At 68.3% G+C, this 57,671-nt stretch carries 49 protein-coding genes (2 of these 49 cut by a window edge); 24 read left to right on the plus strand and 25 right to left on the minus strand.

Annotated features, from left to right (window positions below; all coding sequences use genetic code 11):
- The 4 genes in view from A6048_RS10830 to A6048_RS10845 are tightly spaced (at most 27 nt apart) and all read left to right on the plus strand, a layout consistent with a single transcriptional unit that may run on beyond the window.
- Positions 1–791, plus strand: the 3' end of a protein-coding gene (locus A6048_RS10830; RefSeq protein ID WP_107749028.1) for an AAA family ATPase. 1,450 nt of this gene lie to the left of the window's left edge; the window shows 791 of its 2,241 coding nt (coding positions 1,451–2,241); the start codon falls outside the window, past its left edge; it ends in the stop codon at positions 789–791.
- Entirely contained in the window at positions 788–2,224 is a 1,437-nt protein-coding gene (locus tag A6048_RS10835; RefSeq protein WP_107749027.1) for an McrC family protein, read from the plus strand. Before A6048_RS10830 ends, A6048_RS10835 begins: the two co-directional genes overlap by 4 nt.
- A complete protein-coding gene (locus tag A6048_RS10840; protein WP_107749026.1) occupies positions 2,221–3,417 on the plus strand; it encodes an SGNH/GDSL hydrolase family protein in 1,197 nt (398 codons plus the stop codon). The genes A6048_RS10835 and A6048_RS10840 overlap by 4 nt, the downstream gene beginning before the upstream one ends.
- Before the next feature lie 27 nt (positions 3,418–3,444).
- Positions 3,445–4,665, plus strand: a complete 1,221-nt coding sequence (locus A6048_RS10845; protein ID WP_107749025.1) for an acetyl-CoA C-acetyltransferase — start codon at positions 3,445–3,447, stop codon at positions 4,663–4,665.
- Between the two features lie 198 nt (positions 4,666–4,863).
- On the opposite strand, the gene A6048_RS10850 is transcribed toward A6048_RS10845, so the two are convergent.
- Positions 4,864–5,727, minus strand: a complete 864-nt coding sequence (locus A6048_RS10850; RefSeq protein WP_107749024.1) for a Bax inhibitor-1/YccA family protein — start codon at positions 5,725–5,727, stop codon at positions 4,864–4,866.
- Positions 5,728–5,986: 259 nt separating this feature from the next.
- Between A6048_RS10850 and A6048_RS10855 the strand changes: the two genes are divergently transcribed.
- On the plus strand, positions 5,987–6,715 hold the full coding sequence (locus A6048_RS10855) for a PadR family transcriptional regulator (RefSeq protein ID WP_107749023.1): 729 nt from the start codon (positions 5,987–5,989) through the stop codon (positions 6,713–6,715).
- A gap of 11 nt (positions 6,716–6,726) precedes the next feature.
- Here A6048_RS10855 and A6048_RS10860 read toward each other — a convergent pair whose 3' ends face one another.
- The 6 genes from A6048_RS10860 to A6048_RS10885 form a co-directional block, all read right to left on the minus strand.
- Positions 6,727–7,680, minus strand: coding sequence for a S1 family peptidase (locus A6048_RS10860; RefSeq protein ID WP_146166379.1), 954 nt, complete (start codon positions 7,678–7,680; stop codon positions 6,727–6,729).
- 119 nt (positions 7,681–7,799) lie between these two features.
- Positions 7,800–8,693, minus strand: a complete 894-nt coding sequence (locus A6048_RS10865) for a S1 family peptidase (RefSeq protein WP_159110206.1) — start codon at positions 8,691–8,693, stop codon at positions 7,800–7,802.
- 102 nt (positions 8,694–8,795) lie between these two features.
- Positions 8,796–9,593, minus strand: coding sequence for an excalibur calcium-binding domain-containing protein (locus tag A6048_RS18670; protein ID WP_244911004.1), 798 nt, complete (start codon positions 9,591–9,593; stop codon positions 8,796–8,798).
- Positions 9,594–9,755: 162 nt separating this feature from the next.
- Complete coding sequence (locus A6048_RS10875) at positions 9,756–10,589, minus strand: hypothetical protein (RefSeq protein WP_107749020.1); 834 nt, start codon at positions 10,587–10,589, stop codon at positions 9,756–9,758.
- Between the two features lie 110 nt (positions 10,590–10,699).
- Complete coding sequence (locus tag A6048_RS10880; RefSeq protein WP_235027446.1) at positions 10,700–11,404, minus strand: ABC transporter ATP-binding protein; 705 nt, start codon at positions 11,402–11,404, stop codon at positions 10,700–10,702.
- A gap of 1 nt (position 11,405) precedes the next feature.
- Positions 11,406–11,819: a GntR family transcriptional regulator gene (locus A6048_RS10885; protein WP_107749052.1), complete on the minus strand. Its 414-nt coding sequence runs from the start codon at positions 11,817–11,819 to the stop codon at positions 11,406–11,408.
- Between the two features lie 282 nt (positions 11,820–12,101).
- Between A6048_RS10885 and A6048_RS18405 the strand changes: the two genes are divergently transcribed.
- Positions 12,102–12,263, plus strand: a complete 162-nt coding sequence (locus A6048_RS18405) for a hypothetical protein (protein ID WP_162845743.1) — start codon at positions 12,102–12,104, stop codon at positions 12,261–12,263.
- Positions 12,264–12,400: 137 nt separating this feature from the next.
- On the opposite strand, the gene A6048_RS10890 is transcribed toward A6048_RS18405, so the two are convergent.
- Entirely contained in the window at positions 12,401–12,937 is a 537-nt protein-coding gene (locus A6048_RS10890; RefSeq protein WP_107749018.1) for a hypothetical protein, read from the minus strand.
- A 213-nt stretch (positions 12,938–13,150) separates the two neighbouring features.
- Here A6048_RS10890 and A6048_RS10895 point away from each other — a divergent pair, with 213 nt between their 5' ends.
- From A6048_RS10895 to A6048_RS10915, 5 genes are all read left to right on the plus strand, one after another.
- Positions 13,151–14,527, plus strand: coding sequence for a flavin monoamine oxidase family protein (locus tag A6048_RS10895; protein ID WP_162845742.1), 1,377 nt, complete (start codon positions 13,151–13,153; stop codon positions 14,525–14,527).
- Between the two features lie 88 nt (positions 14,528–14,615).
- Positions 14,616–15,635, plus strand: a complete 1,020-nt coding sequence (locus tag A6048_RS10900; RefSeq protein ID WP_107749051.1) for an AraC family transcriptional regulator — start codon at positions 14,616–14,618, stop codon at positions 15,633–15,635.
- Between the two features lie 80 nt (positions 15,636–15,715).
- A complete protein-coding gene (locus A6048_RS10905; RefSeq protein ID WP_107749016.1) occupies positions 15,716–16,906 on the plus strand; it encodes an MBL fold metallo-hydrolase in 1,191 nt (396 codons plus the stop codon).
- Entirely contained in the window at positions 16,903–17,757 is an 855-nt protein-coding gene (locus A6048_RS10910; protein ID WP_107749015.1) for an SDR family oxidoreductase, read from the plus strand. Before A6048_RS10905 ends, A6048_RS10910 begins: the two co-directional genes overlap by 4 nt.
- Positions 17,754–18,746, plus strand: a complete 993-nt coding sequence (locus A6048_RS10915; RefSeq protein ID WP_107749014.1) for an alpha/beta hydrolase — start codon at positions 17,754–17,756, stop codon at positions 18,744–18,746. Before A6048_RS10910 ends, A6048_RS10915 begins: the two co-directional genes overlap by 4 nt.
- Positions 18,747–18,749: 3 nt before the next feature.
- Here the strand turns inward: A6048_RS10915 and A6048_RS10920 are convergent, their stop codons facing one another.
- Positions 18,750–20,837 (minus strand): NAD(P)/FAD-dependent oxidoreductase, encoded by a 2,088-nt coding sequence (locus A6048_RS10920; RefSeq protein WP_107749050.1) that lies wholly within the window; start codon positions 20,835–20,837, stop codon positions 18,750–18,752.
- 183 nt (positions 20,838–21,020) lie between these two features.
- Here A6048_RS10920 and A6048_RS10925 point away from each other — a divergent pair, with 183 nt between their 5' ends.
- On the plus strand, positions 21,021–21,863 hold the full coding sequence (locus tag A6048_RS10925) for a formate/nitrite transporter family protein (RefSeq protein ID WP_107749013.1): 843 nt from the start codon (positions 21,021–21,023) through the stop codon (positions 21,861–21,863).
- 36 nt (positions 21,864–21,899) lie between these two features.
- Here the strand turns inward: A6048_RS10925 and A6048_RS18265 are convergent, their stop codons facing one another.
- Positions 21,900–22,040: a hypothetical protein gene (locus A6048_RS18265; RefSeq protein WP_159110162.1), complete on the minus strand. Its 141-nt coding sequence runs from the start codon at positions 22,038–22,040 to the stop codon at positions 21,900–21,902.
- 109 nt (positions 22,041–22,149) lie between these two features.
- Between A6048_RS18265 and A6048_RS10930 the strand changes: the two genes are divergently transcribed.
- Positions 22,150–22,431, plus strand: coding sequence for a hypothetical protein (locus tag A6048_RS10930; RefSeq protein WP_107749012.1), 282 nt, complete (start codon positions 22,150–22,152; stop codon positions 22,429–22,431).
- A gap of 132 nt (positions 22,432–22,563) precedes the next feature.
- Here A6048_RS10930 and A6048_RS10935 read toward each other — a convergent pair whose 3' ends face one another.
- On the minus strand, positions 22,564–23,736 hold the full coding sequence (locus A6048_RS10935; protein ID WP_107749011.1) for a sterol desaturase family protein: 1,173 nt from the start codon (positions 23,734–23,736) through the stop codon (positions 22,564–22,566).
- A gap of 22 nt (positions 23,737–23,758) precedes the next feature.
- The gene (locus tag A6048_RS10940; RefSeq protein WP_107749010.1) at positions 23,759–25,291 is read right to left on the minus strand and encodes an MDR family MFS transporter; all 1,533 of its coding nucleotides are present in this window, start codon (positions 25,289–25,291) and stop codon (positions 23,759–23,761) included.
- Positions 25,292–25,452: 161 nt separating this feature from the next.
- On the opposite strand from A6048_RS10940, the gene A6048_RS10945 reads away from it, so the two are divergent.
- The 5 genes from A6048_RS10945 (at position 25,453) to A6048_RS10965 (ending at position 30,591) form a co-directional block, all read left to right on the plus strand.
- Positions 25,453–26,352 (plus strand): AraC family transcriptional regulator, encoded by a 900-nt coding sequence (locus A6048_RS10945; RefSeq protein WP_107749009.1) that lies wholly within the window; start codon positions 25,453–25,455, stop codon positions 26,350–26,352.
- A gap of 141 nt (positions 26,353–26,493) precedes the next feature.
- Positions 26,494–27,528, plus strand: coding sequence for an iron-siderophore ABC transporter substrate-binding protein (locus A6048_RS10950; RefSeq protein ID WP_107749008.1), 1,035 nt, complete (start codon positions 26,494–26,496; stop codon positions 27,526–27,528).
- A gap of 86 nt (positions 27,529–27,614) precedes the next feature.
- Entirely contained in the window at positions 27,615–28,592 is a 978-nt protein-coding gene (locus tag A6048_RS10955) for a FecCD family ABC transporter permease (RefSeq protein WP_200837283.1), read from the plus strand.
- Between the two features lie 95 nt (positions 28,593–28,687).
- Complete coding sequence (locus tag A6048_RS10960) at positions 28,688–29,731, plus strand: FecCD family ABC transporter permease (protein ID WP_107749048.1); 1,044 nt, start codon at positions 28,688–28,690, stop codon at positions 29,729–29,731.
- Complete coding sequence (locus tag A6048_RS10965; RefSeq protein WP_107749007.1) at positions 29,728–30,591, plus strand: ABC transporter ATP-binding protein; 864 nt, start codon at positions 29,728–29,730, stop codon at positions 30,589–30,591. The genes A6048_RS10960 and A6048_RS10965 overlap by 4 nt, the downstream gene beginning before the upstream one ends.
- A gap of 261 nt (positions 30,592–30,852) precedes the next feature.
- Here the strand turns inward: A6048_RS10965 and A6048_RS10970 are convergent, their stop codons facing one another.
- Positions 30,853–32,841, minus strand: coding sequence for a hypothetical protein (locus A6048_RS10970; RefSeq protein WP_107749006.1), 1,989 nt, complete (start codon positions 32,839–32,841; stop codon positions 30,853–30,855).
- Positions 32,842–32,920: 79 nt separating this feature from the next.
- The gene (locus tag A6048_RS10975) at positions 32,921–34,219 is read right to left on the minus strand and encodes an ATP-grasp domain-containing protein (RefSeq protein ID WP_235027277.1); all 1,299 of its coding nucleotides are present in this window, start codon (positions 34,217–34,219) and stop codon (positions 32,921–32,923) included.
- Positions 34,220–34,438: 219 nt separating this feature from the next.
- On the opposite strand from A6048_RS10975, the gene A6048_RS10980 reads away from it, so the two are divergent.
- Positions 34,439–35,167 carry a CHRD domain-containing protein gene (locus tag A6048_RS10980; RefSeq protein ID WP_107749046.1) on the plus strand — a complete coding sequence of 243 codons (729 nt, stop codon included), beginning with the start codon at positions 34,439–34,441 and terminating at the stop codon, positions 35,165–35,167.
- A gap of 352 nt (positions 35,168–35,519) precedes the next feature.
- Here A6048_RS10980 and A6048_RS10985 read toward each other — a convergent pair whose 3' ends face one another.
- From A6048_RS10985 to A6048_RS11015, 7 genes are all read right to left on the minus strand, one after another.
- The gene (locus tag A6048_RS10985; RefSeq protein WP_244911005.1) at positions 35,520–36,647 is read right to left on the minus strand and encodes a Wadjet anti-phage system protein JetD domain-containing protein; all 1,128 of its coding nucleotides are present in this window, start codon (positions 36,645–36,647) and stop codon (positions 35,520–35,522) included.
- Positions 36,648–36,682: 35 nt separating this feature from the next.
- Entirely contained in the window at positions 36,683–40,069 is a 3,387-nt protein-coding gene (locus A6048_RS10990; protein ID WP_107749004.1) for an ATP-binding protein, read from the minus strand.
- Complete coding sequence (locus A6048_RS10995) at positions 40,062–40,637, minus strand: DUF4194 domain-containing protein (protein ID WP_107749003.1); 576 nt, start codon at positions 40,635–40,637, stop codon at positions 40,062–40,064. Before A6048_RS10995 ends, A6048_RS10990 begins: the two co-directional genes overlap by 8 nt.
- Complete coding sequence (locus tag A6048_RS11000) at positions 40,634–42,067, minus strand: DUF3375 domain-containing protein (RefSeq protein ID WP_107749002.1); 1,434 nt, start codon at positions 42,065–42,067, stop codon at positions 40,634–40,636. The genes A6048_RS10995 and A6048_RS11000 overlap by 4 nt, the downstream gene beginning before the upstream one ends.
- A 112-nt stretch (positions 42,068–42,179) precedes the next feature.
- Entirely contained in the window at positions 42,180–42,605 is a 426-nt protein-coding gene (locus A6048_RS11005; RefSeq protein ID WP_235027276.1) for a nucleotidyltransferase family protein, read from the minus strand.
- A 242-nt stretch (positions 42,606–42,847) separates the two neighbouring features.
- Positions 42,848–44,116, minus strand: coding sequence for an alpha/beta hydrolase family protein (locus tag A6048_RS11010; protein WP_108835169.1), 1,269 nt, complete (start codon positions 44,114–44,116; stop codon positions 42,848–42,850).
- A 191-nt stretch (positions 44,117–44,307) separates the two neighbouring features.
- Complete coding sequence (locus A6048_RS11015; RefSeq protein WP_107749000.1) at positions 44,308–44,883, minus strand: hypothetical protein; 576 nt, start codon at positions 44,881–44,883, stop codon at positions 44,308–44,310.
- Between the two features lie 254 nt (positions 44,884–45,137).
- Between A6048_RS11015 and A6048_RS11020 the strand changes: the two genes are divergently transcribed.
- Positions 45,138–48,179: an AMP-binding protein gene (locus A6048_RS11020; RefSeq protein ID WP_107748999.1), complete on the plus strand. Its 3,042-nt coding sequence runs from the start codon at positions 45,138–45,140 to the stop codon at positions 48,177–48,179.
- Here A6048_RS11020 and A6048_RS11025 read toward each other — a convergent pair.
- Positions 48,160–49,518 (minus strand): cytochrome P450, encoded by a 1,359-nt coding sequence (locus A6048_RS11025; protein WP_107749045.1) that lies wholly within the window; start codon positions 49,516–49,518, stop codon positions 48,160–48,162. The two genes, A6048_RS11020 and A6048_RS11025, sit on opposite strands and share 20 nt — an antisense overlap.
- A gap of 167 nt (positions 49,519–49,685) precedes the next feature.
- Here A6048_RS11025 and A6048_RS11030 point away from each other — a divergent pair, with 167 nt between their 5' ends.
- Positions 49,686–49,967, plus strand: coding sequence for a hypothetical protein (locus A6048_RS11030; RefSeq protein WP_107748998.1), 282 nt, complete (start codon positions 49,686–49,688; stop codon positions 49,965–49,967).
- Between the two features lie 51 nt (positions 49,968–50,018).
- Here the strand turns inward: A6048_RS11030 and A6048_RS11035 are convergent, their stop codons facing one another.
- Positions 50,019–51,224, minus strand: a complete 1,206-nt coding sequence (locus A6048_RS11035) for a methyltransferase (RefSeq protein ID WP_107748997.1) — start codon at positions 51,222–51,224, stop codon at positions 50,019–50,021.
- A gap of 396 nt (positions 51,225–51,620) precedes the next feature.
- Here A6048_RS11035 and A6048_RS11040 point away from each other — a divergent pair, with 396 nt between their 5' ends.
- Genes A6048_RS11040 through mcrC form a run of 3 tightly spaced genes read left to right on the plus strand, consistent with a single transcriptional unit; the run spans position 51,621 to position 54,903 of the window.
- Positions 51,621–52,610: a hypothetical protein gene (locus A6048_RS11040; protein WP_235027275.1), complete on the plus strand. Its 990-nt coding sequence runs from the start codon at positions 51,621–51,623 to the stop codon at positions 52,608–52,610.
- Positions 52,577–53,854 carry an AAA family ATPase gene (locus tag A6048_RS11045; RefSeq protein ID WP_235027274.1) on the plus strand — a complete coding sequence of 426 codons (1,278 nt, stop codon included), beginning with the start codon at positions 52,577–52,579 and terminating at the stop codon, positions 53,852–53,854. The genes A6048_RS11040 and A6048_RS11045 overlap by 34 nt, the downstream gene beginning before the upstream one ends.
- On the plus strand, positions 53,851–54,903 hold the full coding sequence (gene mcrC / locus A6048_RS11050; RefSeq protein WP_107748996.1) for a 5-methylcytosine-specific restriction endonuclease system specificity protein McrC: 1,053 nt from the start codon (positions 53,851–53,853) through the stop codon (positions 54,901–54,903). Before A6048_RS11045 ends, mcrC begins: the two co-directional genes overlap by 4 nt.
- Before the next feature lie 421 nt (positions 54,904–55,324).
- Here the strand turns inward: mcrC and A6048_RS11055 are convergent, their stop codons facing one another.
- Together A6048_RS11055 and A6048_RS11060 are read right to left on the minus strand one after the other, a co-directional pair.
- Positions 55,325–56,440, minus strand: coding sequence for a GIY-YIG nuclease family protein (locus A6048_RS11055; protein ID WP_146166378.1), 1,116 nt, complete (start codon positions 56,438–56,440; stop codon positions 55,325–55,327).
- Between the two features lie 1,057 nt (positions 56,441–57,497).
- Positions 57,498–57,671: the final stretch of a hypothetical protein gene (locus A6048_RS11060; RefSeq protein ID WP_107748994.1), read on the minus strand. The gene runs 282 nt beyond the window's last position; the window shows 174 of its 456 coding nt (coding positions 283–456); the start codon falls outside the window, past its right edge; the stop codon is at positions 57,498–57,500.

A 57,671-nucleotide genomic window follows, 5' to 3' on the forward strand; every position in this document is an offset into this window, starting at 1 on the left:
AGCAGATCGTGTTCTACGGTCCGCCCGGCACCGGCAAGACCTACCTCGCCCAGGAGCTCGCACGGTTCCTCGCCGGCGCCGACGACCCGAGCCGGGTCCAGCTGGTCCAGTTCCACCCCAGCTACGCCTACGAGGACTTCTTCGAGGGCTACCGGCCCACGCTCACCGAGTCCGGCCAGCCCGGTTTCGCCCTGCAGGCCGGCCCGCTGCGCCGACAGGCCGCGCGCGCCACGTCCGATTCCGGGCGCGAGCACCCGAGCTTCCTGATCATCGACGAGATGAACCGCGCCGACCTGGCCCGCGTGTTCGGCGAGATGTACTTCCTGCTCGAGTACCGCGACCGCACGGTCCTTCCCCAGTACAGCCCCGACACCTCGTTCCGGCTGCCACGCAACCTGTTCATCATCGGCACCATGAACACCGCCGACCGGTCGATCGCGATGGTCGACGCGGCCATCCGTCGCCGGTTCGCGTTCATGGAACTCCACCCGGACACCCCGCCTGTCGCGGGCGTGCTGCGTCGTCACCTCGAGGCGCGCGGAGTGACCTCCGAGCCCGCGGACCTGCTGGAGGCGCTCAACTCCGAGATCGACGACTCGGACCGCGACTTGCGGATCGGCCCGTCGTACTTCATGAAGGACCGGGCCACGGCGCCCGGCGGGCTCGAGGCGATCTGGCGCTACGACCTCCTCCCGCTGCTCGAGGAGCACTACTACGGGCGACTGTCCCGCGCCGAGGTCCACGAGCGCTTCGGCCTCGCGACACTGCGTAGGAAGATCGGCCGGGCGTGATCTCCGCCTCGGCGGGCTCCGCGGCGTCGGAGACCATCGAGTTCGACGAGTTCGACCGCCGCGGCCGGCTCGTCACCCTGAGCTGGGAGGGCGCGCAACACCTGTCCCAGACCGGGCTCGTGGAGGTCCTGCCCGCCGGCCGCGACACCTGGCGACTGATCCCGAGCGGCAGCGTGGGCTCCGTCCGCGTCGAGGGTCTGTCAGTGCGGGTCCTGCCGGCGGCCAACCTGGGCCTGACGCAGTTGTTCTTCCTGCTCGACCACGCGGCCGACAACGCATTCCTCCCGTCGGCCGTTCAGGCGAGGGACGACGACGAGCTGTGGGTCTCCGTGGCCGAGTCCATGGCCGCGTTGGCGCACCAGGCCCTGTCGTCCGGTCTGCTGCGCGGGTACCGCAGGGTCGACGAGGCGCTGACCACCGTGCGCGGCCGGATCCGTCTGGGAGACCAGATCCGCCGCCACCCGGGCATGACCATCCCCCTGGAGGTCACCTACTCGGAGTTCACCCCGGACATCGCCGAGAACCGCATCCTGCGCACCGCCGCGCACCGCCTGCAGTTCCTGCCCGACCTGCCGGACGCCACCCGGCGGCGGCTGGCGATGGTGGACGCCCGGCTGGCGGACGCGTCGCTCATCGGCCAGGGCGCGCCGGTCCCCTCCTGGACCCCCACCCGGCTCAACGCCCGGTTCCAGAACGCGCTGACCCTGGCCGACCGGATCGTGCGCCGCATCTCGGTGGAGGTCGAGGACGGTCACGCGGCGTCCGCGGCGTTCGTCACCGAGATGCCGGCGCTGTTCGAGCGATTCGTGGAGGCCGAGCTGACCGCCGCCCTCGACGGCTGCGGCGGCCGGTTGCTGCAGAACCCCGTCGTCAACCTGGACTCCGGTGTCGAAGAGAGTGGCGCTGGGGAGACAGGCGCTGGGGAGAGTGGCGCCGGGGAGAGAGGTGCTGCAGGGAATGGTGCCGGGGAAGGGCACGCCGACGGGGCCACCCGGAGCCGGTCCGGCCGCCACAGCGCTCCCGCCACCGAGGGCGACCACATCTCCGTGCGCACCGGACTGGTGTACGAGGTCGACGGCGAGCCGGTGACCACCTTCGTCCCCACCTACCCCACCGACCGCCGTGCCCGCGCCGCCGAACACTACCGCCTGCTGGCGGCCTGCACCGCGCTCGGCGTGGACCGCGCGTACCTGGTGTATCCGGCCCAACGACGGAACGACGCGCCACAACCCCGGCGGATCGTGCACACCGACATCTCGATCGTCGAGTATCCGGTCGACCTCTCGATGGGGCCCGCCGAGGCCCGCAGGACTATCGTCGAACTATCGGAACAGGCCCGCGAGCTCGCGGCGCAACCCCCCGCCCGCCACCGCACCGCCGCCCGCCACCACACCGCCCGCCACCACACCGAGGGGAGACGCCACGCCAGATGAGCCAATCAGAAGATCCGGCCCGGAAGATCGTCGTCAACCTCGCCCTGGTCGCGGTGGGTACCGTCGGCGCCTACCGGGGCGCGTACGAGCTGCTCGCGCAGCAGGCCAGGATCGCCCGTCGGGTGATCCCCAAGCCCACCTCCTGGCCCTTCGATGGCGACGGCCTCTACCGGCCCGGCGCCGAGACCGCCGAGCCGTGGCGGCCCGGGATGACGTGCGACGCCCACATGATGATCTTCGGGGACTCGCTGGCAGCCGGCCTCGGTGCGGCCGATGCCGGGCAGGTCCCCGGGGTCCTGCTGGCCCGCGGGCTGGCCGAGGAGTCCGGGTGGAACGTGCGCCTGAGCAGCAAGGCGATCGTCGGCGCCACCTCCAAGGGGTTGGCCGGGCAGATCGACGCGGTCCACGTGACCGGCGGGAAGCCGGACATCTCCGTCATCCTCATCGGCGGCAACGACATCACCGCACGCAACTCCATCGGCCCCTCCGCCAAGCGCGTGGGCGAGGCGGTGAGCGCCCTCCGCGAGGCCGGGTCGTCCGTCGTGGTGGGCACGTGCCCCGACCTCGGCACCATCAAGCCCGTCCCCCAGCCGCTCCGGACCGTCATGGCCACGCTCAGCCGCAGGCTGGCGGCCGCGCAGACCGTGCAGGTGCACAAGGCCGGCGGTACGCCCGTGTTCCTCGCGGAGGCCCTGGCACCGGAGTTCCACGCCCGCGCCGACAGCCTGTTCTCCCCCGACCGCTTCCATCCCAACTCGGACGGCTACGAGCTCATGGCCGGTCTGCTCCTGCCCGCCGTGTGCGTGGCGCTCGGTGTGTGGGACGAGGTCCCCGAGGAACTGCTGCCGCACGATGCCGAAGAGGCCGCCGCCTCCCTGGAGGCCGCGGAACTCGCCGCCGACAGTGCGACCACCTCCGCCGAGGCGACCGAGGACGGCTCCACCGGAGCGAACCGCGAGTCCGTCGTCGCCCGGCTGACCAAACGCCTCACCGACTTCGTCCGAACGCACGAGGACGCGGAGGACGCCGGCGAGAACACGTTCCTGCATAATGAGGACGTGGACGGCGACCCCGAGAGCACGGGCGATGCCCGCGAGGCTGCGGACACCCTCCGCCGCCGGAGCCGGATCCTGCGCTTGACCCGCTCCGCACGGGATCCGTCGGATCCGGATCCCCCACTCGACCACACATAGCACCCACCTGCAACGAAGGAGCTTTCCATGCCGGAAGCCGTAATCGTCTCGTACGCCCGTTCCCCGATCGGGCGCGCCAACAAGGGATCCCTCGTGGGTATCCGCTCGGATGACCTCGCCGCTCAGATGGTCACGGCCGCGCTGGCGAAGGTCCCCTCCCTCGACCCCACCCACATCGACGACCTCATGCTGGGCTGTGGCCTGCCGGGTGGCGAGCAGGGCTTCAACATGGGCCGTGTCGTCTCCGTGCTCGCCGGCCTGGACACCGTCCCCGGCACCACGGTCAACCGCTACTGCTCCTCCTCGCTGCAGACCACCCGCATGGCGCTGCACGCGATCAAGGCCGGCGAGGGCGACGTGTTCATCTCGGCCGGTGTCGAGACCGTGACCAACTTCGCCAAGGGCACCTCCGACCACTGGCCGGACACCCACAACCCGATCTTCGCCGACGCCGAGGCCCTCACCGGCACGCGCGCCGAGGGTGGCGCCCCCACCTGGACCGACCCGCGTGAGAACAACCAGCTGCCGGATGTCTACATCCCCATGGGCCAGACGGCCGAGAACGTCGCGCAGCTCACCGGCATCACCCGCGAGGAGCAGGACCACTGGGGCGTTCGCTCGCAGAACCGCGCCGTCGCCGCCGTCGAGAACGGCCACTTCGCCAACGAGATCACCCCGGTCACCATGCCCGACGGCACCGTGGTCTCCACCGATGACGGCCCGCGGCCCGGCACCACCTACGAGAAGATCTCGCAGCTCAAGCCGGTCTTCCGTCCCGACGGCACCATCGCCGCCGGCAACTGCTGCCCGCTCAACGACGGCGCCGCCGCCCTGGTGATCATGTCCGACGTCAAGGCCAAGGAGCTCGGCCTCACGCCGCTCGCGCGCGTCGTCTCCACCGGCGTCTCGGGCCTGTCCCCCGAGATCATGGGCCTCGGCCCGGTCCAGGCCGTCAAGAACGCTCTGAAGATCGCCGGCAAGTCCGTGTCAGACATCGACCTGTTCGAGATCAACGAGGCGTTCGCCGTCCAGGTGATCGGCTCCGCCCGCGAGCTGGGAATCGAGGAGGACAAGCTCAACGTCAACGGTGGCGCCATCGCGCTGGGCCACCCGTTCGGCATGACCGGCGCCCGCATCACCGCGTCGCTCATCAACAATTTGCAGGCCCAGGACAAGCAGTTCGGCGTCGAGACCATGTGTGTCGGCGGCGGCCAGGGCATGGCGATGGTGCTCGAGCGCCTCAGCTGATCCCCTGCTGACGCCGAAAGCTGCGTCGAGAAGAGCGTTCCGAACACATCGCCCGAGAGCCGGGTGTTCGGAACGCTCTTCTCGTTGGTGGGGCCCCCGGAAATGACAGTGGCCCCGGCTCCCTTCGCAGGGGGCCGGGGCCACTGGTCGATTCAAGCCGGAGCCGGAGCTACCAGGCAGGGCTACCGCCCGCGCTAGTCAGTCGCGGAAGTAGCTCATCAGACGCAGGATCTCGATGTACAGCCAGACCAGGGTGACGGTCAGGCCGAGCGCGACGCCCCACGCCATCTTGTTGGGGGCACCGGCGCGCACGAGGCGGTCGGCGTTGTCGAAGTCCAGCAGGAAGCTGAACGCGGCCAGACCGATGCACAGGAGACAGAAGCCGATCGCGATGGGCCCACCGTCGTACAGCGGGTTCGAGCCGCCGGTGAAGAAGCTCAGCAGGATGCTGCCGAGTGCCGCGAACAGCACGCCCACGATGGCGGCGGTGAGGAAGCGCGTGAACTTGGGGGTCACCCGCACGGCGCCGGTCTTGTAGACGAAGAGCATGCCCACGAACACACCGATGGTGCCGAGGATCGCCGCGCCCACAGCACCCAGGACGCCGCCACCCTGCAGGTCAGCGGTGAACAGGTAGGTGGCCGCGCCGACGAACAGGCCCTCGAGGGCGCCGTACGCCAGCGTGATCGGTGCGGAATCCATCTTGCGGCCGAACGTGGCGATGAGCACCACGACGAGGCCGCCGATACCGCCGACGAGCAGCAGCGGGAAGAGCAGGCCGGGGTTGACGCTGATCATGTAGAAGGCGATCACGCCGACGATGCTGAGCAGGCCCAGGGTCGTGGCGGTCTTGGTGACGACGTCATCGATCGTCATGGGCCGCGTGTCCGTGTCGAACTGCGGATGGGCCTGGGGGGCGCCGTAACCGGGCTGGGCGCCGAAGCCCTGCTGGCCGTACTGGCCCTGCTGGAAGGTGGCACGGCCGGCGCCACCGAGCTGGGTGGCGCCACGCGCGCTGTCCTGGGACAGCGAGCTGAAGACCGGATTGCTACTGCTGCGCATCGAGGTCCCTTCGGATTGTCGGGGAAGGTCGTTTATCGAGAGTCCCCGCCGGGTCACCGACGAATCACTCGTACTGGTTCAACGCGTGGACCCACCTGAGTGTTCCCCGCGTCGACCCCCATCCTGCCCGACTGGTCAGACGTCCATCACACCAACCCGTTAACGATATGTCGTTGACATTCTTTAGATCATTGCAGATACTCGATGGCAGTCGGGCACCGAAGGGGTGCCCACGTCAGCGAGACAGAAGGAGACGACGATGCACAGCGACGACGTCGAGCACGGACCGGGCGACTTCGGCCCCCCGGGAGCACGGAGCCGGGGCGGACATCCCCGACGTGGCGGCCGCCCCGGCCATCTGCGCGGCCACCACAGGGGCCGTCGCCACGAGCACGGTGGCGGCGCAGGCCCGTTCGGGGCGGGCGGTCCATTCGGGCCCGGCGGTCCGTTCGGGCCGGGCGGACCGTTCGGGCCCGGCGGTCCGTTCGGCCCGTTCGACGAGGGGCGTGGGATGCGGCGCGGCCACCAGAGGCGACGACGACGAGGAGATGTCCGGCACGGCGCGCTCCTGCTGCTGGCCGAGGGGCCCCAGAACGGCTACGGGATCATCCGCGAACTCGCCGAGCGCAGTGGCGGCACCTGGCGTCCCAGCTCGGGCGCGGTCTATCCGGCGCTGTCACTACTGGAGGACGAGGGCCTCATCGGTCCCGCGGAGGACACCGGCCCCAAGCACTATCAGCTCACGGACGCCGGCCGCGCCGAGGTGGAGCAACTCGAGGGCCGCCCCGCGCCGTGGGACGATGCGACGGAGGAGGCCAATTCCCGACTGGGCGGGGACGCAGAGCTCTGGAAGGCGTTCGGCGAGGCCGCCATGGCGGTGCGGGCCGTCGTCCAGACCGGCGACCCGGCCGCCGGCACCGCGGCGACCGAGGAACTGGTCGCCCTGCGCAAGCGCCTCTACGGGCTGCTGGCCGACGCCGGCGACTGACCGCCTGCCGGTCAGTCCACCCCGTTCCTGTCGAGGAAGCGACGGAGGTCGGCGGTGGTGGTGATGAAGTTGAACGCCTGGCTCTCTCCGCGGATGGTGTACGAGTTCACGCCGACCACCTGTCCGGCCTCGTTGACTGTCGGGCCACCGGACATACCGGAGCTGATGTCGGCGTTGATCTCGTATCCCGCCACCCCTCGCGGCGAGACCTGCCTCGAGGACACGGTGCCGGTCTTGAACGAGGGGTTCTGGATGGACATCGTGTTGGAGACGTCGGCGATGGCCCCGGGGAATCCGATCGAGGTCACACTGTCACCTGTCTGCGGATCCTCGTCGGCGACTGTCATGACGGGTGGCTGCGAGTCCGCCCGCAGCCCGTTGGCCCGGAGCAGCGCGAGGTCACCCTGTTCGAACGGCATCACATCGACGATCTGCACCGGTTCCCAGTCGTTGATGGTGGCACCGTCGATGTTCGGCTGCTTGGCCACCACCACGACCTCGATGTCGGAGCCGTCCTTGAGCCCCTCGACGCTCCAGTTGATCTCGGCATCGGCGACCTCTTCGGCGGTGACGTCGAAATCGGAGAGGAAGGTGCCGATCAGGGCGCTGCGCCCCTCGTCCTGGTCCACACAGTGCCCGGCGGTCATGATCTCCCCGCCCTCACCGGCCATCCACCCGGTGCAGGAACTGACGGCGGTCACCTCGTCGGACCAGACGTATTCGCCGTTCTCCCCGCCCGGGAACAGGACATATCCGCTGACCGTGGTCATGAGGAAGACCACCGAGTCATCGAGGGCCTGCGGGTTCATCGACGCCTCTTCGGCACCGGGCCCGGACTCGCCCATGGTGTTCGAACCCGCCTCCGAGGACGGCGGGTCTTCGGTCCCGAGGGAGAAGCTGCATCCAGCCGTCGTGGCGAGCATGACCGCGACCAGCAGTGACAATGACGATCGACGTGCGCTCACGGCGTGTTCCTTTAGCCTGATGAGGGGATCCTCACGAACAAGTCGAGTCCGACTCTACGCCGGCGCCGCGCATAACCCTAGAGCGTTCTTATAAGAACTGTGCATGACTCCACAGCCGGTCATCCCACCCCGTTGTCGGACAGGAACCGTCTCAGTTCCGAGGTGCCGGTGATGATGTTGAACGCTTGGTAGCCGCCGCGGATGGCGTGCGAGTTCACGCCGACCACCCGACCCGACGCGTCGACGGTCGGCCCACCGGCCATTCCGGGACTGATGTCGGCGTCGATCTCGTACCCCTCCAGCCCCCTCGGCGAGGCCCGCCTCGTGTAGACGGTCCCGGACTTGAACGACGGGGGCTGGATGGCCTTCTCCTCCGAGACGTCGGCGCCGGCGCCGGGGAAGCCGATCGAGGTGACACTGTCGCCCGGTTGCGGGTCGTCGTCGGCTATCGCCAGCACGGGCGGCATCGGGCCTGAGCCCACCCCGTACACGCGAAGCAGAGCCAGGTCCCCCTTGTCGGACGGCATCACGTCGGCGATCCGGACCGTGACCCAGTCCGTGATGGTCGCGCCGTCGACGTCGGGCTGACCGGCCCTCACCCGGATCTCGACCTCGGCGTCCAGAGAGCCTTCGTCGGCGACGTCGTTGTCGTCGAGATAGGAGGCGATCACAGCGCCCCGGCCCTCGTCCCGACCGACGCAGTGCCGGGCGGTGACGATCTCCCCGCCCTCGCCGGCCATCCATCCGGTGCAGGTCCGGACCGCCGTCACCCCGGTGGTCCTGACGCCGCCGTCCCCTCCGCCCGGGTCCATGACGTACCCGGACACAGTGGTCATGAGGAACACCACCGAGTCGTCCAGCCTCTGCGGGTTCATCGATGTCGGCTCGGCGGCGGCCGAGGTGGATTCGATGATCCCCGGGACGTTCTGCTCGTCCTGCGGGTTTCCCCCACCGCCCTGGACACATGACGTCGCGGTGGCGAGGACCACCGCCGCGAGTGGTAGTGCTGACATCGGTCGTAGGTCCATGGCGACTTCCTTAGCGCTATGAACAAATCTTCATAGTCGATACTGTGGACGCTACTCCGCCCGCACTCTTCTCACCAGTGTCGCTCGCTACTCACAGGCGACGCCGTCGTTGTCCCGGTCCAGCTTCGGGGCGTACCCCGGTTCGCCTCGCATGATCGGGGCCGCGCCCGCCGCGCGGGCGGCCGAGCAGTTGGCGTAGGAGGTGGACTGCTGCGCCGGGGCCGGTGGCGGCGTGACGACGGATTCGGGCGCAGGCGGCGGAGGAGCCACCGGTTCGGGCTCGGGCGCGAGCGGAGGCGGGGCGACCGGTTCGAGCGACGTGGTCGGGGTGGGCGCACTGCTCGGCGACGGGGAGTCCGAGGTGGAGGCCACGGCGGCGCGGGCAGGCGCTGTCGTGGTGACGGTGCTGGTGGCCGGAACCGGTGTCGCCGCGGGGGCGGGCGAGGCCTCCGCGGCGGGCATCAGCGCGATGGCCCCGACGATCAGCGCGAACGCGGCCGAGCCGACCACCGGCCATCGTCTCGCGGCCGGATCGAGTGGCGTGTGCCAGGTCAACGGGGCCAGCGCATCGGCTGCGACGTACCCGGCCATCGACTGCTGGGCCAGCGCGGCCTGCGAGTCCAGCCGGTGATCGTCGTCCGCCTGGGCCCTGTCCCGGCTCTCGCAGGACAACCACCACCCGCCCGGCAGGATCAGCGCCAGGCCGAACATGGTCAAGGCCGCGACCGCCGCGATACCGTCCCCCGTCGAGGCCGCCCCGCCCAGGACGATCAGTGCGCCCACCCCCACTCCGGCCCAGGCCAGGACGGGCTTCCACACCGGAGGCCTGAGGTAGGCGGGTTCGGTGAGCGTCGGATGCGACGTGGAGGGCAGGACGATCGGCATGGGCGGTGGTCTTTCCGGGAGGCGAGGGGGACCCCGAGGGCCGGGCGGAACACCCGCCGACTGTTAATGTGAACAGTACTCCAGCCTGGTCCCGAAGCCAAAGGTTTTCTCATCTCCCCTCGTCCCGGGCCTTCCCGCGGAGGGGCACGGCGGCGGCCCGAGTCAGGCCAGGGCCACCTTGTGGTTCCACGACCGGGCGGTGCGCCAGAGGCAGAAGACCACCAGCACGATCGACGCGGCCAGGAAGCCGACGGGCATGACGTTGTTGCTCGCGGAGGCGCCGGCGGCCATCTCGGAGAGCAGGTCGAACCGCACTATTCCCAGCGTCTCACCGTCGGCCTCCCCCACCCCGAACGGGAGCACGATCATGCCGAGCAATGACAGAAGCTGAGTGGCCACATAGACCAGCACGAACACCACCACGGGCCCGCCGGCACCCAGTCCCGCCAGCCGACGCTCGTGCCCGACGGAGACCGAGAAGTAGTAGTAGACGGGCCAGATCAGAAACGATGCGAGAGCCGCGATCAGTCCGGCCGCGATCATCCAGGCCGGTGCGGCCGCGGTCACCGTGGTCCACGCGTCGGACAGGACGGAGTACGACGGCGAGGTGAGCCCCGACTGCCGCGCGGCCGCCCACCATGCGAGCAGTGCGAGCCCGGCGGTGAGGACCAGTGCGGCCAGGGACACGATCATCGCCCACGCCAGTTTGACCCAGAAGATCGTGGACCCGCGGACCGGGATGGAGTGCGTGAAATAGCCGGTCCGGCCGTACCCGGTGCGCCAGTAGTCGGCGGCCAGGGTCAACTGGACGGCCGGGACCGCCACGACCGCGGCCAGCATGCCCAGCGCCAGACCGAGTTGGGACAGCGCCGGCCATCCGGTGGCCCCGAGCAGGCTGCCCAGGACCCCGATCAGGGCGATCACGCCGAAGGTCGTTCCGAGCGACCCCCGTGTGCGCAGCCGCTCGTGGGCGAGAAGTCTCGTCGTCGTTTTCATCCCTGTCGTTTTCATCCCTGTCGTTTTCATCCCTGTCGTTTTCATCTCTGTCGTTTTCATCTCTGCCGTTCTTGTCGATGTCGTTCTCATCTCTGCCGTTCCCGTCGCGGTCATCGGTAGGTCTCCTTGAAGATCTGGTCGAGGCTGGCGGAGTGCTGGCCGCGGAGGTCGTCGGCGTCGCCCTGCAGCAGGACCCGGCCGTGGCGCATCATCACCGCGGCGTCGAGGATGGGCTCGAGGTCGTGCACGAGGTGCGTGGAGATGAGGAGCAGGGAGTCCCCGGACAGGTTGCGGACGATGCCGTCGAGGATCAGTTGCCGAGCGGCCGGGTCGACGCCGGAGATGGGCTCGTCCAACAGGAACACCCGCGCGTCGCGGGACATGGCCAGGGCGATCTGCACCTTCTCCCGCATGCCCTTGGACATCTCCTTGAGCCGCGCGGACTCGGCGAGGCCGAAAAACCCGATGAGGTCGCGGGCCTTGTCCAGCTGGAAGTCGGCGAAGAAGTCGGCGTAGAGCCGTAGGCAGTAGCTCACGCGCGCGGACTCGGGCAGGAATCCGGTGTCGGGCAGGAACGACACGTGCGCCTTGGATTCGGGACCGGGCGCATGGCCGTCGATGCGCACGCTGCCCTCGTAACCGGAGAGCACGCCGGCGAGGATCTTGAGCAGCGTGGTCTTGCCGCAGCCGTTCTCGCCGAGCAGGCCCACGATCTGACCCGAGGCCAGGTTCAGGTCCAGACCGTCCAGTGCGGTGAGGGCGCCGTAGCGCATGGTCAGGCCAGTGGCCTCGACGAGTGTAGTGGGAGCGGACATGTCAGCGCTCTCCCTGTTGGTCGGTGGTAGTGGTCGGGTGTGCGTCGGTGTCGGGTTCATCGGTGTCCCATCTGTTGTCGAGTAGCGCTCGCGCCTTGTCGTGCGTCATCCGCAGGCCGCGGACCCGCCGGATGAACTCGTCGGCGGCCTCGGTGGCGAGGTCGGCGCGGACCTCGTCGATGCGGGCCTCGTCGGAGGTGACGAACCGCCCGGAGGCCCGCTCGGACCGGCACAGTTCGAGCCGTTCCAGCTCGGCCAGCGCCCGCTGCGCGGTGTTGGGGTTGACGCCCAGGTCGGCCGCCAACTCCCGGACACCGGGCATCTTCGCGCCCGCCGCCCACTCCCCGATCACGATGCGCCGCGAGAACTCCTCGACGAGCTGCACCCAGATCGGGGATGAGTTGTCGAACTGCATCGCCGCCCCCATCCGTGTTGCTGTATTAGGTCCTTAATACAGTGACACCACGGTGTGCAGAAGTCAATGCGGGGCCACGGAGAAGCCTCCGCCGCAGGGTGTCACCACTCCGGGCCCGCTCGGCCGGGGCCGTGATCGACCGGAGACACGAACCGGTCCGGCGCGACCGTCGGCGCGCGCGTTGCCTATACCCCATGGGGTATGTATTCTCGGGAGCGAGACGCGGCGATAACCACACCCCCGCGAACCTCGTGACCATCCCATGACCAGAGGAGTACGACCATGTGCCGACCCGCTACCTGCAAGACCTGTGGAAAGACGACGTGGGCCGGGTGCGGCATGCACGTGGACCAGGTGATGTCCGGCGTGCCCAAGTCCCAACGGTGCCCCGGACATGCCGCCGCGCCCAAGGAGGGGTTCTTCGCGAGAATGTTCGGCAGGTAACCGGGCGGCACGTCGAGAAGCGGGGCGCCGACGAGCGGAGCGGAAACCGCGGATCAACACCAGCGGATCACTGCTCGCGAATCGGCACGCGCCGATCAGGGCGCGACGACCATGGCGCGCCGATCAGTGCGCGCCGATCAGTGCGTCAGAACGATCTTCACCACGACGATGGTCGCCGCAACGGCAGTGAGTGCCGCAGCGCTGATAAACCAACTCCGACTGGGCCGCTCGCCGTTGAGCCGACCGATGACAAAGACGATCCCGCCGATCCGCACCAGCACGGTGATCTCCGCGAGCAACAGCGCGGTGCGGAGTTCGAACACTCCGACCCAGCCGATCGCGAGGATGAGGGACGGCAACACCGCCGAATTCAGGATCGGCACCGAGTTACGCAGTTCGGCGATCATCTCGGCGCGGGACCAGGCCGCACCCTCCCGAACGCTGTGACCGACCGCCTCGGCGAAGGCGTGAGCGATGAACGTCGACACGGCGGTGCCCACCACGATCGCGATGCCGACGTACTTCTCGGTCTGTACGAGCGGCACGAGCGCCGCGAGCACCAGGATGTTGCCGTAGATGTAGGCGCTGATCCGGCTGGCCGCGTGGTCCCGATCCAACGGCGCACCCCGAGAGAGCCAAAATTTGCGCGGCAGAGAACGCCCGTCCGTGTTCATGCCGACAAGGGTCGCAGACGGTGGAGGTCCGGGGCACCGACTTCACCGTCCTGCCTTCACCGTCCTGCCCCGGGTCTCCGGAGAGCTGACGCTCTCCCACCCTCGCAAATTCGGACAGCCGCCGACCTGGTCGGGGAATACTGAGTGACGACCCGGGGCTCGACGGCGGCGACGTGCGCTTCTGCCACACATCCACGACAGGGGAGGCGCGGAATGGACTCATCAGTGAACTCATCGGTGGACGTGGTGGTCGTGGGCGCGGGGATCGCCGGGCTGGTCGCCGAGCGCGAGCTGACCCGAGCGGGCCACGACGTGAGAGTCCTCGAGGCCCGGGACCGCGTCGGCGGTCGGCTGCTCAACGCGACACTGCCCGGCGGGGCCCCGATCGAGGTCGGCGGCCAGTGGGTCGGCCCCACCCAACACCGGGTGCTCGCGCTGATCAGTGAGCTGGGGTTGCGGACCCACCCCACCCACGTGGCGGGTAGGCACATCGCAGAGCTCGGCGGCGCCAGGTCGGAGTACACCGGCCGGATCCCGCGGCTCAGCCCTGCCGCTCTGGCCGACATCGCGCAGACCCAGTGGCGGCTGGACCGCATGGCCGCCGGCATCCCTCCCACCGAGCCGTGGCGGGCCGCCCGAGCCGATCGCCTGGACGCCCAGACCTTCGACACCTGGCTCCGTCACACCGCCCGGACCCGCAGCGGCCGGGCGTTCTTCCGCCTGATCACCGAGGCCGTCTTCTCGGCGGGCCCCGAGGACATGTCCGCGTTGTGGGCGGGGTTCTACATCAGCGCCGCCGGCGGACTCGACGCCCTGGTCGACACCGCCGGCGGGGCGCAGCAGGACCGGATCGTCGGCGGGGCCCAGGCCATCGCACTCGAGCTGGCCCGCGACGCCGGTGACCGGGTGCTCCTCGACAGCCCGGTCACCGGGATCGACTGGGATGAGCAGGGGGCGCGGGTGCACAGCGCCCGCGGGGTGGTGCACGCCCGGCACGTGGTGATCGCGGTGCCGCCGCCGCTCGCGTCGAGGATCCGCTACTCCCCCGGCCTGCCCGGCGACCGCGACCAGGTGGTCCAGCGGATGCCCATGGGCCGGGTGATCAAGGTCAACGTGGTGTACCCGGAGCCGTTCTGGCGGGCCGACGGCTGGAGCGGGCAGGCGAACAGCGATACCCGCCCGCTGGGCACCGTCTTCGACAACACCCCGCCCGCCAACACCGCAGACTCCGGCCCGCCCGGCGTATTGGTCGGGTTCCTCGAGGGCCGACACGCGGACTCCGGGGCCCGCATGGGTCCCGCCGAGCGTCGGGCACGGGTCCTCGAGGATCTCGCCGGCTATTTCGGCCCCCGGGCTCGCAACCCCATCGACTACATCGAGCGCGACTGGGTCGAGGAGGAGTACAGCCGCGGCTGCTACGGCGCGTTCGCCACGCCCGGCACGCTGACCCGCTTCGGCCCCCATCTCCGCCGCGCCGTCGGCCCGATCCACTGGGCCGGCACGGAGACCGCCACACGCTGGGCCGGATACATGGACGGGGCGGTCGAGTCGGGCCAGCGGGTGGCCGGGGAGATCGGGGCCCCCGGGTGAGTGCGTCTGAGTCCGTGTGTACCTCGGAGTCCGCGAGTACCACAGAGTCCTTGAGCACTTCGGAGTCCGGGACTCCCTCGGAGCCCGTGTGCAACCGCTGATCCGCACCGCCAGCCTGCGCGGATTCAGTCCGCTGGTCAGCGAACTCGGCGGAGACCCCGACCGACTGCTCACCAGGTACGGCATCGCCCGCGAGGTTCTCGAGGGCGACGACGGGCTGGTGTCGATCACCGCACACGACCAGATGCTCGACGCCGCCGCGGCAGAGCTGGACTGTCCCGATTTCGGGCTGCGGCTGGCCGATCGACAGGACCTCTCCATCCTGGGCCCGGTCGCCCGGGCGGTCCGCTCCAGCTCCACCGCCACCGAGGCGCTCGAGTGTGCGGCGCGGTTCCTGTTCGTCCACAGCCCCGCGCTGACGATCGGTGTCGACGACGACCCGTGGAGCCGTCGCGGCGTGATCGCGCTGACCTATCGGAAGCAGCTGGCCGAGTCGCCGTATTCCCCGCAGGCGATCGAGCTGGGCCTGGGACTGTTCTACCGGATGGCCGTGCAGCTCCTCGGTCGCCGTCCAGGGCTCCGGTCGGTCGAACTGCCCCACGGGCCCCTCTCGCCCGTCGCCCGCTACCTGGACTTCTTCGGCGCGGACATCAAGTTCGACCGCCCCGTGGCCGCGCTGTGTGTCGACCACCGGATCCTGGACGCCTCGTTCGCCACCGCGGACGAGGAGATCCGCCTGGCCGCCCTGCAGCACCTGACGGGCTCGTACTCAGACCCGACCCGATCGATGACCGGCCGGGTTCGCCGCGCCGTGGGCGAGTGCCTGCCCGGGCGGGTCCCGCCCCTCGCGGAGGTGGCGGCCTCGCTGGCCATCGGACCCCGGACCCTGCAACGCCACCTCGTCGTCGAGGACACCACCTACGGACGGGTCGTCGACGACCTGCGGCGAGACCGGTCTCACCGGTTCATCACGACCACCGACCTGTCCTTCACCCAGATCGCCGACCTGGTCGGTTTCTCCGAACAGTCCACGCTCAGCCACGCCGTGCGCCGGTGGTTCGGCCTCTCCCCCGGCGAGCTCCGACGCCGGGCCAGACTGTCGCGCTGACACAAGTTTTCCGCCCCCGGGCACCGGATCCTGGAAGCACCCGGCGAACCACGGCACCCGGAGAACCATCAGGAGCGGTAATGCTGCGCGAACAGAAGACGCCCGACCACGAACTGCGTGACCAGGCGCTGCGCGAACCACAGTCGTCCGAGCGGATGCTCGAGCAGATCGGCGCGCGGTCGATCCCCGAGTTCGACGGCGTCCACGACCTGTGGCCCCGGGGTGAGCGCCTCAGGGCTGTTCGCGCGGCGGCCACCGAGTACAAGGCGCGCTTCGTGCAGCAGGGGCAGGTGCGAGCGGTGCAGTCCGTGGACGTGGCCGCCGCGCCGTATCCGGTCAAGTACGCCTTCAACAACGCCGTCTCGGTCCCCAGCCTGCCGCTGATCACCATGATCAACCGGATGATCGTGGTGCAGTACGACGACTGGAACGGCCGCCCCCGCACCCTGGTGTTCGAGCCGACCGTCCCCGCCGGGTCCGCCGAGGCGCCCTTCTACGACAACCTGCAGTCGCTCGTCGACCGGATCCCCGGCGGCAACGTGGCCGTCAAGCTGCTCCTCAAGTACTTCAACGAGCCGGACCAGGCGCTCGCCAAGGTCGGGCTCACGCCGCAGGACGTGGACTTCTGCACGTTCGACCACCTCCACGTCCAGGACCCACGCATGATCCTCGGTTCGACCGAGGTGATCCCCGGCGACACCGCGCCCCGCGCGCCGCTGTTCGGCGACGCCAGACTGCTGGTGCACCGGCGCGAACTGGCCACCCTCGAGGACCTGCACCCCATGCAGTGGGCCTGGTACGTCGAGGACGGGCTGGGCGGGGTCGACCGGGACAAGTTCGCCGTGTTCGACGGGGACATCGAGCTCGGCCCCGGCATCGCCCTGATGTGGACCCCCGGCCACACCGACGGCAACCACTCGCTGGTCATCAACACGCCGGACGGCGTCTGGGTGTCCTCGGAGAACGGCATCTCCCTGGACAACTGGCAGCCGGAGCTGTCCAAGATCCCGGGCGTGCGGCGCTACCACGAGCAGTTCGGCCGGGAGATCTGCCCCAACGCCAACACGCTCGAGGACTCGCTGGACCAGTACGACTCCATGATCAAGGAGAAGACCATGGCGGACCCGTGCCCCGGCGACCCGCGCTGGTTGCAGATCCTGCCCTCCACCGAGCTGGTCCCGTGGAAGCGCTTCTGGCCCGTCGTGCCCACCTATTGCCACGGCGGCATCTCCTACGGTCAGATCCGGTCCGGACTGAAGAACGAGAAGTGACGACGACGAGGTCACGCAGCGCGCTCGTGACCGGGGCCGGTCGCGGCCTGGGTAAGGACATCGCCGCCCTGCTCGCCGCTCGCGGGTACCAGGTGATGGTCACCGACCTCGATGCCGACACCGCCGCCGCGGCCGCCGCCGAGATCGGCGGGATCGCCACCTGGGCGGCCGTCGATGTGCGCGACCACCAGCAGGTCGAGAAGGCGCGGGATGCTCTCGTCGCAGCGTCCGGGGGCATCGATGTGTGGGTCAACAACGCCGGTGTACTGCTCACCGGCCCGGCGTGGGAGCAGAACGAGGACGAGCGGCGTCTCCTCGTGGACGTCAACACGCTCGGAACGATCAACGGCACCGTCGCGGCGATCGAGGCGATGCGCGGCCGTGGTGTCGGGAGTGCCAGCCCCGGCGGGCACATCATCAACATCGTCTCGCTCGCCGGGATCTCCGCCGTGCCGGGTGAGGCCGTGTACGCCGCCTCCAAGCATGCCGTGATGGGGTTCAGCACCAGCACCGCCATCGATCTCAGGCTCGCGGGCGTGGAGGACATCGCCATCTCCTGCATCTGCCCCGACGGCATCTGGACCCCGATGCTGCACGACAAACTGACTGATCCGCAGGCCGCCCTGTCCTTCTCGGGGTCCCTCCTCCAGCCCGGAGACGTGGTGCGCGCGGTGGGCACGGTGCTGGACTCACCCCGCCTTGTCACCGCCGTCCCGGCCTGGCGTGGAGCGCTCGCCCGCCTGGGTGCGACCTTCCCGCGACTGGCCGGGGCGGGCCTGCCCCTCATGGCCGCGCAGGGGCGAAGGACACAACGCCGGCTGCTCGCGACACAGGAGTCCGCACGACGATGACCGCACGCGTGAACGATGCCGTCACCACCAGCGATGCCGTCATCACCCACCGCGACCCCAGCCCGCAGTCGCGCGCCCTGTACTGGGCCGCCCGCGCCACGCTGCGGCAGGTGTACCGGGTCTGGCCGCTGACCGACGCCGGGATCCGTGGACTCGCCGCAGTCGAGCGCGGGTTCACCCGGCTCCCGCACCCGGCCGGCGTCCACGTGGACCAGGACACTCTGGGCGGCGTCCCGGCGGTGACCATCACCCCCGTGGCACTCGATTCAGAGGCCGCCGATCGGGACGCGATGGCGAACGTGGCCGTGCTCTACCTCCACGGAGGCGCCTTTGTCTTCTGCGGCCCGAGCACCCACCGCCGGCTGTGCAGCAGCCTGGCGACGGGTCTCGGCGCTCCCGTGCACTCGGTCCGGTACCGGAAGCTGCCGGAGGTCGACATCGGCGCCGTGGTGGACGACGTCTACCGCGCCTATCGTGCGCTCTCCGACCAGTTGCCCGAGGACCACCGGATCGTGGTGGCCGGAGACTCGGCCGGCGGCTTCTTGGCGGCCAAGCTCTGCGAGTTGGCGGCCCGCGACGGCATCCGGCCACCCGCCGCACTGGTCGGGTACTCCCCGCTGGTCGACCTCGACGGAGAACTGAGCGACGGCCCGTGGTTCACCCGAGACGCCTACCAACCGGCCAGTACGGTGCGTCGAGCGCAGCAGCTGTGGTCCAGCCGTCCCCACCAGCTGCCCGGCTGCCGGTCGATGCTCGACTGCGACCCCGCCGTGTTCCCCCCGACGCTGATCACCCTGGCCGCGGGCGAGCTGGTGGAGACCGCGGCACTCGAGCTGACCGAGCGACTCCACGCCGCCGGCCGGACCGTCGAGACCCACCGCTGGCACACGGCTGTGCACGCCTTCCCGGTACTCGACGCCCTGACCCCGGAGAGCAAGCGGGCCGGGGAGCTCACGCTCGGGTTCCTGCGACGGGTGCTGGGCGGGTAGACCTCACCCCACCGTCGCGACGCCCCACGCCGAGTGGATCGCACCGTGGATGTAGCCCACCTCGCCGGCGTCGCCGATCACCTCGACCTCCACGCCGGCGTGGCGCAACTGGTCTGCCAGCGGCGCGGAGGCGGTGGTGCCATCGGCGTAGATCACCATGTCGGCCGGGGCCGAGGCGGCGTTGCCCTTGCGGTCGGTCCACTGCACGTCGGACTCGGTGATCCGGGTCACCGTGACCCGGCGCTGGATGTCGACGCCGTGTTCGCGGGCGTGACGGACGGCGGTCCAGCGGCGCGGCATGGCCAGGGGCAGACCGAGCTGCTGACCGTCGTGTAGCAGAGTCACCCGGCGACCGCGCTCGGCCAGGAACTCGGCCAACTCCAGGCCGACCAGCGATCCGCCGATCACCACGACGTTCTTACCCATGGGCAGCGCGATCTTGGTCAGCCGACGGATGAGCGACGGGCTCTTGGTGACGCCCGACAGGCGACCGAGTCTCCCCATCACCCGCAGCGCCAACCCGGCCTCGCTGGATGAAGCGGTGCCCAGCATGAGATTTCGCAGCGTGTCACCGGTCTGCACAATCGGCAGGTCCCCGCCCGGGATCTGCGGCGCCGGCCGCACGGCCCCGGTGGCCACCACCACCCAGTCGGGTTGCAGTGCGCGGATGGAGTCCAGCGTCGCCTCGGTGTTCAGGCGGACGTCGATGCCCAGGCGCGCGATCTCGGCCCGGAACCAGCGGATGAGCGGCTCGTTGTCCGGGGTGGTCATGGTGGAGAACCACATGGTCCCGCCGAGCCGGTCGGCCTTGTCCACCACGGTCACGCGGTGACCGCGTTCGGTCAGCACGCGCGCGGCCTCCAGCCCGGCCGGACCCGCCCCCACCACCACGACGTGGGTGCGGGCCGGGGCGGGCGTCAGCGGCAGCAGGGTCTCGTTGCCCAGCGCCGGGTTGACCGCGCAGAAGGGGGTGTCGTCGAAGAAGTTCTCGGCCACGCAGAGGTAGCAGTTGATGCACGGGCGCACCAGCTCCGGCGTTCCGGCGCGCAGCTTGTTGGGCAACTCCGGATCGGCGAGCAGCTGCCGTCCCATGGCGGCGAAGTCCACCTTGTCGTCGTCGATCGCTCTTTCCGCGACCTCCGGCAGCATGCGGCCCACGGCGATCACCGGCACCGACACGGCCTGCTTGATGGCGGCCGCGTTGTCCAGATACGCGCCGACGGTGTCCGGCAGGGGGCCGTCGGTGAAGTTGTCGAAGGGGTTGCGGCCCCAGCCGCTCACGTGGATGGCGTCAGCCCCGGCGCGCTCGAACATCCGCGACGCCTCGATCGCCTCCTCGAGCGTCAGCCCGCCGTCCTGGCCGTACTCCTCGCCGGCCACCCGCACCAGCACTGCCAGCGTGTCCCCCACCCGCTTCTTGACCGCGGCGATGACCTCGCACGCCAACCGCGCACGGTTGGTCAGCGAGCCGCCGTACTCATCGGTGCGCAGGTTGTCGCACCGGTTGAGGAAGACGCCGAGGATGTAGCCGTGGGCAACATGGATCTCGATCGCGTCCGCGCCTGCGCGGGCGATGCGGTCGGCGGCGTCGGCCCAGGTGGAGATGAGCCACGCGATGTCCTCGTGGTCCATTGCCTTGTAGACCATCTTCTTGCCACCGGTGGCGGCGCCGATGCGGCCCAGCTCCTCCGGGGTGCTGTCGGCCAGCGCGGAGTAGTCGTAGTCGTAGTCGGGCTCGTTGGGGGCGAGCACCGGCCGATCGTTGGCGATGTCCACCCGCGCGACCTTGCCGTGATGGGTGGACTGCACGCACAGCTTCGACCCCGCGGCGTGGACGGCGTCGGCCAGCGCCCTGAGACCGGGGATGTACTTGTCGTCCGAGAGCCCCGGCTCCTTCATGGACGCCGCACCCACGGGGAACGCGATCGCGCACGCGCCGGTGATGATCAGCCCTGCACCGCCGGCCGCGCGGGCCACGTAGTGGTCGATCTCCCGCTGCTCGATCTCACCATCCTCCGAGACGTTCATGTCCATGGCAGGCAGAACGATGCGGTTGGCCGTGGACATGGGGCCGATACGCCCGGGCGACATGAGACGAGGGAAGGAGGTGAGGGTGGTCACCCAGAGGAGAATACGCTGGGGTTGACGGGTGTCAAGAACAGGTTCTAGTTCTGAGTGGGGACCGAGACCGGGGCGACGACGACGAGGTGCACTTCCTCGTGAGGGAGAGCGAGTCTTCCTTCCTCAGGAATCCGGTCCCCGTAGTCTTTCCCGATGGATCAGAAAGCGCAGCGCAAGCGTCTGGGCAACAACGATCTCGACATCGAGGACGAACTGCTGGAGGAGGCCGTCGACACGGTTGTCGAGGGCGCCGAGCGCCTGAACCGAAAGTGGCCCGAGCTCATGGTCACCGGGTTCTTCGGCGGCATCGACGTGGGGCTGGGAATCCTCGCGATGATGCTCGTCAAGCAGGCCACCGACTCCGACATCCTGGCCGGGATGGCGTTCGGCATCGGCCTCCTCGCGCTCAAGCTCGCCCACTCCGAACTCTTCACCGAGGAGTTCCTGCTTCCGCTCAACGCGGTGGTCGCCGGCCAGGGCACCATCACGCAGATCGTGCGGTTGTGGGCGGTATCCCTGGTCACGAACCTGCTCGGCGGATTGGCCTTCATCTCGATCGTCGTACTGGCACTACCGGACTACCACCAGACCATTGTGGACACCGCCGTGAAGTACATGGATCAGCCCTCGCTGGTGATCATGATCGCCCTGTCCCTGCTCGCCGGTGCCACCATCACCCTGGGGACCCGGATGCAGCAGGGCACCAGCAACGACGTCGTCAGCGCTCTCCTGTGCATGATCTCCGGGCTGCTCGTGATCGGGCTCGGCATGCTCCACGGAGCGATCAACGCGATCATCATCTTTGCCGCGATGCTCGCCGGGGCCGGCATCACGATCCCGGACTTCCTGTACTGGTTCGCGATCGTCATCCCGTTCAACATGCTCGGCGGGCTGCTCATCATCACGCTGCCCCGCCTGGTGCGCACTCACCGGGTACTCAAGGCCGTCCGCACGGGCGAGATCTCCCTCGAAGACTTGGAAGACGAGGCGAATTGAGACACCCCGCCCGGGCGGTCAGGCTCTGCTCGTGCGTCAGGAGCCCACGCCGAACCGGGCCGCGAGATACGGCAGCAGGCCCATGCACTCCGGCGTCAGGGCCAGGCAAGACGCCTCACCGGGCCCGGGGCCGAAGAGATAGCGCAGCGGATTCTCGATCGAGCCGGAGGGAAACACGACGTCGCTCCTTACGGATTCGGGTGCATTGCCTTTCACGTGAAATCGCACCCTACCGGGCACCCGTTACGCTGCGGCGGAGCAACAATGAAGCACAGGAGGATCGCCGATGGCACGAGAGACTTTCGTGGCGCTCGCGGGCGCGTTCGCAGTCCTCTTTCTCGTCACCACTGTGTGGACCGCGTGGCAGGTCAACACCCACGGGGCGGACCAGGTCAGTGCTCCGGTCTTTCCGGCGATGACCCTCGGCGCACTCCTGGCTGTCGTCGTGATGAAGTTCGGCAGCAACCGCGGGGGATCGCGCGCGCTGATCGCCCTTGTCGCCGCGGTCATCTCCTTCGCGCTGGTCACCTTCGTCTCTCTGGGAGCGTGGTTCCTGCTGGCGGGCTAGGCTGCCCAGCCCCTCACCGGCCGGACTCTCAGACCGGCCCAGCCCTCAGATTGACCCAGCCCTCAGACCGGCCCGGCTCCCCGAACTGCGGCGCCCTGCACACCCCGTGCAGGGCACTGCAGGTCAGCGGGCCTACGCTCTCCGCGCCCCGGCCCACCCCGGCCCGCGCACCAGATACCCGACGCGGTCCTTCCAGGTCTCGGACCGGAACACATCCCGGGCGATGCCGACCCACTCGTGCGTGGCGATCCGCGCCGGATTGAAGGTGTCGATGTTGCTGGTCAGCCCGTAGACGACCTTCTTCCCCTCGGGCTCGAAGGTGCCGAACAGCCGATCCCACAGGATGAGGATGCTGCCGTGGTTGCGGTCGAGGTACTCACGGTTGCTGCCGTGGTGCACGCGGTGATGGGCGGGCGAGTTGAACACCCGCTCGAACGGCCCGATCGACCGGATGACCTCGGTGTGGACCCAGAACTGGTAGATCAGGTTGATCGAGCGGGCGTCCTGCACCAGCGCCGGCCGCACGCCCAGCAGCGAGAGCACCCCGTACGGCACGTAGATGGTCAACGCCTCGGCCACGGGCTGACGCAGGGCGGTCGAGAAGTTGTAGCGCTCGCTCGAGTGGTGCACCACATGCATGGCCCACAGCCAGCGACTCTCGTGGTCGAAGCGGTGGTTCCAGTAGTAGATGAAGTCCCAGCCCAGGATCGCCACCGCATACGCCAGCGGCCCCGTGCCCAGGTCCAGCGGGGAGAGCCGGAACAGCTTCTTGCTCGCCGTCTCCGCACTCCACAACGTCGAGACCGTCACCACCGCCGAGGCCAACGCCGTCACCGCCGACCCGCCGGTGATGCGTCGCAGCGCAGGCGGCACCTGGGCCGCCCCGGCGACCGGCGCTGGGGCGGAGACGGGGAGCTCGTCGTCGTCGCCAGACACAGCGGCACCGGAAGGTGACGATGACACCCTCGTCACCCTCGACGGCAGGGCGCCCGCCTTGAGCAGACCGGTGGTCCGGGTGCGCCGCACCACGTCTCCCACGGTCGCGGCCGCCGCCGCTGCCAGCGACAGGCCCATGAGCGCCTTGGCGTACCGGCCGGTACGCGGCGTGACGGGCGCGAGCAGGATGTCCGCCACGTAGGGGGCGACCAGGCTGCCGACGCCCATCGACAGGCTGGCCATGGTGTCGGCGAACTCGTAGTCGCCGGCCCGCTCACCGTCAGCCGGATTGCGGGACTGCCAGGTGTATTCGGCCGCCATCGCCGCGATGAAGCCGGGGATGGCCAGGACCGTCAGATCTACCTTCACACCCCAGAGGATATGACGTGGGTCACTTCGGTGTGTGGGCGGGAGCCCCTGCCGGTGCGGCGTCCTCGGCCATCGCGGCCGTCGCCGGCCCCTCGGTCTGCGCGGTGTTGCGGACGAACCACGCGCCGACCACGGTGATCAGCGAGATGATCGCGCCCACCAGCAGGGCGTTGTGGACACCGTTCATCTGCGCGGCCACGTCACCCTCACCGGACTCGGCGCCGGCCACGATGCCCAGCGTCATCACGGTGATGAACAGCGCGGTGCCCGCGGCCGCGGCGACCTGCTGCAGGGTGTTGAGCAGCGCCGAGCCGTGCGAGTACAGGTGCGGGGGCAGGGACCCGAGCGCCGAGGTGAGCAGCGGCGAGAACAGCAGTGCCAGGCCCACGCTGAGGATCATGTGCCAGACCACCACGATGACCAGCGAGCTGTCGGCGGAGAAGAAGGTGTACATGCCCCACAGGCCGGCGGCGGCCAGGATCGAGCCCGGGATGATCAGCGGGCGCGGGCCGATGCGGTCGAAGAGTCGCCCCACGAACCAGCCGAGCACACCCATGAGCAGGCCGCCGGGCAGCAGCGCCAGGCCGGACTCGAGGGTGGTGGTGCCCAGGACCTGCTGCATGTACAGCGGCAGCAGGATCAGGGTTCCGAACAGCGCCATCATGGACAGCAGCATCAGCGTGAGGCTGACGGTGAAGGTGCGGAAGGTGAAGGCCCGCACGTCCAGCAGCGCGTAGTCCTTGAGCGCGAGCTGACGCCACACGAAGACCGTCAGCGCCACCACGCCCACCAGCACGGGCACCCACGGGGACACCAGGGCGTTGTCGTTGGCGGCCTCACCGAAGGAGCTGAGACCGAAGATCAGGCCCGCGAAGCCGACGGCCGAGAGCACGCCGGAGAGGATGTCGAGCGGGATCGCGCGGGTGGCGGTGACGTTGCGGATCAGCGTGGCACCCGCCACCAGGGCCAGCACCCCGATGGGCAGGACGCACCAGAACATCCAGCGCCAGCTCAGCACGTCCAGCACCAGACCACCGACGGTGGGACCGATGGCCGGGGCCACGGCGATCACGATGGAGATGACGCCCATGGTGCGGCCGCGACGGTCCGCGGGCACCACGTTGAGCACGGTGGTCATGAGCAGCGGGATCATGATCGCGGTGCCCACGGCCTGCACCACCCGGCCGGCGACCAGGATCGGGAACACCGGTGCCAGCGAGGCCAGCAGGGTGCCGAGGGTGAACGTGGTCATGGCGATGATGAACACCGTCCGCAGCGGCAATCGAATGAGCATCCACCCGGTGAACGGGATGACCACGGCCATGGTGAGCATGAACGCCGTGGTGAGCCACTGGGCGGTGGCGGCGGTGACGGCGAACTCCCCCATCAGCTCGGGGATCGCGACAGACATGATGGTCTCGTTGAGGATCACCACGAAGGCGGCGGCCACGAGCAGGGCGATGAGTCGCTTGGTGGCGGCGGGCAGCGGCGGGGAGCCGAGGGCGGGGTCCCGCTGGGCGGGCGACACGGCAGCGGCGGATGACTCAGTCGTCACGGGAATCCTTAGAAATTACGGGTCGAGACAAAGTGGGAAGCCCGGCGTGGCCTCAGCGGCGCGCACGGGAACCCTCGCACTGTACTGCAGGATCGCGGGCGGGCTTGCTGATGTGACCACCGTTACGGAAGCGGGTCGAGCGGTGGTGCGACAATCACCGCATGACCGGGACCAGCACTGCGCGACGGGGCGAGGTGGAGACGCGCACCCTGCCCGTGTACGAGGCGGGTGGCGCGGTGATGCCGTTCGTGATCACCGGCATGGACGAACTCGTGGCCCGCGACACCGAGTGGGATCCGCACTCCCACCCCACTCACGAGCTGCTGTGGAACCGGTCGGGAGCGTCCACCGCCACGATCGGTTCGCGCACCTGGTCCATCACCCCTGTCGTGGGCCTGTGGATCCCCGCGGGCGTGCTGCACTCCGCGGCGGCACCGGCGGGCACCTGGTACCGGACCGCCCACGTGGACACGCGCACCAGCTCGCCGCTGCCGCCCGAGCCCGTGGCGGTGGAGGTGACACCGCTGCTCACCCTGCTGCTCGAGCGCCTGGTGGACCACACGCTGGGCACCCGGTCGCGAGAGCTCACCGAGCAGATGGTGTTTGACCTTCTCGAGCCTTCCCCTCACGCCCTGTTGGTGCAGCGGCCGGACGCCGAACTGCTGCGCCCGATCGTGGCCGCGCTGGAGGCCCACCCCGGCGACGACCGGTCGCTGTCCGAGTGGGCGACGCGGCTGGGCGTGAGCGAGCGGACCGTGACCCGGGCGTTCCGGGCCGAGACGGGCCTGAGTTTCGGCGCCTGGCAGGCGGCGTTCCGGGCGCAGCACGCCTCTGTTCTGCTGGGCACCGGCATGCCGGTCGACGACGTAGCCGTGCGGGTGGGTTATCGCTCGGCGAGCGCGTTCGGCGCGGCCTTCCGGCGCACCACCGGGCTCACCCCGGGACAGTTCCGCCCTGCTGTCAGCCCTGCCACCAGCCCTGGCCACACGCCTCTCGGCGGCCCAGGCGGTGCCGCCGCTGCGACCGCCAGCCTGTCCGAACCGCGATATCCGGCGTCCTGATCGAGCGATTGCGCCGCGGGACGGCTCGGTCGTAATGTCTTAGGCCAGCCTCACCTAATGGCCAGCGCGTTGTATGACTAGGCGCCGGGTCCGGGTGGGTCCTGCCCTGTTCATCTTCTCCAGAATGAGAGAGCCGCCCTGATGCGTTCTCGCGGTGTTGTCCACTTCCTGATCGCCACCACGGCCGCCCTCGTGCTGTCCGCATGTGGTTCGTCCGCCGACTCCGAGGAGTCGACGGGCGCGGCCGCATCCGGCGGGTCCGAGGCGTTCCCCGTGGTGATCGAGCACGCGCTCGGCACCACCACCATCGAGGAGGCGCCCGAGCGGGTGGCCACCGTCGCGTGGGCCAACCACGAGGTGCCGCTCGCCCTGGGGGTCGTCCCGGTGGGGATGGCCGCGGCGACCTTCGGTGACGACGACGGCAACGGCATGCTCCCGTGGGTCGAGGAGCGACTCGAGGAGCTCGACGCGGAGCCCCCCGTCCTGTTCGACGAGACGGACGGGATCGACTTCGAGGCCGTCGCGGACACCGAGCCGGACGTCATCCTGGCCGCCTACTCCGGGCTGACGCAGGAGGACTACGACACCCTCAGCGAGATCGCCCCCGTCGTGGCCTACCCCGAGGAGGCGTGGGCCACCTCGTGGCGTGACACGATCCGCTTCAACTCCATGGGGATGGGCATGGAGGCCGAGGGCGACGCGCTGGTCGACGAACTCGACGCCGAGATCGCCGAGGCCACGGCCGCGCACCCCGAGCTCGAGGGCACCAAGACCATGTTCCTCACCCACGTCGACCCGACCGACCTGAGCACGGTGAACTTCTACACCGCCGCCGACACCCGGGCAGCGTTCTTCGAGGACCTGGGCCTGGCCACTCCGGCCGCCGTGACCGAGGCCTCGGCGAGCGGCAAGTACTCCGGCAGCATCAGCGCCGAGCAGCTGGACCAGTTCGACGACGTCGAGCTGATCGTGACCTACGGCGACCAGGAGCTCGTCGACACCCTGAAGTCCGATCCGCTGCTGTCCCAGATGCCGGCGGTCAAGAACGACGCGATCGTGTTCCTCGACGGCAGCGGCCCGATGGGCACCGCCGCCAACCCCACGCCGCTGGCCATCTCGTGGGTGCTCGACGACTACGTGACGCAGCTGGCGGAGGCCGTCGGCAACGGCGAGTGACCGCGAACCCGGCCACGGCCGCCCTCCCGACGCCGGGTGCCGCCACGTCTGCTGTCAGGACGGTGCGGCGCCCGGCGCGCGTCCGGGTGGCGTGGCTCCTGGTGTCGATCGCGGTCCTTGTCGTCGTCGCGATCGCCTCGATCTCCATCGGTTCCCGCACCGTCTCCCTCGAGGAGATCCTCGCCGCGCTGGGCGGTTCCACCGACGGCCTCGGCGAGGCCTCGGTGGTCAAGCGGATCTCCCGCACCATCCTGGCGATGCTCGTGGGCGCGGCGCTGGGGCTGGCCGGTGCGGTGATGCAGGGCGTGACCCGCAACCCGCTCGCGGACCCGAGCATCCTGGGCGTGACCATGGGCGCCTCGCTGGCCGTGGTGGTGGGGATCGCGTACTTCGGTCTGTGGACCTACACCGGGTACATCTGGACCGCGATCGTCGGCGCCGGCATCGCCGCGGTGTTCGTCTACACGGTCGGCTCCCTCGGACGCGGCGGGGCCACCCCGCTCAAACTGGTTCTCGCCGGCGCGGCGACCTCGGCGGCGGCCACCTCGTTCATCAGCGCGGTGGTCTTGCCTCGCGGGGACATCGCCGGCGGCGTGCGCTCCTGGCAGGTCGGTGGCGTCGGCGGGGCCAGCACCGAGGCGATCGAGCAGGTGCTGCCGTTCCTCGTGGTGGGCGCGCTGATCTGTTTCCTCGCCGCCCGTCCGCTCAACTCGCTGGCCCTCGGCGACGACCTGGCCGCGGGGCTCGGCGAGCGTGTGGTCCTGACCAGGGCCGTGGGCGCACTCGGCTCGGTGCTGCTGTGCGGCGCCGCGACCGCCGTGGCCGGCCCCATCGCCTTTGTGGGACTCATCGTCCCCCACACCTGCCGCCTGCTCGTGGGCGTGGACCACCGCTGGCTGCTGCCGTTCTCGGCGCTCATCGGCGCCATCCTCGTCACCACCTCGGACGTCCTCGGACGCGTGGTGGCCCGGCCGGAAGAGATCGACGTGGGCATCATCACCGCGCTCGTGGGAGCCCCGATCTTCATCGCGATCGTGCGCCGGCAGAAGATCAGGGAGCTGTGACGACGGTGTCGACCAACACTCAGACCACCAACACTGCGGCCTCGAACTCTCCGGCCACCACCGCTGCGACCCAGAACGCCCCGGCCACCGACACCCTGACCACCGCCCACCCGGCGTCCGTCGAGCTGATCTCCCGCGGTCGCCGCAGCCGGAGGCGACGGCGGGTGATCGTCATGACCGCGCTCGCCCTGGTGGCCGCGGCGCTGTTCGCCGCCAGCCTCATGGTGGGCAGGACGTTCTACCCCCCGGCCGACGTGCTGGGCGTGATCCTGGGGCAGGACGTGGCCGGCGCCTCGTTCACCGTCGGACGGCTGCGCCTGCCCCGCGCAGTGCTCGCCGTGCTCACCGGCGTCTGCTTCGGCATCGGCGGCGTGACGTTCCAGACCATGCTGCGCAACCCGCTGGCCTCCCCCGACATCATCGGGATCAGCTCCGGCGCCAGCGCGGCGGCGGCCTTCGCGATCGTGGTCCTGGGCCTGGGTGGCGCGCAGGTCTCGGTGTTCGCGATCGTCATGGGCATCGCCGTGGCCCTGGCCATCTACCTCCTGGCCTATCGCGGCGGGGTGGTGGGCACGCGACTCGTGCTGATCGGCATCGGCACCGCCGCCATGCTCAACGCGGCCACCAACTACATCCTCAAGACCGCACCGCAGTGGGAACTGCAGGAGGCCATGCGCTGGATCACCGGCAGCCTCAACGGCGCCTCGTGGGAGCAGGTGCAGCCGGTGCTGGTGGCGTGCCTGGTGTTCGCCCCGGTGCTGCTGCTCAAGTCCCGCGACCTGTCCATGCTGCGGCTGGGCGACGACACCGCCTCCGCGCTCGGAGTGCGCACCGAACTTACCCGGATCGTGTTGATCGTGGCCGCCGTCGGGTTGATCGCCTTTGCCACCGCGGTCGCCGGGCCCATCGCCTTTGTGGCGTTCCTGTCCGGGCCCATCGCCGCGCGCCTGGTGGGGCCGCACGGCTCGCCACTCGTGCCGGCGGCGCTGGTGGGCGTGGTGCTGGTGCTCGGTGCGGACCTGGTGGGCCAGTACGCCTTCGGCTCCCGCTACCCGGTGGGCGTGATCACCGGAGTGCTCGGCGCGCCGTACCTCATCTATCTCATCGCCCGCAGCAACCGCACCGGAGGCTCACTGTGACCACCGACCACTCCCTCCACGCGACCGGCCTCGACCTGGGCTACCGCGACCGGACCGTCATCCACGACCTGGAGCTCAAGGTGCCGCCGGGCCGGATCACCGCGATCGTCGGCGCCAACGCGTGCGGCAAATCCACTCTGCTGCGGTCCATGTCCCGGTTGCTCAAGCCCCGCGGCGGCCAGGTGCTGCTGGACGGCGAGCAGGTGCACCGCATCCCCGCCAAGAAGCTGGCCCGCACGCTGGGGCTGCTCCCCCAGTCCCCCATCGCGCCGGAGGGGATCACCGTCTCCGACCTGGTGGGCCGCGGGCGGAACCCCCACCAGGGGATGCTCTCCAGGTGGAGTAGGGACGACGACGAGGCCGTGGCCTCCGCCCTCGAGGCCACCGGCACCCTCGAGCTGGCCGACCGGGCCGTGGACGAGTTGTCCGGCGGTCAGCGACAGCGCGTGTGGATAGCCATGGCCCTGGCCCAGCACACCGACCTGCTACTACTCGACGAGCCCACCACGTTCCTCGACGTGGCCCACCAGGTGGAGGTACTGGACCTGCTGGTGGACCTCAACCGCGACCGGGGCACCACCATCGTGATGGTCCTGCACGACCTCAACCTGGCCGCCCGCTACGCCGACCACCTGGTGGCCCTGGCCGACGGGCGCGTGCACTGCGCGGGTGCTCCCCAGGAGGTGTTCACCACGGAGATGGTGAGCGCGGTGTTCGGGCTCGACTCCGTGGTGATCCCCGACCCCACGTCCGGCCGGCCGCTGATGCTGCCGCTGGGGAGGCATGGGGTTCGCGAGGACGGGGTCCGCGGTGAGCAGGGGGTTCACGGTGAGCAGGGGGTGGTGAACGCGGGATCGTGAGCGCCGGATCGTGAGCGGTCGAGGCGCGGATGCAAGGTAGCCGCCTCCACCGCCCGAGCAGCGCTGCGCTTTCCGCCTTGCGCATCCCTAACCCGGGCGGGTTGCGCTGCGCCTTCGGCCCACGTGCCCCCTCTGCACACCCTCCCCCGGGTCGCGCGCCCGCAATGATCCATTCCGGCAGCGCAAGCCGGGGGTGGGCGCGCACGCCGGCGGCCGGCGCCGGAGGGCCCGCGACCAGAGGTTGCGCTTGAGTGGCCAGGCTCAGATCTCGGGCAGCCGGTCCGCGCCCCAGCTGGAGTGGATCAAGTCGGTCACGCGGGCGATCTCCTCCGCCGTCACCGACCCGGTCTCGCCGGGCTCGAGGGCGTCGAAGTGGAAGATGTACAGCCGCGAGGCGAACTGCTCGAACGGCAGCGACGACTCGCCGAACCGCTCGCCGTTACCGGCGGTGCTCACCACCACGCCGTTGCCCCAGTCCTGCCCGCTGTCGTTGTTGGGGTTGAAGAAGTAGACGCGCATGGTCTCGTCCGGATCCAGCGCGACGCGCAGGATCGTGATGGCGTGCCAGCCCACGAACCGAGCAGAGCTGTCGGTCACGGCCACCCCGGCGGGTTGCGGGTGGATCAGCGGCTGGTTGCCGTTGTGGAACGGGTGGTAGCTGCCGTAGAAGTGCCGCAGGAAGTCCTCGAGCCCGGTCAGCCGGCCGGAGTCCACGTCCACGTTGATGCGGAAACCCCGGGCGGCCCACCAGCCGTGGAACTCAGGGTTGACCCAGCGGTGGGGGTCACCCTCGCGATCGGAGCACTGCCGGCCCATTTCGGCGTAGATGCGGTCCAGGTGCGGCACCACGAGCAGGGAGACCGGGTCCAGGTCCACGGGCAGGGTCTCCGCCAGGCCCGCCTCGAGCTCGCGGGAGGACAGGGGGCGGCCCTCGAAGTGCATGACCACCTCGTTGTCCCGCGCCGCCCACGCGATGGTCTGCAGCAGGTAGTCGGGATCGTTGTAGGCCCACATCGACAGGGCACGGGCGGACTGACAGGTGGGGTTGTCGCCCTGCCCCACGCCCAGCGGCTGGCCGAGCATCGACAGTGTCCCGGCAAGCAGCCAGATCCGCCCCGGATGCTCCGGCCCGTAGGCCAGCGCGAGGCGCTCGTCCGCGTAGTCCGACAGGGGCAGCGACAGCAGCCGCCACAACGCGGGCGCGACGGGCGGCTGGAAGAGGATCCCGCGCTCGAGCAGCAGCGCCAGTCCGTACACGGACTGGGCCGTCTCGGGGTGCACGGCGGCGTCGATGAGAGCGTCGACCAGGCCGTGGAAGCACAGCAGGCTCTCGCGCCCGGTGCTCGACAGGCCGAGCGCCTCGCTGAGCAGGAAGCTGCCCTTCTCGCGGAGGAACCGCAGCAGGACGGGGTGGTACGCCGAGACCAGGCCCGTGTCGTGCATGGATCGCGCGAAACCCGCGGCCTCGTACTGCAGGGTCCCCTCGTCCATCGACTCCAGGCGGGAGCGGTAGATGTCCACCCCGGGGTCTTCCCGGCTCGCCTCGGTGGTGCCGAAGATGCTGCTGATCAGTCGGTCCACGCCGAAGCCACCGGTGCTGGTGTCCACCTCGGGGTCGTGGCGCGCGATGGCGATCTGCGTGATGGTCTGCTTGATGTGATCGACCTGGATCGGGCGTTGCCGCAGGATCCGCCAGATCTCCTCGACCAACTGGTCCAGGACGGTGTCGAACCCGATCTCCCCGGCGATGTGCGTCATCGACGTGCGCGTCACCTTGGCCATGCGACCCTGCTGAACCCGCTCCGCCTCGGTGGCCACGGTGAACAGCATGGAGGCGTTGTTGGCGAGGACCTCCTTGAGGTGCTGGAGGGCCTCCTCCGCCGACACGTCGGGGTGCGCGTACTCCCCCTTCGCCACCGCGGCCAACCTGAGGTCGCTGACGATCTCCATCACGGCCGTGTCCGCGTTGGGGCTGCGGAGCGACCCGGTGCTCAGCGCCGGGACCAGTGAACTCGGCGACGCCCAGTCCGTCCCCTCGAACAGCCCGGCGGACTCGAGTTCCCGGGCCATCGACTGCACGGCCCGGGCGCCGCCCTCCTGGAGCAGAACCAGACGTAGGCCGTCGAGGACGCGTCGCTTCGGCGTCGACTTTCCGACGTCCCCGGCTTCCGCGAGGGCCCTGGTCGCCTCGACGAGCGAGGCCACCCGCTTGTCCAGAACTCGCGCCGCGCCGGGTTCGTCGTTAGCCACTTAGGTTCACTCTCCAGATCTCGAGGCGGTTGTTCCCGCCCCCCGGTACCGTACTCAGGTCAACTGATCCCGTGGACCGTCACACGTAGAAGTCGAGCTCCTCTTGGCGCGCGAGCAGGGTCCGCATCTCGTACGCGTCGTCGCCGAAGAAGTAGATCAACCCCCAGTGGGTACCGAATGCGGTCCGCTTGGTGACGGTCTCCTCTACGGGTGCAGTGAGCTCGTGTGACTCGAAGTACTCGTGGTCCTCGGTCTCCTCCGGGATCTCGAGAGTCGAGACCACACGACGCCGCGGGTAGACACCGAAGCACCCCGCGTGCCCGGTGGCGTCGACCACCTCGCGCGGGAAGAACGCTGTGATCTCCTCCTCGGTGGTCTTGGGGTCAAACGCGAGCACCAGGCCCTGGTAGGCGTTGAAGCCGTAGGCGCGCTCGAGCAGTTCGAAGACCTTGAACCCCGGCGGGCGGTAGGCCACCTCACCGAAGTACATCTCGCCGTCGCTGGTGACGAAGTACTCGGGGTGCACGAAGCCGAACTTGATGTCGAAGGTCTTGATGAGCTTCTCGATCTGGCGCGTGATCTCGGGGCGGTACTTCTCGAGCTCCGGCGAGGCCGGCACGAACACCGAATACCCGAGCGTCACGTACTCGGAGATGTTGAGGAACACGATCTTGCCGTTGTGCACCCAGGCCTCGACGGCGAACTCCCAGCCGTCCAGGTGGGATTCCATGAGGACCGGGAACTCCTCGTCGGGGATCGTGTCGACCTCGTCGGGAGTGCGGATGACGCGGTGCCCCAGGCAGCCGGCCTTGTCGAAGGCCTTGAGGTGGATCGGGTCGTTGGGGTCGCCGTCCAGCTTGAGCAGCGTCTGGTTGACGCGCTTGAGGAAGCGGATCACGTCGTCGCGCTCGTGGGCTTCCTCGAAGATGCCCACGCGGATCCCACCGAGCTGGGCACGGCGCTTCATCAGGGCCTTGTCGCGCAGCAGCAGCGATTGGCCGTATAGCGTGGGGTTGTCCATGAGCATGGAGTTGATGGCGCCCGCCCACTCGACGGTCTCCTCGAACAGCGGGATCGCCACGTCAACGCCCATGTCCTTCAGGGTCTCCGCGATCTCCATGGACCGGTCGTTGAGCCGCTCGAAGTTCCACGGCACAAATGGGATGTTGTGCTGCTTGCAGTAGTCCTCGGCCCAGTCCGGGGCCACCACGACGTAGCGGCGGTCGAACCGGTCGACGGCGTCGACTGCGTTGGGTGCCCAGCCGAGTAGAGCCACGTAGCCCTTGTCGGGGTCGCGCCGTGTCGCGTTGCCGTCCTGCGTCGCGAGCGAACTCGTGTCCGAGACTGTGGTGGTGGTTTCTGCTGTGGAAATCTGCACGCTCAATTGCCTCCTGGGTTGGGGCGCGGGCTGGTGGGCCACCAACCTACCCAACAGTCCGCGGGACACGCGTGGAGTGGCGGGCCGTTCGAGCGGCGTCGCAGGATTCAACACTGGTCCCATCCGATCAGCACTGTGTCGCGAATCACTGCCAGCACCGTCCTCAGCGGCCGTTCAGCCGCTCGGTGCCTTTGGGTCGAAAGGACGCATATGCGCACGATGACCAGAAGAACTCTGCCGGTCCTGGCAGCCACCGCGCTGTTCAGCTCGCTCGGGGTGGCCCCCGCGATGGCGGGGAGCCTCAGCGCAGGAAGCCTCGGCGGCGACACCACCTACCTCACGGCCAACATCACGGAACTGAACGATTCCGGTGTGGATAGCACCGCCTGGCTCTCGCTGGAGGGCAACGAGCTCAGCGTCCGCATCGACAGTTCGGGCCTGCTCGCCGATGCGCCGCACGCGCAGCACATCCACATCGGCGGGACCAACCAGTGCCCCAGTCCCGACCAGGAGGGCACAGGTTTCGAGGGCGCGCTCCGCACCACTGACGCCATCGACTCCTACGGCGCGGTCCAGGTGTCGCTGACCACCGAGGGCGACACCAGCCCGGCCAGCGCGCTCGCAGTCGACCGCTACCCCGTCGGCGATGCCCCGTACTCGCGGACGTTCACCGTCACCGACGAGGTGGCCGCCAGCCTCCGCGCCGGCGAGGGTTCCGTGGTCCTGCACGGTGTCGACCACAACGGCAGCGGCGCGTACGACGGCGACCAGGAGTCGGACCTCGATCCGACGCTTCCGTCCGAGGCCACCGACCCCGCCGCGTGTGGTGAGCTGAACATCGATTCGATGGGCAGCCTGTCCATGGGCAGCCTCGGGGGTTCGCTCGGGTCCATGGGCTCGTCCGGGTCGACGGGTTCGCTCGGGTCCCTGGGCTCGCTGGGTTCCTGATCCCTTCGGACTCACCACGCCGGTCACCGCGGACCCGTAGGGACTCGGTGTCACCGTGCTGAACGGGTGATCGACGGTCGGTGGCGCTGCGAGGGCGCCGCCGACCGCACAGCCCCGCGTCCCATCCGAGTCGCGTGGTCCAGGCCCAGCGCGGCACCGATTGAGGACGACGTGACCAGGTGCCGGCCCCTTGTGTGATGACGACGACGAGGTCGCAATCCGCGTGAGCCTCGGCAGTCGAACGGCATTCATCACGAGCATGTCCGACCAGGGGCGCTCCACGGTGTCGTCGGTTTCGCAACCGCCCGGAGGGGTCGGCCAGTGGCGAACGGGGCGCGCGGTGACTCTGAGCTCATGCCTCGTCTGGCCGGAATGGCAATCGCTCCAGGACCCAGGCCCAGTCGATCCGCTCCTGCTCCAGCCTGACGCGCTCGCCGTAGCGATCGGAGACCAGGTCGTCGTAGACCGCCGCCTCCGCCGCCGTCAGTCGATCGAGTGTCGCGCCGGTGGGTGAGGACTCCTGTCCCCATCGTCGAGGGTGCGCGTGGAGGGTCTCGAGATCCATGAGGAAAGACCGCACCCGCGGTAGATGCGTGCGCAGCCGATGGAGGATGGCGAAGCCGTGGGTGTCGAGGTCGCCCCAGTAGTGCACGTCGGCCTCCCGCAGAGCGTCCCAGCGACCGAGACGGGCCACGTCGAATCCCTTCCCCCAGATCAACACCCCGTCGTCCGGGACGGGCAGTGTGAGGTAGGTGATCTCGTTCTCCACGATCACGGCAGTGGTCAAGGACATGCCGAGTCCGTCGAGCTCCTCCGGCCGCACGGACAGTTCGGTGACCGAAGCCGGCGCGACGCTCCCTGACATGCGGAACCGAACGTACTCGGGCTTGGTGCGCAGACCCAGGTCGTGGAGGAACGAGGTGGCGTTGCGCGACACCCCGAGGAGTCCTGCGAGCACCGTCCGGTGACTCTCGACGACCTTGGTGTCCACTCCCGGGACATCGATCTGCCGCAGGTACCTGCCCGACCCGCGGGCGCCCTCGAGCCAGCGGTACGCCGCGAGGATCTGCGGCCACTCCTGTGCATGCTCGAGCGCAGCGACGGGTCTGGCAAGCAGCCAGTCCGCCACCGCGGCGTCCGGGGCCTCCGCCAGCATCTGGTCGAAGATGGACACCTGCGACCGGACTCCGAGCAACGCCCACGCCTGGTCGAACCGGGTCACCACGGCATGAGTGGGGATCTGATTGCGTCCAACTCTCCGGCCGCCTACCGCCGTGTACCGCAGGGTGTATCGGCTGCCGTCGCGACTGCCGGCCTCGAGTGCGGCCATCCAGTCCTGCACCTCACCGAAGCGCCCACCGATCTCTGCCGCCTTCGGCGGTCCCAGTGGAACCTCAAGCGGGATCAGAGCCTCCCCGCGGGCGAAAGCCCGGAGCAGGGTGCCGTCGACCCACCGCCTGTGCACCTTCTCCCGGACCATCTCCGGTGTGGCCCATTTCCGCGCGCCGGCAACCATCACGCGCTGCCGCGCTGGCGGTGATACTCCTCGGTGGACATCATGACGAGCCGCGAGTATCTGCCCTCCACGTTGTCCACGTACCCGATGGAGCGCACGTACGGTGCGATCACGTGCACCTTCTGTAGGGGCGTGACGATCAGCAGCTGGATGCCGAGCTTGGCGAACAGCTCGAGGGCGTACCGGGTGGAGGCGTCGGAGCCGCGACCGAACGCCTCGTCGATCACGGCGAAGCGGAAGTCGCGGGCCTTCTCCGCACCCCACTCCAGGCCGAACTGGTATGCCAGCGACGCGGCGAGGATGGTGTAGGCGAGCTTCTCCTTCTGCCCGCCCGATTTGCCGTCCGAGTCGCGGTAGTGTTCCCACTCCTCGTCGGTCTCGCGGTCGCGCTCCGAGGCGGAGAAGGTGTACCAGTTGCGCACGTCCGTGACTCGCGCCCGCCACGTCTTGTCGGTATCGCTGTGGCCCTCACGGCCGCGTAGTCGCTCGAGGATCGCCCGCACCTCCTGGTACCGCTGCTCGGAGTAGCGGTCGTCGCCACCGAGGGTGTCGTCGGTAACCGCTCGCAGGTCGGCTCGGAACTCCCGCACATCCTGGTTGACCGTGTTCTCCCGATCCAGGCGCACGAAGCGTCCGGGATTGAAGTCGATCGCTCCGAGTGCCTCGTTGATCTTCTCGATCTTCTGCTGGATGTCGTCGGCCTGGCGCTGCAGCCAGTTGTGGAAGCCGGCGAGTTCGCGGATGGCGTTCTTCTTGAGCTGCTCCTCGAACTCCGCCATGAAGCGGGGCAGATCGTCCTGGGCCACCTGCGCGTGAAAACGGACGTACTCGCCACGCGCGTCGACCGAGGCGTCCATCTCGGTGGTCTGCTCCGGCCAGCGCCGCCGGATCTCCGCCATGGCCTGCTGAAGACTGGTGGTGAAGCCGTTGAGTTCCCGCTGGGTGTGGCCGGTCTCCCTGTGGATCTCGTCGGACATCTGTCGCTCGTGGAGCTCGGCCTGATCTGCGGTCGTCGAACCCGTGCCGCCCTGGCGTGACCGGAGTCGGGGGTAGACGTCCGCGGCCACCGCGCGGATCTCCGCCGTCAGCTCGTCGAGGCTGCGCCGGTCGCGGTCCACCTGATGGCTCTCGTGGGCGATGCGGCTCTCCCCGCTGCCCTTCGCCTCGCCGAGGGTGTCCTTGGTCTGGTTGAGCTCGCCCACTCGGGTGTCAACCTCGGCCACGCGCCGGTCGATCTCGGCCAGCTCGTTACTGCCCTCGAGCAGGCGACGACGCTCGGCATCGGCGGCGTCCGCCCGCGACCGTGCGTCCTCCCAGTCGAGATCCCGCCACGAGGGATGGTCCGCGACCCGCGAGAGCGCGGTGCGCCGCTCCCCCACCTCGTTCTGCTCCCGCGAGACCGACTCGAGTCGGGCCGCGAGCCGCTCCACTGTGCGGGTGAGGTCGCCGCGCCGATCCTGCAGTGCGGCGATCTTCTGCTCGTTGCGCCAACCCAGCACCCAACCGCGGGGATCGCTCGCGGACCGCCGGTCGTCCTTGATGTGATGATTCCTGGACCGCACCTGACCCTCGCGCGTCACCGCCCGCTCGGCGTGCCGGAACTCCTCCACCGTGTCGGCGCAGAGATGGTCGGCCCGGGCGAACAACTCCTTGCTCAAATATCCACGCAGCGGGGTGTCGGCGATCTCCACCGTGTCGGCCAGCAGCAGGCCCTCGGAACGGGGGCGCTGAAGTGGCAGGTGTCGTTCCGGGACCCGCTCGTAGGTCAGGCGGACCCCCATCTCGCGACCGTCGGAGCGCCGGGCGGTCAACCGGCGGGCGTTGACCCATTCCGCGACGTCGGCGTAGTACCGCTGCGGCACCAACAGCGACACCGCGAACCCGCGCAACACGCGCTCGGCAGCTCCCCGCCACTGCGCATGATCTTCCGAGACGTCGAGGAGCTCGCCGGCGAACGGGAGTTCCTCCTCGGACACCCCGAGTTCCGCGCAGAGGGCGGACCGCACCTGGAGCTGTTCGGTCGGAAGGTTGCTGCGGCGGGTCGCGAGGCTGTCCAGCTCTTCCTGCACCTCGCGGAGCTGCGACTTCTCCTCACCGTGTCCGAGGACCAGCGCGTCGTACTGCTCCTTGAGTTCGGCAATCTGGGCTTCGATCTCCGCCTGCGCCCGACCGACCCGGGCGGCGAGGTCCGCGAATCCGGTGGCGTCGCCGACCGGGTCCAGGCCGGCCCTCGCGACGGCGTCCTCGAACCGCTCTCGCCTGCCTCGCCGTTCTTCGGCCTGCTCGCTCGCGTCCCGGGCCGCGCGCTCCAGTTCGCCGATGCGGTTGCCGCCCGCCTCGGCCCGGGCCGCGAGGAGCTGGTCCCGCTCCGCCCCGAGGGCGGTCAACTCGGCGCGCACCTGCTCCAACTGGGCGGCGATGGTGGCGACCTCGGCGCGGACCCGCTCGATCTCCCCATTCCGTAGCTCGATCCGCAGTTCGGCGAAGTAGGGGCGGACCGCCACGCGTTCCTCGCGGAGACCGTCCAGGCGCTCGACCGCGTTCTCGTACCGGGTGATCGACGCGACCAATGGTTCCAGTGCCTCGAGTTGGGCGCGGGCCCGCTGGACCGCTTCGTAGGATCGGGTGAGGTCCTCGAAGTGCCGGATGATCCCCTCGATTCGTTCGGAGGCGTCCGCGGGTTCGAGCATGTGCGTACGGACGAACTCGTTGAGATCGCCGACGGCCTTCATGGAGACGGTCTGGTGGAACAGTTCCATGGCCTGTTCGGACCGGATGCCGAGCAGCCGCCTCATGGCACGACCGTAGGGCGGGAAGTCCTTCTCTACCGTGGCGCCGTCGCGGCGGAGGCGCTTGAGCAGGTCGCCCAAATCAGAGCCGAAGTCGGTGAAGTGGGACTTGATCGACATCGCCCGGTCGGCGGTGACGAAGCGTCGCCAGGGTTGTCCTGTGGCGTCCTGCTGCTGAAAGACCTGGGCGAGGGTCACCTCGTCGTCGTACCCCTCGTTGACAAAAACGCCGAGTATCACCGAATACGACCGCCGGTCCCGCAGTCCCACCGGTCGCACGCTGCCGGTGGACTCGTTGCGCTCGGTCCTGTGGTGGCCTTCCACGTAGGAGCGCAGAGTGCGTTCCTTGCGCGCGGCGCCCGCAGCCTTGTTGTAGTCGATCCGGTGCGAGGGGAGCATGAGGGTGCTCACCGCGTCGACGAGCGTGGACTTGCCGCTGCCGATGTCGCCGGTGAGCAACAACGTTTCCCCATCCGATTCCAGTTGCCAGACGCGTTTGTCGAAGGTTCCCCAGTTGAGCACTTCGAGCCGGACCAGCCGGAACCCGGGACGTCCCTGTGGAGCGAGGTCGACGGAGGAGAACAGGCCCTCACTCATCGTCTGCACCCCCGTTGGCGTACTCGGCCAGTTTGGCGGAGAAGTCGGACAGTGTCTGACCGTCCACGAAGGCCTTGAGGATCCGGCGCACCTCCCAGGTGTCCCGCCGGCCCCGGAGCTGGCGCAGGAATCCCATGGAGACCAGGCGGTTGACGGAGGTGTCGACCTGCTTGAGCACTCGGGCCTCGTCGGTGCTGTGCGCGAGGAAGAGCCGGATCATCTCGAGGATCTCGTCCTGGGTGAGCACCAGTTGGCCCTGGTCGCCAGCGGATTCGAACTCCACCATCCGTTTGCGCAGCAGCACCAACAAGAGGCTGTCGGCGTAGGTGAGCGCGCGGCGTCTGATCACCCGCGGGAGCGGTTCGTCACCGTCCTCCGGCTCGGTGGTGCGCAGGTAGGCGTAACCCTCGTCGTCGTCGATCACCACGTCGAGCCCGATCACCGCGAAGTGGTCGCGGACGGCGCCACGATGGCGGAGGAGGTCCTCCCACGCGTCAGACTCCTGGTAGACGACGCCCTGCATGAGGCGGATGGCGCTGGTCGCGACCGCCCTTTCGTCCGGGTTCACCGGCGCCTCACCACGACGCGCGGCATCCGGGCCCGCATCGACCGGCCGGCCTCGTCGTACTCGATCACCGTCTCCTCCTGCTCGTCGGTGGTCACCTCGATGTCATCGGTGTCCAGGGCGAGGTAGCCGACGAGTTCCGCGGCGCCGTGCTCGACGGGGTACATGGTGACGACGTCCTCGAGCAATGCCGTCCCGCGTTCGGGGACGAGGTTGCGCAACCTGGCGGCGAGGCGGGCGGGGTCCACGATCACCTGGTCGGCCAACACGGAGGTGTCGACGTCCTCCTGCTCGGCCGGCGGCAGGAGACTGTCCACCTCGGACGCGGGCCGCACACTGTGCAACGGTCGTTCGGTGGGCAGCGACACGTCCACGCCGGCCTGCTCCAACTCGAGACCACATTCCGGGGGTGCGCCTGTGCGCAGCTCCAACGCGGTCCCTTCGATCTCGCGGACCAGGTCGAGGACGCGACGGTTCTCCAGCCATATCTGATCGTCGGTGAACCGGCGGAGCTGTTCCGAGATCTGGCGGACGGTCAGCTGGGTGCGCTCGGCGGCCTCGGCCCACCCGTGGTGCACGGTGCGGATGCTGCGGTCCGCCTTCAGCTCGTCGATCGTGGTGAGCCGCTCGAGCAGGGCGGAGAGTTCCTCCTGCCCGGACGAGGACAGGAGCATGTCGTAGAACGCCTGGAAGCTGCGTCCCTGATCGGAGGAGTCGATGCGACTACGCCCGCTGACCAGCTCCTCCAGCAGATCACCCTTGCTGCCCTTCCACGTGGCTATGCGTTCGCGGGCCGAGCGGTCCAGTGCGCGGAAGTTCTCCTCCACCTCGCGGAAGTCGGCGAGGAGTTCGCGGGCGGTGGAGGAGAACTGCTGGTAGCGGTCGCGCACGGCGGTGATGTCGAGCAGTCCGGCTTCAGGGTCGGCCTCGATCTGCTCGATCTCCCGCTCGATCTCCTGCTTGCGCCGCTGCAGCTCGGCGAGCCGGATCTCCGGGTCGACCTCGGTGCCCTGGGCGATCTGCCGGAGCAGTTCGATCGCGGTCTGCAGTCGCGACTCGGTGCCGACGAAAGGCCGCGCGTGAAGACTCTGGACCCACGAGTACGCCTTCTCCAGCGCGGGTGTGGCGTCGTAGTGGATCTCGTCGGTGCCGAGCGGATAGAACCGACGGAGAAACCCCGAGTCGGTCGACGCCCACTCGGTCAGATAGTCGGCTGCGGCCCGCTTGAACCGCGGGTTCTCGGGATCCTCGCCGTTGCGCATGTAGAGCTCGTCGTCGAGGGCGTCGATGATCTCCCCCTCCGGGCTGGCACCGTGCCCCTCATCCACGAAGAACCGTCCGAGAAACGAGAGCAGCAGCGGTGCATGGGTGGCGCGGAGCATTCGCCACGCGGGATGTCGTTCGCGCAACGCGTCGATCGCCGCGTAGTCCACACGGTCTCCTCGGGTCAGGGGTCGGCCGGGATCGTGCAGCCAGTCTAGGAGGGCGGTCGAACACTACTGTCTGGGCGGTCGGTGCGGGCAGCACCCCGCGAGAGGCGTCCCGTCACACCGTGGAGTTCGATTCAGGACCACGCCGGTGTTGACTCAGCGCTTCGGCAAGAGGCGGGAGGTGTGTCTTCACGACGTCTCGCACAATGTCAGCCTCAACACCGCTGTCCCGGAGCGCCGACTCTGAGATCGCTCGCCTAAGTAGTTGCGACGGGAAGACGTCGATATCGTCACGGCCGAATAGCGCACGGACTTCCTCCAACAGACCGGAGGCGCGCATCAAGAGATTGCCGTCGGCCGGGTCCATGTCCACCAGGATGTCGATGTCGCTTCCCGCCTGCGCGGTGCCACGCGCGACCGAACCGAACAGCCTTGGTCTAGTAGCCGCGTACTTCGCCAGGAGCGCACGGAACTCGTCATCACGCGCCTCGATCAGCTCGCGCATTGCGAGCGATTCGGGAGTCGGGGCGGTGCTCGCCATAGCTACAGGTTACCGGCCGCCCCTGGGAACTGAAGGCCCCAGACCGCAGGATGCAAGTGAGCCGTGTGAGATCACGTTGGGTAGACCGATCAGGCGTTGCCAACTCTCGGACTACAGACCGCGCCCTGCACCAGAGGCGAGGCGAGGAACTCCGTCTCAGACGCAGGGGCGTAGCCGGCAACCCTGTGTGCTGCGGCGATCGCCACTTCGAGGTACGGGATCGGTGATTTCGACCGGCGGTCCTACCGGCCGATCACCGTGTCGAGCCAGTCGAATACGCGCTGGCTGAACAGCGCTGCCGCCCCCGCTTGGTCATGTTCACCGGCACCTTTTGCGTTGGTGAACTCGATCATTGTCTTGGGCGCGGTGAGGGCCTCGAAGAGACTCTGTGCGTCGACGATGCGCGGGTCGTTCTGGCCGATGGTCAGCAGCACGGGACAGGCGACGCGGTCCGCGAGGCCTTCCAGTGTGTACAGCCTCAATTCGCGCAGATAGTCGACCGGGGTCGTGCATCCGTGCGTGAGCATCCCTCGCCCCATGGAGAAGTCCAGTCCCGGTGACTGCTCCATCCCGGCACGGACCGCCTCGTTGAGCAGGTCATCGGCATCCCCGGTGTCCAGGTCGCCGCGGTACTCCTCAGGGAGGAGCAGCGAGGCATTGGCTCCAGGGGCGTATTGCGGGGCGTCGGCGATCACGGCGACGAGGCGGTGCTCCGCAGTGGCGGCGCGCGGCGCGAGATGGCCGCCCCAGCTGCGGCCCAGTGCCGCTATTCGGGAGGCATCGACCTCGGGACGGGCGACCAGCCAGTCGATCTGAGCGCTGACGACCGCCTCCCAGTCGTGTCGGAAGTGCAGGTCGCGTTCGACCAGAGCCGCGCCCTGGCCCGGGCCGTCCATCATGAGAACGGCGTAGCCGCGCCGCAACGCCGCGACGCCGCCGGCGACGTACGTCTCTTCCATCGTTCCGTCGTATCCGCCGACCAGGATCAGGGTGGGGAACGGCCCCGGGCCGGGTGGGGTCGCGAAGTAGCCGTCGAGTTCGCTTCCCTCGTACGGGACCGCGACCTCCCAGAAGGGATGATCCATCAACTCGATCGCTCGGCGGAAGGCGTCCCGTTGCCGCGCGTGCGCCGTGACGAACCGAGGATCCATCGGAGGGGCGTACATGAAAACCCCGGAGATACGGAAGTAGGTGGCCGCGCGGAGGAATCCCTCACGCGCGCTCACCCGGTGACCGGCGGCGAGACTCGCCTCCGCATCCGCGAGAATCCGTTCGCCGAGCGCGTTCCACTCGGCATACCAGGCTTCCCTGTCCCCGCCGGGGATTCTGCGGGCGGTGATGAACGCCTCGCCGACGTCGGCTCCGCCCGTCGCGATGGTGTCCAGCACGCGGAGGAACTGGCCGTCGAACCCGCCGTCCGAGAAGGCCAGCCCGGTGAGGGTGGGCTCGCCGGGGCCTCCGCCTCCATCCACGGCGTGGGTTGTCGCATCCGATGCGGTGTTCGTGGCCATGTCCACACCTCGTCATCCGTGGTGGTCATCCCTGGTCGACGTCGCCACGACCACCCTCACTCAGTGTAAGGACAACGTCAGTAGATCCAGGTCGCATTTCGGGACGAGATCCTTGATGACGACGACGAGGTCGCGTCCCACACGGCCGTGGACGACCACTCGGCGTTCGTCTCGGGCCCCGCTCGAGTTCGTCAGCCTCTCGAGAGCACGTCTCCGCTGACCACGATCGTGAACTCCCGCTCGTCGGTGAGCACGTTCAGGAATCCGGGCTCGATGCTGAGGACATACCCGGACACAGTGCCGTTGGTCGTCTCGATCACCTCGTGCGGGACCCAGGGTGTCTGTCCGAGGGCGGCGAGGAGCAGGAGACCGACCCCCGCCACCCAGCCGACCCGCGCCATGGCGACAGCCAGCGCGTGCCTCAGCGGACGCTGCGGAGGCAGGCGTCGGCTCACCGCGATCGCCGCGAACACTGCCGCTGCCCCGGCGGGGAGCCACCAGATGCCGAAGCTCGAGGTGAGAGCCACCGACACGACCACTCCCAGTACGGACAGGAGCAGGACCACCGTCCGGTGGTCACGCGGGCCCCACAGGTACCCGGCGATCAGTAGCGGGAGAACACCGATCAACAGGACCGCGGTGAGCGTGTGCTCGGCGATGAGTGAGCCGAAGACCAGGGCGAACGAGTCGTTGAGCCCGAGGGTGGTGCTGACCAGGAATGCCGTGGACCAGTCGTAGCCGGATACCGCGAAGATCCGCAGGGTCACAAAGGCCACACCCCATGTCGCGCCGTGTGCGGCAGCACCGGCGAACCGACTCGGGCGATCTCCACGATCCTGCTCTGGGGCCCCGCGCCGTTCGGCGGCGGTTCCATTCGGGGCAGCGTCCATGCGGTGAAACTACTATCAGCGCGGCCGACAGCAGGGTGACACGGTGCCGGCGCCCCGGGATCAGCCGAGACCTTTGCCATTCCTGAACTGCCTGCACCGAACCGATGACGCGCCCTAGTCTCACAACCACCATGACCCCTCGCCCCGACACCCTCGCCGCCGCGCTCACCACCGCCACGTCATTCGTCGTCAACGCGGTCGAAGTCTTGCGTTTCGGCGGCCTACAGACCGACGAGGAGCCCTCGCCGTTCGAGATCGCCACCCGTCGCCCGATGTATCGACTGCGTCGCTACTACGGACCGGTGGCGGGGGGCGCCGGCCACAGACCCGCCGGCGTTGACGTGGACGAGGTTGATGTGGACGCGGTCGATGTGGACGAAGGGCCGCGCCCGCCGATCGTGCTCGTGCCGCCCATGATGATCTCTGCGGACATCTGGGACGTCTCCCCGTCGACGAGCGCAGTGGCCGCACTGCACGAGGCCGGCATGGATCCGTGGGTGATCGACTTCGGGTCCCCGGACCTCGAGGACGGTGGACTCGAACGCACCCTCACCGACCACGTCGTCGCGGTGAGCGAAGTCATCGACCTCGTCACCGCAGCCACAGGTCGTTCAGTGCATCTCGGCGGGTACAGCCAGGGCGGCATGTTCTGCTACCAGGCCGCGGCATACCGGCGCTCGCGCGACCTCGAGAGCATCGTGACCTTCGGGTCCCCCGTCGACTGGCGCGGTAGTGCCCCGCTCGGCGTACCCGAGGACGTGATCGTGAACGTCGCCCGCTTCGTCGCCGGCTACGTCTTCAGCGACCGCTCACTCCCCGGGTGGTTGGCCTCGACCGGGTTCCGCCTGCTCGACCCCATCAAGACCGCCCGATCGCAGGTGGGTTTCCTGCGCCAACTGCACGACCGCGAGGCGCTGATCGGACACGAGCGGCAGCGCCGCTTTCTCGGCGGTGAGGGGTTCGTCGCCTGGTCCGGACCGGCGATCGTCGACATGATGCAGCAGGTGATCATTCAGAATCGAATGATGGTCGGCGGCTTCGTCGTCGGAGATCACGTCGTCTCACTGGCCGATATCACCTGTCCCGTCCTCGCCGTGCTCGGGGAGGTCGACGAGATCGGCGTGCCGGCGGGCGTCCGCAAGATCGCGGCCGTCGCCCCCTCCGCCGAGGTCTACGAGTTCCCGGTCCGCGCCGGGCACTTCGGACTCGTCGTCGGCTCGACCGCGTCCTCGCAGACGTGGCCCGCCGTCACCGACTGGATCGGGTGGATCGAGGGCACCGGAGAACGTCCCGAGGGCATCGCCGAAGTCGGCCCCGACTCCGCTGGCGACCCGACCCCGACCACGGCGGTGATGCTCGCGGCGGAAGGGGCGAACCAGGTCGCCGGGATCGGAGTCGGCATGGTGCGCGGTGCCGGTCACCTCGCGGTGGGCGCACTGCAGACGACGCGGGCCCTGGGATACGAGGCGCTGCACGCCGCGCCGCGCCTGATGCGGCTGGGGCAGATCCAGACCGGAACACGCATCTCGTTCGCCAAGATCATGGCCGAGCGTGCGCGGACGCAGCCTGGTGACGCGTGCTTCCTGTTCGCCGACCGCGTCCATACGTACTCGGCCGTCGACGCCCGGATCACGAACGTGGTGAGGGGGCTCATCGAGGTCGGAGTGCGCCAGGGCGACCACATCGGCGTACTCATGGAGACCCGGCCCTCGGCGCTGGTCGCGATCGCCGCGCTGTCGCGTCTCGGCGCCGTGGCCGTGCTGCTGCCTCCGTCCCCGGATCTGTCCGAGCTGCTGCTGCTCAGCTCTGTGTCCGAGGTCGTCGTCGACCCGGAGCACGCCGCCGGGGTCACCGACGCCGGGGCGCGGGCGCTCGTCCTCGGCGGCGGCGCGGACCGCGACCTTCCCGGAGACCTCGGCGAGGGGGTCGTCGACCTGGAGCGCATCGACCCCGATGCGGTCGAGCTACCCCGCTGGTACCGACCGGACCCCGGCCGCGCCGGCGACCTCGCCTTTGTCGTCTTCACTCGCACCACGGGCTCCTGGCAGACCAAGCTCGTAACCAACCACCGGTGGGCGCTCTCCGCGTTCGGCACCGCCAGCGCCGCGCGCCTGACCGCCGCGTCGACCGTCTACTGCCTCAGTCCACTCCATCACCCGTCCGGTCTGCTCACCGCCGTCGGCGGGGCCGTGGTCGGTGGGTCCCGGATCGCGCTGTCACGCGGTTTCGACCCGGCGACCTTCGACGAGGAGATCCGCCGCTACGGGGTGACGGTCGTGTCCTACACGTGGGCGATGATGCGCGAGCTGGTCCGCCAGCCGGTGCATCCGCGCGACACCCTCCCGACGATCACCCTCTTCATGGGATCGGGCATGCCCCGCGGGGTGTGGCGACGGGTCCTGGACCGCTACCCGGGGACCCGGGTCCTCGAGTTCTACGCCGGCACCGAGGTCGATGTCGTTCTCGCCAATCTCTCGACATCCAAGCAAGGTGCTCGCGGCCGTCCGCTGCCGGGCACCGCCGAGGTGCGGCTCGTCGAGGTCGACCCCGACTCCGGCTCGATCATCACCGGCCCCGGTGGTTACGCCGTGCCGAGCGAGGTCGGCGCCCCCGGGCTGCTTCTCGCCCGGCCCCGCCTCCGGGTAGACGCCTCCATTCGCCGACTGCGCGGGGTGTTCCGGCGGGGCGACACGTGGGTGTCCACCGACGACGTGTTCGAGCGTGACCGGGACGGCGACTTCTGGCTGCTCGGCCCGGCGAGCACGGTGGTCCGCACGTCGCACGGTCCGGTGTTCCCGATCCAGGTCGCCGACGCGCTCGGGGATCTGCCCGAGGTCGATATCGCCGTGGTGTACGGCGTGCCCGCCGCCACGGGTCCGGTCGCCGTCGCCGCGGTGAGCAAATGGGGCTCCACGGCGATCACCGCGGCCGACGTCGGTGGCGCACTCGTCTCGGTCCCCTCCGCCGGACGACCGGACATCGTCCACGTTGTCGACACCATCCCGGTGACGAACTGGTACCGGCCGGACGCCACTGCACTTGCAGCCCGGGGCCTACCGAAGGCCGGCCCGCGAACCTGGATCCGTGATCCCGCTTCAGGCGAGTACGTACGGCTGACCAAAGCTGTGCGGGACGGGTTGGTCCCGTCGACCGTCACCGACGGCGGACGGTGATCCGCCCTCCTCGGTGAGGCGCAAACGCGACGCCGCGGGAGTGCCACTTCTCGTCCCGCTCGGCCGTCGGGACGATCTCGTACATGCTCAGCAGGGTGCGCAGCACGACGTCCATCTCCATCGTCGCGAACGCCGCACCGATGCATCGCCGGGTCCCGCCGCCGAACGGCAGCCAGGCCGGCGGTGGCGTGGTGTCGAGGAAGCGGGTCGGGTCGAAGCGCTCGGGGTCGGCAAAGTGCACGCTGTCGTCGTGCAGCAGCGAGATAGCGACCATCACGTTGTACCCGCGCGGGATGCGCCACGGCCCCAGGTCGAGGTGCGGCGCCTGCACGTTGCGTCCGGCGAGGTCGATGACCGGCCGGCTGCGCTGCACCTCCAGGATCGTCGCGTGCCTGTAGTCGGTCCCCCCGGCGTCGACCTCGGCGACCAGCTCGTCCAGCACTGCGGGGTTCCGGCTGAGCCGCTCCAGGGCCCAGGCGAGCGTCGTCGCGGTGGTCTCGTGTCCTGCCACGAGCAGTGCGGTGAGCTCGTCGCGGATCTCCTCGTCCGTCATGGCCGAGCCGTCGTCGTAGGTGCTCTGCAGCATCATCGCCAGGATGTCGTCGCGCTCCTCGAGCCGGTCGTCGCGGCGGCCCCGGGCGATGAGGGAGTTGATCGCGTCGTCGTAGACCTTCTTGTAGCGGGCGAACCGACCGCGCGGGCCCAACGACCCCACGACCACCGCCCCCAGGCGCACCGGCAGTTCCGGGGTGATGACCACCGCCGAGCCGGCCTCCACCATGGGCGGGATGACGCGACGCAGCGTGACGAGCTCGTCGTCCCGGGCGCCGAACACCGTCCGGATGATGATGTCCAGCGTGATGCGGGTCATCGACGGCATGGAGGCGAACGGTCGGCCGACGTTCCACGAGTCGAGTTCGCGCCGGGCCTCCTCCTCCACGACCGCCTCGTAGCCCTTGATGCGCCTGCCGTGCAGAGGTGGGGTGAGCAGCTTGCGGCGCCGTCGGTGGTCGGTGCCCTCGAGCGCGAACATCGACTGCTCCCCCAGGACCCGACCCAGATTGGGGTCGACGTTGGTCAGCGACTGCTGCGGGGCGGTGAACAGCTCTCTGGCCAGCGCGGGGTCGGAGATCATCACCGCGCGCCCGTAGATGGGCAGGTGCACGGTGACGGCGTTGCCATATCGGGCCTGCAGTCGCTGGAGCACTCTGCGCCGGGCGATACCGAAGCCCAGGCCTTGGAGCGACCTGGGCAGCGGGGGTCCGGGCGGGAGCAAGGTTTCGCGGTCGTCGCTGTTCGGATGTCCTCCGGACGCGGCGGGAGCCAACCTGTTCGTCATGCTGTCCATGGCATCGCATCCTCGGCCTCGGGTGAAGTGCGGGGCGCCGTTCAGCCTACGTGCCGGAAATGCCGTGGTGGCCGCAGTTGGTGCGACGACGACGAGGTCTTCCCCTGCCGCCCGGCATCGCACCCAATCCGCCGCGACCCCGGCGTCGAATCCCGGGCATGCACTCCGCTTCGCAGTCCCCTCGCCCCGCCGACTTCCACGTCTCGGCGGACAGTGCGGACATGGCAGGGCTTTTCGCCGACCCACGGGACGCCGACGCCGGGCACGGTGAACCCGAGCAGGCTGAGTCCGAGCGCGGGGACTTCCTCGGCGCCATGCGCGCATCCTGGGACGACTGGATGCCCGTCGCCACCACAGGCTGGGGCGCGGTGGTGCTCATCGCCCCGTTGCTCGCGGTGCATGCCCTCGTCTGGGCATTCGGCGGGCGCCGGCTCCGGTAGGTGCTCCGCGTCGACTAGGCGCGACGGCTCCGCTTGGTGTCGCCGGCTGCGCTACGTGCTCAGCTTCGCCCCCACCCGCCACAGGATGGTGCGCTCCTTCGACCGGGCCGCGTGCAGCGGATCAGCACTGTCTGCGGCGCGGGAATGGCGTGGCGTGGTCTCGCGGGTCCCGACCACGGTCAGTCCGGCCGCGTCGATTCGGCCGAGCAGCTCATCGCGGGTGCGCAGTCCCAGGTGTTCGGCGAGGTCGGACAGGATCAGCCATCCTTCGCCCTGCGGCGTGAGGTGATCGGCGAGCCCGGTGAGGAAGCGGTGCAGCACGTCGGAGTCCGGGTCGTAGATCCCCTGCTCCAGGGCCGAGGTCGGCCGTCCGGGAATCCATGGCGGATTGCACACCACCACGTCGGCCCGCCCGGAGTCGCCTGCCTCGTCGTCGTCGGCGTCGTCATAGGGCCACAGGTCGGCCTGCATCACCGCAACGCGGTCCGCCAGGCCCAGCCGATGCACGTTGTCCTGGGCGCACTGCACGGCGCGGGGACTGATGTCGGTCGCGACCACCTCCCGGGCCCCGCGCCGGGCCAGGACAGCCGCGAGCACTCCGGTCCCGGTGCCGATGTCCCACACGACGGGGTGGTCGATGCCCTGCGGCCAGGGGGCGTCGGCGACCAGGTCGATGTACTCGTCGCGGGTGGGGGCAAAGACGCCGTGGGCGGGATGGATCCGGGCCCCCAGGGCGCCGATCTTGATCCCCTTGCGGTGCCATTCGTAGGCGCTGATCACGCCGAGGTGCTCGGGCAGCGAGACGAGAGTCTCCTCGCCGACGGAAACGCTCGACTCGTCGGTGGGCTGGTCGACCGGCGGCCCGTAGGCGTGTGCGCAAGCGTCGCGCGCGTCGGGCGCTCGGCGCAGCCTGATCGTGTAGTCGGCCTCGAGCGGGATGAGGATCTTGCCCAGGATCGCCGCACGCTGGGCTCGCGCTTTCCGGTTGTCTTGGAAGACCTCTCCGGGGTCGGTGGACTGCGGTGCCCGGGACGCCCGCTTCTCAAGGCGACGGTCGAGAGCGCGCATGAGCTGCCGGGCGTTCTGGAAATCCCCCCGCCACAACAGGCTTGAGCCTCTCTGGGCGATTCGGAGAGCCTTGTCCGCAGAGATGTCGTCGGTGATCACGACGATCCCACTCGGCGCCGGTGCGGCATTCTCGGAGCGCCAGAATCCAATGCGCTGGGTGCCGCTCTCGTTCCAGGTGACCGTCGTCATGGAGCCGTCGGGTGTGGGGCGTGAGAGCAACGGAATCCTTCGATCTGGTGCGCACGGGTTCGACAAGGAACGCGCGCACGCGGAGTGCGGTGCCCGGGCCGGGCCGGGCCCATTGTCTCAGGAGTCAGGGCCGGGCACTCCTCACAGGGGTTCCGGTGTCCCCGGCCCGGGGATGCCGTGCACGGCAAGCAAGTGAAGCCGTCAGGAGCGCAATACCGGCCAACCTTCGGAGTGGTCCCGTTAGGACGTGCGACTTCTGGGTTATGAGCCCAGCGAGCTACCGAACTGTGCCACCCCCGCGTCGTTAGCATCGACAACCGGACGTACCACCCTTCAGAAAACTAGACATGTAGCCGGTACTGCACCCTGTTCTTACGACACAGGCAGAATCACAGCATGGTCAACGAAATTCAGCCCGATCCGAAACTTCAGGATTCTCGATGGTCCGCTGACATAAATCTCGCACGCGAAGTCGCAGGAGTGTTCGACCAGTTGCTCGGAGATGGCCGTTCAACGCTCGATCCGGAAACTTTCATCTGGACTGCCGAGACGGCCGAGGACCTGCGGTCTCGAGTCGCCGACAATCCGATCGTTGGGACGGAGCAAGGCCAGTGGGAGAAACTGGATCGCCAGCTTCATGGTGCATCACGAGAGGTAGTGCTGCTAGCTGCAGAGCTCGTCTTTCTGCGCGAACACCCTCTGCTTTCAGCGCGTCCGGACACGCGGTTGATGCATATCAACAGGGTGCTGGCCCACCTCGATGAACCAACACCCGTCAACGATGTGATCGCGGAATTGCTGGCCCGCGTACCAGGCAAGGCGGGGCTAGAACAGGGAAGGGGGTACAACGGATCACTGTGGCGACACATCGTCTGGGCTGCGAAATTCGTGATCCACTGGTCAACCCTGTCTCCAGCTGAACACGCCACCGCCCGAACAGATCCGTGGGCACTGCAAAAAGCAATGCTCGACTCGGGTGATGACCGTTCAGACTTCCGCAACGTGTTCCAGTTCCTCGCACGGCCCGACACTTTTGAGCCGATCTCATCTGCCGCTACAAAAAGCGGATTCGCGATGCACTTGCCTCCCGAATCGGCGGATCAACCGGAAACGATCCCACGTCGATCGACCGCGACTTGTTTGCGATTAGGTCAACCTTGGCGACCGAGATCAACGGCGAGTTTCACTTCTGGACGCCAGGGGTACAGGCCCTCTGGGATGCACAAGCGGAAAAGTCCTTTCCGGAAATGCCCGAAAAGGCGGAGCCTGAGGAACCTCGCCAACGCCACTATTGGATCTACTCACCCGGTCCCCGCGCCGCCGAATGGGACGCATTTCGCTCTGACGGAATCATGGCAATTCATTGGGACAACCTCGGCGATCTAGCTGAATATCCCGACCGCGACTCCCTCCGGCAAGCGTTGGAAGCTGATGGGAGCGGTATCGCAAGAAACAACGATGCCCTCTGCTGTTGGCAGTTCCAGAACGAGATCGCTATTGGAGACATCGTGTACGCCAAACGAGGTCGACGCGAGATAATCGGCCGAGGCGAAGTCACCTCCGAGGCCCAATACAGACCTAACCGGGACACCTACCGCTCCGTCCGAGCTGTTAACTGGACCCATACAGGATCTTGGCCCCACCCAGGGCAAGCTGTTGTTAAGACCCTGACCGATGTCACGCAGTATCGCGAGTACGTAGAAGAGATCGAAACACTCATCACTGGCGAAGAAGAACTGGATCTGAACGCACCAGTCGGCGAGGTTCCCAGCTACGACAGATCCAAATTTCTTAGCGAGGTCTACCTGACGGAGGAAAGCTACGATCGCCTTTGGTCCCTGCTGCGCCGCAAGAAGAACATCATCCTGGCCGGACCGCCCGGGGTTGGAAAGACATTTGCGGCAAAACGGCTGGCGTACTCGGTTATGGGAGAGAGTGATCCCAGCCGGGTGCAGGTCGTGCAGTTCCATCAGAGCTACTCATACGAGGACTTCATGATGGGGTACCGCCCCACCGAAACCGGAGGATTCCGACTCGCGGAAGGGCCCTTCTACAGGTTCTGCGAGATCGCCCGTAACGCCGATCCTGACCAGTCGTACTTCTTCATTATCGACGAAATCAACCGCGGGAACATCTCGAAGATCTTCGGCGAGCTGCTCATGTTGATTGAGAGCGATAAACGCGGCTCGGCGCTTCGCTTGCTCTACAAAAACGAAGACTTCTCAGTGCCGCCGAATCTGCACATTATCGGCATGATGAACACTGCCGATCGCAGTCTCGCAGTCATCGACTACGCCCTACGACGCCGGTTCGGGTTCTTCACCATGAAGCCGGGTTTCAAGTCGGAAGGGTTTGCCCAGTACCAAGCCAAGATCGACAGTCCAACACTGGACAGGCTTGTTGAGGCGATCAGCGCGCTCAATCTCGCCATTGCGGATGATCCGGCGCTGGGACCGGGGTTCGCGGTCGGACACAGCTTTGTCAGCGCGGCACCAGAAGACGGCACCGAGGACGCTTGGCTTCATTCTGTGGTGGAGGACGAACTCATCCCGCTACTCGACGAGTACTGGTTCGACGAGCCGGCCAGGGCAGAGGAATGGGCCGGAAGGTTACGAGCTGGAATTTCATGACTAGCAACTTCATCTTCATCCGCAATATCTACGTGATGATGGCGTACGCCTTCAGGGCGATCCAGAAGGCGGGAGACGAACATCTGGAAGTTGAGCAATTCGACAAGCTTCACGATCTGTTCGCAGAGATCCTGGTTCGCGGAGTTGGAACGCAGGTCAAACGTGGCCTTCACCACGATTACCTCCACCGTCGCGAGGAACTTGCGACCGTTCGAGGTCGGATTGACGTCTCGCGGAGCATCTCCGAGCATTCGAGGGCCCGAGGTCGGCTGATCTGTAGCTACGACGAGTACGACTCGGACACGCCCCATAACCGCGCTTTGAAGTCAGTGATCATTTTGTTGGTTCGCCACGGCGAGATCAGGAAGGACCGGAAGGAGGCCCTCCGCCGCCTCCTGCCCTACCTGGATGCCGTCACCACCATTTCTCCGACCTCGATCCGGTGGAACACACTCACCTATCACCGCAGTAATGCTTCGTATCGGTTGCTGCTCGGCGCGTGCGAACTGGTGGTCCGCGGCCTCCTGCCGACCGAGGGCTCCGGCAACCGAAAACTGACCACTTGGCTCTCCGACGACGCAATGAGTCAGCTATACGAGCGCTTCTTAATGGAGTACTTCATCTTTCACCACCGTGAGCTATCGCCGAGCGCGCCCCACATTGACTGGGACTACGACTACTCGCTGTCGTCGGGCACCGGACAGCTTCCGGCCATGAAGACGGATCTCCGGCTCCGGGGCGGGCACAAAACTCTGATCGTGGATGCCAAGTACTACAGCAAGTCAATGCACACAGGGCAGTGGGGAAAAGAGTCCGTCAGCTCGTCCAATCTGTACCAAATTCTGGCCTACACCAAGAATGCTGACATCGAGCAGGACGGTTCCGTCAGTGGACTCTTGATGTACGCACGCACCGATGCCCCCTCCCAACCTGACCTAGATATGACTGTCCAAGGAAGCAGGATCGGTGCGCGCACGCTCGATCTGAATGTGCCGTGGAACCAGCTGCGTACCCAGCTGGACGGCATCACTGAGTGGCTGGAAAGCTGACGCCTCCGAACTGCAACTCATTGATGCCAAGACTCTCCGCCGCTTCTTGACCCGTAGCGGCCACTTTCCACGCCGAGTGGATGTCGCGGTGGATGTATCCCACCTCACCAGCGTGACCGATGACCTCGCACTCGATACCGGCGGCGCGGAGCTTAACGGCCACGGGTCCGGTGCGGCCGTGCCGTCGGCGTAATTACGACGTCGGCAGGGGCGGACTTCAACCTCGCCCTTGGCATTTGTCAACGCCACCGTCGACTCGATGATGCGGGAGACGCGGACGTAGCGCTTGAGCTACAACCCATGCTCCTTGGAGTGCCACACCGCGGTCCAGCGGCGGGGCATGCCCAGCGGTAACGCGAGTGCGCTTTGGAAATCCCTTAGGAACTCCTGCTGGCCTGTCCACTTAGCACGCAGAGTGGATCTATTCATCAGCCGATCGGAGGGCGTCGCCCACACCGACAGTCGGAAGGCCTAAACCGACCGCCCGTTCGAGCGCCGCTTCAGCCAACAACACATTGTGTGCGTCAGCGTACCGCCCCGAGACACGGCCTTTACGTGCCCTGGCCAGGGCGTACCTAGCTGCTGCAGAGCGAATCTTGTCCGACTTCTTCATCGCCTTCACGAACGCGGCTGGAGATTTGAAGATGAGATACTCAGCATTAGGCCCCGCGGACTTGTGGACGTGTCCAGCCATCGACGCGCCGCGATGCTTCAGTGCCCACCAGGTCATGCGGGCTGGAAGCATGGTGCTGTCCGTCGCCACACCTAGCACCAGCCTCCCATCGGGCAGCTCGCTGATGTAGAAGACCTCGAGCATCCCCATATTGAGCGTCACCAGGCGTTTTCCACCGCCGACCATCCTCAAGGTGGGCAGACACGACAGTGACCAGAACTGCCCCTGCGAGCGTCTCGGATAGAGCACACACCCGCGCAGATAAGTCGCGATCGCCTCCAAGATCAACTCGTACTCGGGATGGGAGGAGAGTTTCTCGAACCTGGCCTCCGAGCGCACCACCGCCGACTGCCCGCCGAGCACCGACTGGTCGACACCCCCAGCCCGGAGATCGGCGAGATTGGCTTCTGCAGGACTGGTGAACCACGACTTCTGCTCCTCCACCGAGACGAGCTCGTCCAACACGGAGGTCCCGTAGATCACAGCGCTGTGCTCCCGGTTGAAGCACGTGAACTCGTTCCTGCAGAGGTCGTAAATCAGCTCTCGCTCTGCCGCTCTCAGGGTTTCCGTGTTCGCGGATTCCGGCATGTACCGGAAAGACTGAATGTTCGCGTGGTCATAGTTCTTGACATGCTGCCGCAATCTCGTCACCACCGTCGTGCTGGAAATTCCCACGTAAACCTCGTGGGCTTCCCCCTCCCACATGTACAGCCCCACCAGTTTGCCGCCATGCTGTTTGGACAACGCTCGAAGCGACTTGTCAGACATCGCGGTCGCCGGCCCGAAGCCCTGCTGATCTGCCCACGCCGCGATAGCGGGGTCCGGAACCCAGTTTGGAATAAGCGAATTGTTCATCGAAGCCATTCTTGGAGGTTAGCTTCTGGGTGCGACATCGAACGAGTGGGGCGTAGGTAGTCGCAGCTGGTCCCGCCGGATTCCACCTGCAAACGCGACAACACCCTGCAGTTGCCGTTCCCCGACCGGTCGCTACTGCGACGACACTCTCGGGAATTTTCCCGTGCTGGCTACCGCCGGGCACCGAACACCGATGAAACTCACATCTGAGGGAACGGGCACACGGACGGCCGCTCAACCAACTCGTCCAGACCAATCCCCGGCACCCTTCTGTCGCCACTATGCTTCCCCCGTTCCCCTCCACTTACTAAGAAGCCTCTAGTGCCGCCCAAAATCCTCTTCCTCCATGGCGTCGGTAGCGGCGAGGCGGAGCGGACATGGCTGGACAGACTTAACCGCGGTTTGGCGACCCTGAACGTGGATCCGGTCGCAGCGGATCGAGTGATCGCCCCGGAGTACGCCTAGTTGCTCTCTGCCGACATCGACAGGGTCAAGCCGCCGGAAAACACCTACAAGGTGAAGAAGGACACGGCCGAGCGACGGGTGTTCTTCCGTCGCCAGTCTCGCGTCGAGCGGCGATCGGGGCATTGATCACCTTTGCGCAGGGGAACGGGCTGGTGACCGAAGCGGTCGAGAATTGACGACGACGAGGGCGCGCATTTCCGATGTGCAGTACCCACGCTGGCCGCGTGTTGCGGCACTGAGCGACGGAATCCAAGAGCAACTGACCATCACAGGCGCTGCCACCGGCCTGCGTGCGCAAATGCTGGCGAACAGCCGACATGCCGCGACGACGAGGAGAGATGTTTCAGACCGGGCCACGGTGGCTGCGCGGACGGGAACGCCGACTCTCCAGGAGTGGTGTCTACCGTCCTGACAGTGCCGCCTGTCGGTAGGCCCGCTCGGAGGCATGAACCAGCAGGTCAACGAGTTGCGACCAGGTGGTGTGCTCGCTCAACGTAGAGTACCGGTAGCGGAACTGCTCTCCGTGTTGGAGCCAGTCACGTTTGCCGAGATAGGGCTCAAGCAAGTCGGAAAACTCCTCGAATTCGTGGTCAAACGAGAATTACCCCTCGTTCTCATCCGCCAGGACCTGTCCTCGCTGATCGGGGTCAATCCTCTTCCATTCCTTGTCTCCGAGGATTCCCACCAACCGCAACTGCCGGCCCTCGAGCTGCCATCCGATCTGCCGGGTGACGCGCCCGGACTTGGACCCGATGAAGTGCTGGACAATCCCGCC

It is taken from the genome of Dietzia psychralcaliphila (assembly GCF_003096095.1).
GTDB lineage: Bacteria > Actinomycetota > Actinomycetes > Mycobacteriales > Mycobacteriaceae > Dietzia > Dietzia psychralcaliphila.

Bases quoted from the DNA above. Each gene is read 5' to 3' on its own strand.
- A6048_RS18670 (WP_244911004.1), bottom strand. From the start codon at position 9,593: ATGCCGATCGTCCTGCCCTCCACGTCGCATCCGACGCTCACCGAACCC.
- A6048_RS11020 (WP_107748999.1), top strand. From the start codon at position 45,138: ATGACCCCTCGCCCCGACACCCTCGCCGCCGCGCTCACCACCGCCACG.
- A6048_RS11035 (WP_107748997.1), bottom strand. From the start codon at position 51,224: ATGACGACGGTCACCTGGAACGAGAGCGGCACCCAGCGCATTGGATTC.
- A6048_RS11055 (WP_146166378.1), bottom strand. From the start codon at position 56,440: ATGGCTTCGATGAACAATTCGCTTATTCCAAACTGGGTTCCGGACCCC.
- A6048_RS11005 (WP_235027276.1), bottom strand. From the start codon at position 42,605: ATGGCGAGCACCGCCCCGACTCCCGAATCGCTCGCAATGCGCGAGCTG.
- A6048_RS10885 (WP_107749052.1), bottom strand. From the start codon at position 11,819: ATGCAGTTCGACAACTCATCCCCGATCTGGGTGCAGCTCGTCGAGGAG.
- A6048_RS11045 (WP_235027274.1), top strand. From the start codon at position 52,577: ATGGCAATTCATTGGGACAACCTCGGCGATCTAGCTGAATATCCCGAC.
- A6048_RS11010 (WP_108835169.1), bottom strand. From the start codon at position 44,116: ATGGCCACGAACACCGCATCGGATGCGACAACCCACGCCGTGGATGGA.
- A6048_RS10880 (WP_235027446.1), bottom strand. From the start codon at position 11,404: ATGTCCGCTCCCACTACACTCGTCGAGGCCACTGGCCTGACCATGCGC.
- A6048_RS10990 (WP_107749004.1), bottom strand. From the start codon at position 40,069: ATGAGTGAGGGCCTGTTCTCCTCCGTCGACCTCGCTCCACAGGGACGT.
- A6048_RS18405 (WP_162845743.1), top strand. From the start codon at position 12,102: ATGTGCCGACCCGCTACCTGCAAGACCTGTGGAAAGACGACGTGGGCC.
- A6048_RS10925 (WP_107749013.1), top strand. From the start codon at position 21,021: ATGGATCAGAAAGCGCAGCGCAAGCGTCTGGGCAACAACGATCTCGAC.
- A6048_RS10865 (WP_159110206.1), bottom strand. From the start codon at position 8,693: ATGTCAGCACTACCACTCGCGGCGGTGGTCCTCGCCACCGCGACGTCA.
- A6048_RS10945 (WP_107749009.1), top strand. From the start codon at position 25,453: ATGACCGGGACCAGCACTGCGCGACGGGGCGAGGTGGAGACGCGCACC.
- A6048_RS11030 (WP_107748998.1), top strand. From the start codon at position 49,686: ATGCACTCCGCTTCGCAGTCCCCTCGCCCCGCCGACTTCCACGTCTCG.
- A6048_RS10980 (WP_107749046.1), top strand. From the start codon at position 34,439: ATGACCAGAAGAACTCTGCCGGTCCTGGCAGCCACCGCGCTGTTCAGC.
- A6048_RS10915 (WP_107749014.1), top strand. From the start codon at position 17,754: ATGACCGCACGCGTGAACGATGCCGTCACCACCAGCGATGCCGTCATC.
- A6048_RS11040 (WP_235027275.1), top strand. From the start codon at position 51,621: ATGGTCAACGAAATTCAGCCCGATCCGAAACTTCAGGATTCTCGATGG.
- A6048_RS10905 (WP_107749016.1), top strand. From the start codon at position 15,716: ATGCTGCGCGAACAGAAGACGCCCGACCACGAACTGCGTGACCAGGCG.
- A6048_RS10855 (WP_107749023.1), top strand. From the start codon at position 5,987: ATGCACAGCGACGACGTCGAGCACGGACCGGGCGACTTCGGCCCCCCG.
- A6048_RS11025 (WP_107749045.1), bottom strand. From the start codon at position 49,518: ATGACGAACAGGTTGGCTCCCGCCGCGTCCGGAGGACATCCGAACAGC.
- A6048_RS10875 (WP_107749020.1), bottom strand. From the start codon at position 10,589: ATGAAAACGACGACGAGACTTCTCGCCCACGAGCGGCTGCGCACACGG.
- A6048_RS10845 (WP_107749025.1), top strand. From the start codon at position 3,445: ATGCCGGAAGCCGTAATCGTCTCGTACGCCCGTTCCCCGATCGGGCGC.
- A6048_RS10985 (WP_244911005.1), bottom strand. From the start codon at position 36,647: ATGGTCCGGGAGAAGGTGCACAGGCGGTGGGTCGACGGCACCCTGCTC.
- A6048_RS10930 (WP_107749012.1), top strand. From the start codon at position 22,150: ATGGCACGAGAGACTTTCGTGGCGCTCGCGGGCGCGTTCGCAGTCCTC.
- A6048_RS10920 (WP_107749050.1), bottom strand. From the start codon at position 20,837: ATGTCGCCCGGGCGTATCGGCCCCATGTCCACGGCCAACCGCATCGTT.
- A6048_RS10890 (WP_107749018.1), bottom strand. From the start codon at position 12,937: ATGAACACGGACGGGCGTTCTCTGCCGCGCAAATTTTGGCTCTCTCGG.
- A6048_RS10950 (WP_107749008.1), top strand. From the start codon at position 26,494: ATGCGTTCTCGCGGTGTTGTCCACTTCCTGATCGCCACCACGGCCGCC.
- A6048_RS10840 (WP_107749026.1), top strand. From the start codon at position 2,221: ATGAGCCAATCAGAAGATCCGGCCCGGAAGATCGTCGTCAACCTCGCC.
- mcrC (WP_107748996.1), top strand. From the start codon at position 53,851: ATGACTAGCAACTTCATCTTCATCCGCAATATCTACGTGATGATGGCG.
- A6048_RS10850 (WP_107749024.1), bottom strand. From the start codon at position 5,727: ATGCGCAGCAGTAGCAATCCGGTCTTCAGCTCGCTGTCCCAGGACAGC.
- A6048_RS10895 (WP_162845742.1), top strand. From the start codon at position 13,151: ATGGACTCATCAGTGAACTCATCGGTGGACGTGGTGGTCGTGGGCGCG.